The 56,805-nt window shown below is 69.3% G+C and carries 55 protein-coding genes (1 of these 55 only partly in view); 18 read left to right on the top strand and 37 right to left on the bottom strand.

Translation table 11 applies throughout. From position 1 onward, the window contains the following. From NL1_RS21690 to NL1_RS21675, 4 genes are all read right to left on the bottom strand, one after another. On the bottom strand, positions 1–80 hold the 5' portion of the coding sequence (locus NL1_RS21690) for a PH domain-containing protein (RefSeq protein WP_067842198.1). 439 nt of this gene lie to the left of the window's left edge; the window shows 80 of its 519 coding nt (coding positions 1–80); it begins with the start codon at positions 78–80; its stop codon lies off the left edge, out of view. A 2-nt stretch (positions 81–82) separates the two neighbouring features. Further along, the gene (gene ribH, locus NL1_RS21685) at positions 83–562 is read right to left on the bottom strand and encodes a 6,7-dimethyl-8-ribityllumazine synthase (RefSeq protein ID WP_067842195.1); all 480 of its coding nucleotides are present in this window, start codon (positions 560–562) and stop codon (positions 83–85) included. 46 nt (positions 563–608) lie between these two features. After that, complete coding sequence (locus NL1_RS21680) at positions 609–1,853, bottom strand: bifunctional 3,4-dihydroxy-2-butanone-4-phosphate synthase/GTP cyclohydrolase II (RefSeq protein ID WP_067842192.1); 1,245 nt, start codon at positions 1,851–1,853, stop codon at positions 609–611. 87 nt (positions 1,854–1,940) lie between these two features. Further along, positions 1,941–2,564 carry a riboflavin synthase gene (locus NL1_RS21675; RefSeq protein WP_067842189.1) on the bottom strand — a complete coding sequence of 208 codons (624 nt, stop codon included), beginning with the start codon at positions 2,562–2,564 and terminating at the stop codon, positions 1,941–1,943. Positions 2,565–3,160: 596 nt separating this feature from the next. Here NL1_RS21675 and NL1_RS21670 point away from each other — a divergent pair. Continuing rightward, positions 3,161–3,631, top strand: a complete 471-nt coding sequence (locus tag NL1_RS21670) for a hypothetical protein (protein ID WP_067842187.1) — start codon at positions 3,161–3,163, stop codon at positions 3,629–3,631. 60 nt (positions 3,632–3,691) lie between these two features. Here NL1_RS21670 and rpe read toward each other — a convergent pair whose 3' ends face one another. Further along, the gene (rpe, locus tag NL1_RS21665; protein ID WP_067842183.1) at positions 3,692–4,345 is read right to left on the bottom strand and encodes a ribulose-phosphate 3-epimerase; all 654 of its coding nucleotides are present in this window, start codon (positions 4,343–4,345) and stop codon (positions 3,692–3,694) included. Positions 4,346–4,468: 123 nt separating this feature from the next. Between rpe and NL1_RS21660 the strand changes: the two genes are divergently transcribed. Next, entirely contained in the window at positions 4,469–4,891 is a 423-nt protein-coding gene (locus tag NL1_RS21660; protein ID WP_067842181.1) for an ATP-binding protein, read from the top strand. Next, positions 4,891–5,784 carry an RNA polymerase sigma factor SigF gene (locus NL1_RS21655; RefSeq protein ID WP_067842178.1) on the top strand — a complete coding sequence of 298 codons (894 nt, stop codon included), beginning with the start codon at positions 4,891–4,893 and terminating at the stop codon, positions 5,782–5,784. The genes NL1_RS21660 and NL1_RS21655 overlap by 1 nt, the downstream gene beginning before the upstream one ends. A gap of 4 nt (positions 5,785–5,788) precedes the next feature. Here NL1_RS21655 and NL1_RS21650 read toward each other — a convergent pair whose 3' ends face one another. The 4 genes from NL1_RS21650 to def all read right to left on the bottom strand — a co-directional run bounded on the left by NL1_RS21650 (position 5,789) and on the right by def (position 9,769). Further along, positions 5,789–6,133 carry an MmcQ/YjbR family DNA-binding protein gene (locus NL1_RS21650; protein ID WP_067842175.1) on the bottom strand — a complete coding sequence of 115 codons (345 nt, stop codon included), beginning with the start codon at positions 6,131–6,133 and terminating at the stop codon, positions 5,789–5,791. A 185-nt stretch (positions 6,134–6,318) separates the two neighbouring features. Further along, positions 6,319–7,647, bottom strand: coding sequence for an RsmB/NOP family class I SAM-dependent RNA methyltransferase (locus tag NL1_RS21645; RefSeq protein ID WP_084510835.1), 1,329 nt, complete (start codon positions 7,645–7,647; stop codon positions 6,319–6,321). 641 nt (positions 7,648–8,288) lie between these two features. Continuing rightward, positions 8,289–9,212 (bottom strand): methionyl-tRNA formyltransferase, encoded by a 924-nt coding sequence (gene fmt / locus NL1_RS21640; protein ID WP_067842172.1) that lies wholly within the window; start codon positions 9,210–9,212, stop codon positions 8,289–8,291. Next, positions 9,212–9,769: a peptide deformylase gene (gene def, locus NL1_RS21635; protein ID WP_067842169.1), complete on the bottom strand. Its 558-nt coding sequence runs from the start codon at positions 9,767–9,769 to the stop codon at positions 9,212–9,214. Before def ends, fmt begins: the two co-directional genes overlap by 1 nt. A 367-nt stretch (positions 9,770–10,136) precedes the next feature. Between def and NL1_RS21630 the strand changes: the two genes are divergently transcribed. After that, positions 10,137–11,924, top strand: coding sequence for an ABC transporter ATP-binding protein (locus tag NL1_RS21630; protein WP_067842166.1), 1,788 nt, complete (start codon positions 10,137–10,139; stop codon positions 11,922–11,924). Positions 11,925–11,962: 38 nt separating this feature from the next. Here NL1_RS21630 and NL1_RS21625 read toward each other — a convergent pair whose 3' ends face one another. Both NL1_RS21625 and NL1_RS21620 read right to left on the bottom strand, forming a co-directional pair. Next, complete coding sequence (locus NL1_RS21625) at positions 11,963–12,424, bottom strand: DoxX family protein (RefSeq protein WP_084510833.1); 462 nt, start codon at positions 12,422–12,424, stop codon at positions 11,963–11,965. Further along, positions 12,421–13,296: a sigma-70 family RNA polymerase sigma factor gene (locus tag NL1_RS21620; protein WP_067842163.1), complete on the bottom strand. Its 876-nt coding sequence runs from the start codon at positions 13,294–13,296 to the stop codon at positions 12,421–12,423. Before NL1_RS21620 ends, NL1_RS21625 begins: the two co-directional genes overlap by 4 nt. Before the next feature lie 233 nt (positions 13,297–13,529). On the opposite strand from NL1_RS21620, the gene NL1_RS21615 reads away from it, so the two are divergent. Beyond that, positions 13,530–13,955, top strand: a complete 426-nt coding sequence (locus tag NL1_RS21615) for a DoxX family protein (RefSeq protein ID WP_067842160.1) — start codon at positions 13,530–13,532, stop codon at positions 13,953–13,955. 99 nt (positions 13,956–14,054) lie between these two features. Next, positions 14,055–14,678, top strand: a complete 624-nt coding sequence (locus NL1_RS21610; RefSeq protein ID WP_067842157.1) for a TetR/AcrR family transcriptional regulator — start codon at positions 14,055–14,057, stop codon at positions 14,676–14,678. 133 nt (positions 14,679–14,811) lie between these two features. Here the strand turns inward: NL1_RS21610 and NL1_RS21605 are convergent, their stop codons facing one another. After that, complete coding sequence (locus NL1_RS21605; RefSeq protein WP_067842154.1) at positions 14,812–15,759, bottom strand: NADP-dependent oxidoreductase; 948 nt, start codon at positions 15,757–15,759, stop codon at positions 14,812–14,814. Between the two features lie 239 nt (positions 15,760–15,998). Here NL1_RS21605 and NL1_RS21600 point away from each other — a divergent pair, with 239 nt between their 5' ends. After that, on the top strand, positions 15,999–16,424 hold the full coding sequence (locus NL1_RS21600; RefSeq protein WP_067842151.1) for a DUF7144 family membrane protein: 426 nt from the start codon (positions 15,999–16,001) through the stop codon (positions 16,422–16,424). Between the two features lie 25 nt (positions 16,425–16,449). On the opposite strand, the gene NL1_RS21595 is transcribed toward NL1_RS21600, so the two are convergent. Both NL1_RS21595 and NL1_RS21590 read right to left on the bottom strand, forming a co-directional pair. Next, entirely contained in the window at positions 16,450–17,067 is a 618-nt protein-coding gene (locus NL1_RS21595; RefSeq protein WP_067842149.1) for a LuxR C-terminal-related transcriptional regulator, read from the bottom strand. Beyond that, positions 17,064–18,260, bottom strand: coding sequence for a sensor histidine kinase (locus NL1_RS21590; protein ID WP_067842147.1), 1,197 nt, complete (start codon positions 18,258–18,260; stop codon positions 17,064–17,066). Before NL1_RS21590 ends, NL1_RS21595 begins: the two co-directional genes overlap by 4 nt. A gap of 129 nt (positions 18,261–18,389) precedes the next feature. Here NL1_RS21590 and NL1_RS21585 point away from each other — a divergent pair, with 129 nt between their 5' ends. Beyond that, positions 18,390–19,445, top strand: coding sequence for an ABC transporter permease (locus NL1_RS21585; protein ID WP_067842145.1), 1,056 nt, complete (start codon positions 18,390–18,392; stop codon positions 19,443–19,445). Positions 19,446–19,460: 15 nt separating this feature from the next. Beyond that, a complete protein-coding gene (locus NL1_RS21580; protein ID WP_084510832.1) occupies positions 19,461–20,174 on the top strand; it encodes an ABC transporter ATP-binding protein in 714 nt (237 codons plus the stop codon). A 26-nt stretch (positions 20,175–20,200) separates the two neighbouring features. Here NL1_RS21580 and NL1_RS21575 read toward each other — a convergent pair whose 3' ends face one another. After that, positions 20,201–20,494, bottom strand: coding sequence for a hypothetical protein (locus NL1_RS21575; protein WP_067842141.1), 294 nt, complete (start codon positions 20,492–20,494; stop codon positions 20,201–20,203). Between the two features lie 200 nt (positions 20,495–20,694). Between NL1_RS21575 and NL1_RS21570 the strand changes: the two genes are divergently transcribed. The 4 genes from NL1_RS21570 (at position 20,695) to NL1_RS21555 (ending at position 24,576) form a co-directional block, all read left to right on the top strand. Further along, the gene (locus tag NL1_RS21570; protein WP_067842140.1) at positions 20,695–21,522 is read left to right on the top strand and encodes a helix-turn-helix domain-containing protein; all 828 of its coding nucleotides are present in this window, start codon (positions 20,695–20,697) and stop codon (positions 21,520–21,522) included. 315 nt (positions 21,523–21,837) lie between these two features. Beyond that, on the top strand, positions 21,838–22,782 hold the full coding sequence (locus NL1_RS21565) for a DUF8832 domain-containing protein (RefSeq protein WP_067842137.1): 945 nt from the start codon (positions 21,838–21,840) through the stop codon (positions 22,780–22,782). Between the two features lie 117 nt (positions 22,783–22,899). After that, entirely contained in the window at positions 22,900–24,276 is a 1,377-nt protein-coding gene (locus tag NL1_RS21560; protein WP_067842132.1) for an MFS transporter, read from the top strand. Between the two features lie 93 nt (positions 24,277–24,369). Beyond that, the gene (locus tag NL1_RS21555) at positions 24,370–24,576 is read left to right on the top strand and encodes a hypothetical protein (protein WP_067842127.1); all 207 of its coding nucleotides are present in this window, start codon (positions 24,370–24,372) and stop codon (positions 24,574–24,576) included. Between the two features lie 15 nt (positions 24,577–24,591). On the opposite strand, the gene NL1_RS21550 is transcribed toward NL1_RS21555, so the two are convergent. Both NL1_RS21550 and NL1_RS21545 read right to left on the bottom strand, forming a co-directional pair. Beyond that, positions 24,592–24,900, bottom strand: a complete 309-nt coding sequence (locus tag NL1_RS21550) for an antibiotic biosynthesis monooxygenase family protein (RefSeq protein WP_067842240.1) — start codon at positions 24,898–24,900, stop codon at positions 24,592–24,594. A 68-nt stretch (positions 24,901–24,968) separates the two neighbouring features. Further along, a complete protein-coding gene (locus NL1_RS21545; protein WP_245673445.1) occupies positions 24,969–25,592 on the bottom strand; it encodes a TetR/AcrR family transcriptional regulator in 624 nt (207 codons plus the stop codon). 74 nt (positions 25,593–25,666) lie between these two features. Here NL1_RS21545 and NL1_RS21540 point away from each other — a divergent pair, with 74 nt between their 5' ends. Further along, a complete protein-coding gene (locus NL1_RS21540) occupies positions 25,667–26,317 on the top strand; it encodes a hypothetical protein (RefSeq protein WP_084510830.1) in 651 nt (216 codons plus the stop codon). Between the two features lie 35 nt (positions 26,318–26,352). On the opposite strand, the gene NL1_RS21535 is transcribed toward NL1_RS21540, so the two are convergent. The 3 genes from NL1_RS21535 to NL1_RS21525 form a co-directional block, all read right to left on the bottom strand. After that, positions 26,353–27,339, bottom strand: a complete 987-nt coding sequence (locus NL1_RS21535; RefSeq protein WP_067842125.1) for a lipase family alpha/beta hydrolase — start codon at positions 27,337–27,339, stop codon at positions 26,353–26,355. Positions 27,340–27,459: 120 nt separating this feature from the next. Then, a complete protein-coding gene (locus NL1_RS21530) occupies positions 27,460–28,122 on the bottom strand; it encodes a PadR family transcriptional regulator (protein ID WP_174553450.1) in 663 nt (220 codons plus the stop codon). 154 nt (positions 28,123–28,276) lie between these two features. Continuing rightward, the gene (locus NL1_RS21525) at positions 28,277–28,843 is read right to left on the bottom strand and encodes a TetR/AcrR family transcriptional regulator (protein WP_084510829.1); all 567 of its coding nucleotides are present in this window, start codon (positions 28,841–28,843) and stop codon (positions 28,277–28,279) included. Between the two features lie 73 nt (positions 28,844–28,916). Here NL1_RS21525 and NL1_RS21520 point away from each other — a divergent pair, with 73 nt between their 5' ends. Beyond that, positions 28,917–29,762 (top strand): SDR family oxidoreductase, encoded by an 846-nt coding sequence (locus NL1_RS21520; protein ID WP_067842122.1) that lies wholly within the window; start codon positions 28,917–28,919, stop codon positions 29,760–29,762. A gap of 106 nt (positions 29,763–29,868) precedes the next feature. Here NL1_RS21520 and NL1_RS21515 read toward each other — a convergent pair whose 3' ends face one another. From NL1_RS21515 to pyrR, 14 genes are all read right to left on the bottom strand, one after another. Then, the gene (locus tag NL1_RS21515) at positions 29,869–30,672 is read right to left on the bottom strand and encodes a tachylectin-related carbohydrate-binding protein (RefSeq protein ID WP_067842120.1); all 804 of its coding nucleotides are present in this window, start codon (positions 30,670–30,672) and stop codon (positions 29,869–29,871) included. Between the two features lie 234 nt (positions 30,673–30,906). After that, entirely contained in the window at positions 30,907–33,687 is a 2,781-nt protein-coding gene (locus tag NL1_RS39630) for a primosomal protein N' (protein ID WP_245673441.1), read from the bottom strand. A gap of 66 nt (positions 33,688–33,753) precedes the next feature. Then, positions 33,754–34,965, bottom strand: coding sequence for a methionine adenosyltransferase (gene metK / locus NL1_RS21505; protein ID WP_067842117.1), 1,212 nt, complete (start codon positions 34,963–34,965; stop codon positions 33,754–33,756). A 245-nt stretch (positions 34,966–35,210) separates the two neighbouring features. Continuing rightward, positions 35,211–36,440 (bottom strand): bifunctional phosphopantothenoylcysteine decarboxylase/phosphopantothenate--cysteine ligase CoaBC, encoded by a 1,230-nt coding sequence (gene coaBC / locus NL1_RS21500; RefSeq protein WP_067842114.1) that lies wholly within the window; start codon positions 36,438–36,440, stop codon positions 35,211–35,213. A 73-nt stretch (positions 36,441–36,513) separates the two neighbouring features. Next, positions 36,514–36,789: a DNA-directed RNA polymerase subunit omega gene (gene rpoZ / locus NL1_RS21495; protein WP_040720033.1), complete on the bottom strand. Its 276-nt coding sequence runs from the start codon at positions 36,787–36,789 to the stop codon at positions 36,514–36,516. A 103-nt stretch (positions 36,790–36,892) separates the two neighbouring features. Continuing rightward, complete coding sequence (gmk, locus tag NL1_RS21490; RefSeq protein WP_067842111.1) at positions 36,893–37,474, bottom strand: guanylate kinase; 582 nt, start codon at positions 37,472–37,474, stop codon at positions 36,893–36,895. Positions 37,475–37,482: 8 nt separating this feature from the next. Continuing rightward, positions 37,483–37,803: an integration host factor, actinobacterial type gene (gene mihF / locus NL1_RS21485; RefSeq protein ID WP_040708330.1), complete on the bottom strand. Its 321-nt coding sequence runs from the start codon at positions 37,801–37,803 to the stop codon at positions 37,483–37,485. A 611-nt stretch (positions 37,804–38,414) separates the two neighbouring features. Beyond that, positions 38,415–39,239 (bottom strand): orotidine-5'-phosphate decarboxylase, encoded by an 825-nt coding sequence (pyrF, locus tag NL1_RS21480; protein WP_067842108.1) that lies wholly within the window; start codon positions 39,237–39,239, stop codon positions 38,415–38,417. A 246-nt stretch (positions 39,240–39,485) separates the two neighbouring features. Then, entirely contained in the window at positions 39,486–42,818 is a 3,333-nt protein-coding gene (gene carB, locus NL1_RS21475) for a carbamoyl-phosphate synthase large subunit (protein ID WP_067842105.1), read from the bottom strand. Beyond that, complete coding sequence (gene carA, locus NL1_RS21470) at positions 42,818–43,930, bottom strand: glutamine-hydrolyzing carbamoyl-phosphate synthase small subunit (protein ID WP_067842103.1); 1,113 nt, start codon at positions 43,928–43,930, stop codon at positions 42,818–42,820. Before carA ends, carB begins: the two co-directional genes overlap by 1 nt. Beyond that, positions 43,927–44,424, bottom strand: coding sequence for a PH-like domain-containing protein (locus NL1_RS21465; protein WP_067842101.1), 498 nt, complete (start codon positions 44,422–44,424; stop codon positions 43,927–43,929). Before NL1_RS21465 ends, carA begins: the two co-directional genes overlap by 4 nt. Further along, entirely contained in the window at positions 44,425–45,741 is a 1,317-nt protein-coding gene (locus tag NL1_RS21460; RefSeq protein WP_067842222.1) for a dihydroorotase, read from the bottom strand. A 28-nt stretch (positions 45,742–45,769) separates the two neighbouring features. Beyond that, complete coding sequence (locus tag NL1_RS21455; RefSeq protein ID WP_067842099.1) at positions 45,770–46,729, bottom strand: aspartate carbamoyltransferase catalytic subunit; 960 nt, start codon at positions 46,727–46,729, stop codon at positions 45,770–45,772. Then, positions 46,726–47,367: a bifunctional pyr operon transcriptional regulator/uracil phosphoribosyltransferase PyrR gene (gene pyrR / locus NL1_RS21450; RefSeq protein WP_067842096.1), complete on the bottom strand. Its 642-nt coding sequence runs from the start codon at positions 47,365–47,367 to the stop codon at positions 46,726–46,728. The genes NL1_RS21455 and pyrR overlap by 4 nt, the downstream gene beginning before the upstream one ends. A 237-nt stretch (positions 47,368–47,604) precedes the next feature. On the opposite strand from pyrR, the gene NL1_RS21445 reads away from it, so the two are divergent. The 3 genes from NL1_RS21445 (at position 47,605) to NL1_RS21435 (ending at position 50,376) form a co-directional block, all read left to right on the top strand. Continuing rightward, positions 47,605–48,231, top strand: coding sequence for an alpha-ketoglutarate-dependent dioxygenase AlkB (locus NL1_RS21445; protein WP_067842094.1), 627 nt, complete (start codon positions 47,605–47,607; stop codon positions 48,229–48,231). A 167-nt stretch (positions 48,232–48,398) separates the two neighbouring features. Beyond that, on the top strand, positions 48,399–49,133 hold the full coding sequence (locus NL1_RS21440) for an HD domain-containing protein (protein WP_067842092.1): 735 nt from the start codon (positions 48,399–48,401) through the stop codon (positions 49,131–49,133). Between the two features lie 61 nt (positions 49,134–49,194). Beyond that, positions 49,195–50,376 (top strand): serpin family protein, encoded by a 1,182-nt coding sequence (locus NL1_RS21435; RefSeq protein WP_067842090.1) that lies wholly within the window; start codon positions 49,195–49,197, stop codon positions 50,374–50,376. A 161-nt stretch (positions 50,377–50,537) separates the two neighbouring features. On the opposite strand, the gene NL1_RS21430 is transcribed toward NL1_RS21435, so the two are convergent. From NL1_RS21430 to NL1_RS21420, 3 genes are all read right to left on the bottom strand, one after another. Continuing rightward, the gene (locus NL1_RS21430; RefSeq protein ID WP_067842088.1) at positions 50,538–51,770 is read right to left on the bottom strand and encodes an FAD-dependent oxidoreductase; all 1,233 of its coding nucleotides are present in this window, start codon (positions 51,768–51,770) and stop codon (positions 50,538–50,540) included. A gap of 67 nt (positions 51,771–51,837) precedes the next feature. Next, positions 51,838–52,392 (bottom strand): DUF4334 domain-containing protein, encoded by a 555-nt coding sequence (locus NL1_RS21425; RefSeq protein ID WP_156094978.1) that lies wholly within the window; start codon positions 52,390–52,392, stop codon positions 51,838–51,840. Between the two features lie 68 nt (positions 52,393–52,460). Beyond that, positions 52,461–56,805: NACHT and WD40 repeat domain-containing protein (locus NL1_RS21420; RefSeq protein ID WP_067842086.1), on the bottom strand; the 4,345-nt coding region annotated here is incomplete at its 5' end.

The following is a 56,805-nucleotide window of genomic DNA, read 5'->3' as shown; positions in this document are numbered from 1 at the left end:
TCGAAGTCCCAGCCGCCGTCGGCCGCGGCGCCCGCGGGCTGTGCGCCGTCGTTCCTCCTCCAGATGCGAACGACCGGCATGACTACGCGGACTGCCGCAGCGCGCGCAGGGTGAGCGCGGCGTCCAGCGCCGCGGCGCAGGCCTGCTCGCCCTTGTCCTCGGCCGAACCGGGCAGCCCGGCGCGATCCAGCGCCTGCTCCTCGGTGTTGGTGGTCAGCACGCCGTTGGCGACCGGCGTCGCGGCGTCCAGCGAGACCCGGGTGAGGCCCGCGGTCACCGCATCGCAGACGTATTCGAAATGCGGTGTGCCGCCGCGGATCACGACGCCGAGCGCGACGACCGCGTCATGGGTGCTCGCCAGTTCCTGGGCGACCACCGGCAGCTCCATGGCGCCCGCGCAGCGCACCACGGTCACGTGCTGGACACCCGCCTCCTTCGCCACCCGCTCGGCATTGGCCACGAGGGTGTCGCAGATCTTGGTGTGCCAGCGCGAGGCGACGATGCCGAGCTTGAGGTCCTTGGCATCCGACAGCTCGAAGCTGGGTACGCCGGTGCCGCTCATCGTGTTCCGCCTTTCCGGAGGTCGTCGTCGTTGACTGCGCCGTCGTTCACTGCGCCGTTTCGCCGAGGTCGAGTTCGTCGAGACCGATCAGGTCGTGCCCCATCCGGTCGCGCTTGGTGCGCAGGTAGCGCAGGTTCTCGGCGTTGGCGCGCAACGGCATCGGGACGCGCTCGGTGATACGCAGTCCGTAACCGTCGAGACCGACCCGCTTGGCCGGGTTGTTGGTGAGCAGGCGCATCGACCGGATACCGAGGTCGACCAGGATCTGCGCGCCGGTGCCGTAGTCGCGGGCATCGGCGGGCAGGCCGAGCTCCAGGTTCGCGTCGACCGTGTCGTGGCCGGAGTCCTGCAGCTGGTAGGCCTGCAGCTTGTGCATCAGCCCGATGCCGCGGCCCTCGTGACCGCGCATGTACAGCACGACGCCGCGGCCTTCGCTGTCCACCATCTCCAGCGCGGCATCGAGTTGCGGGCCGCAGTCGCAGCGCAGCGAGCCGAACACGTCGCCGGTCAGGCATTCGGAGTGCACCCGGACCAGCACGTCCTCGCCGTCGCTGATGTCGCCGCGCACCAGCGCGACGTGCTCGACCTCGTCGTAGATGCTCTGGTAGCCGACGGCCGTGAAGTCGCCGTGCGCCGTCGGGATGCGCGCCTCGGCGACCCGCACCACCTGCTTCTCGTGCTTGCGCCGCCAGGCGATCATGTCCGCGATGGAGATCAGCGCCAGCTCGTGCTCGTCGGCGAAGACGCGCAGCTCCTCGGTGCGGGCCATGTGGCCCTCGTCCTTCTGGCTGACGATCTCGCAGATCACGCCCGCCGGGCGCAGGCCCGCCATGCGGGACAGATCGACGGCCGCCTCGGTGTGGCCGGGACGGCGCAGCACGCCGCCTTCCTTGGCGCGCAACGGCACCACGTGGCCGGGCCGGGTGAGGTCGTCGGCCTTGGCGTCGGCGTCGGCGAGCAGGCGCATGGTGGTGGCGCGGTCGGCGGCGGAGATGCCGGTGGTGATGCCCTCGCGGGCGTCGACCGAGACGGTGTAGGCGGTGCCGTGCTTGTCCTGGTTCGTCGCGTACATCGGCGGCAGGCCGAGGCGGTCGCAGTCGTCACCGGTCAGCGGCACACAGATGTAACCGGAGGTGTAACGGATCATGAAGGCGACCAACTCGGGGGTGGCCTTCTCCGCGGCGAAGATGAGGTCGCCCTCGTTCTCGCGATCCTCATCGTCGACGACAACGACGGCCTTACCGGCGGCGATGTCGGCGACTGCGCGCTCGATGGTGTCGAACCTGGTCACGTCTGCTGTGCTCCATCTCGAATTAGGTGCCTCACTACAGTAAGGCCTGTCCCGTGCGCCCACGGCGGCGCATCCGCACGCGCGCGCTCAGCCGCGCTGCTGCAGGCGCTCGACGTACTTGGCGATGACGTCGACCTCCAGGTTCACCGTGGTCCCGACACCCGCCGCGCCCAGATTGGTCAGCGAGAGGGTGGTGGGGATCAGCGAGACCTCGAACCAGTCGCGGTTGCCATCGGCGGCGGGTTCGTCGGCGATGCCGAGACCCGAGACGGTCAGCGAGATGCCGTCGACGGTGATGGAGCCCTTCTCCACCACGTAGCGGGCGATCGAGCCGGGCAGCGAGATGCGCACGACCTCCCAGTTCTCGGAGGGGGTGCGGGAGAGCACGGTGCCGGTGCCGTCGACGTGGCCCTGCACCAGATGTCCGCCGAGGCGGCTGTTCAGCGCGGCGGCCCGCTCCAGGTTGACCCGCGAGCCCGCGCCGAGCCCGCCGATGGAGGAGCGGTTCAGCGTTTCCTGCATGACGTCGACGGTGAAGGAGTCACCGTCGACGACCTCGACCACGGTCAGGCACACGCCGTTGACCGCGATCGAATCACCGTGTCCGGCATCGGAGGTGACGAGCTTGCCCCTGATGGTCAGGCGCGCGGCGTCGGCCAGCTGCTCGGTGGCGACGATCTCGCCCAGCTCCTCGACGATGCCTGTGAACATGCGTGACTCCCTGTCGCGTGTGTACGTACGGTTGCGGAACAGCCGGGACCCCCGCCGCTATTCCCGGCGTTCGGTGCCCTCACCAGGGTAACGACGCCGGGTCGTAGCGCCCAGCGCGGTGGGCTCGCCACCCCGCATCCGCAACCGCCATTCTGCGACACACCGCGAAAACAGCCGAGCAGACTTTTATCGACCACCGGTCGGGCGATTGCCGACATTAACTCGAAACAATTCTGTACGGTCATACCGGAATTTCCGAGTTTCCAGATCGACGGCAATTGTTCAGCGGGATTTCCCACAGCTACGCCGGGCGATTTCACCGGGACCGTCCAAGGTCGAACTCGACTTGATACCCAGCTGGAACACAGATACACCAACTTCTTGCGCCGGAACGAAAATGGAAGCAATATTGTTATGTAGCTGATTCCTACCGTTCAACTTCCGATCCGAGCAGTTCGCCGTCGAATGGTTCGACAAGGCCGACGCCGCTTCGACAGGGCAGTGCCCGAGAAGTTCAACCCAAGGAAATCCACCACTCGAGAAAGCCAGGGCAGCACAGTGGGCCCAACCGAGTTCGACACAGATGGGGGTGCCGCGTGACCACGTTTCTCGATTCGACACTGGAAGTCCGCTGCGCGCAGTACCGGCGCGAGTTCCACTTGCCCGCATCGATCGATCCCACGTCACGCCACATCCTGCTGCACATCGGCACCCATTACGGCGCCATCACGATGCCCGCCGAGCTCGGCGAACAGGTGCAACAGAAGCTCGCGCAGGCGCAGATCGCCGCGCCGGTCGTGCACCACCCGCGCGCCCGGCGCTGGACGTTCATCACCGGTCCGGCGCGACCCGATTCGCTCACCGCCGCCGTCTCCGCCCAGCTCTTCCGGCTCTACGCGACGGTCGCCTGCGCAGGCAGCCAGATCGTGCTGCCGTCGCCCGACGACGAGCGCACCGGCTACCGCGTCTGGGTGCAGCCGCCCGAGGGCGCGACGACGCTGCCGCCACTGACCGTGGTCATCGAGGCGACACGCGCCCTCGGAGCGCCGAAAAACCGCGCGCTGTAACGAAATCCGGTCGCACGCCCGCGGACCAAGCCGCAGCGGCGTAGTCCGATGCCGCGTTGCTCAGTGCCACACGGCGGCCGCTTGCCGCCGCAGCGTCTCGACGGTGGCGCCGGGGTCGGCGGTGTTGTAGACCGCGGAGCCCGCCACGAAGCAGTCGATCCCCGCCTCGGCCGCCTGCTCGATGGTGTCGGCGTTGATGCCGCCGTCGATCTCGACGATCAGCCGCAGCTCACCGGCGTCGACCAGCCTGCGCACGGTACGCGCCTTGTCCAGCACGTGCGCGATGAACGACTGGCCGCCGAAGCCGGGCTCCACGCTCATCACCAGCAGGGTGTCGAATTCGCGCAGGATCTCCAGGTACGGCTCGATCGGCGTGTTCGGCTTCACCGACAGGCCTGCCTTCGCGCCCGCCGCGCGGATGTCGCGAGCCACGGCGATCGGGTCGTCGGTCGCCTCGGCGTGGAAGGTGACGTTGTACGCGCCCGCCTCCGCGTACGACGGCGCCCAGCGGCCCGGGTCCTCGATCATCAGGTGGCAGTCCAGCGGGATGTCGGTCACCTTCAGCAGGCTCTCCACCACCGGCAGGCCCAGCGTGAGATTCGGCACGAAATGCGCGTCCATCACGTCGACGTGCAGCCAGTCCGAGCCCTCCACACGGCGGGCTTCGTCCGCGAGATGAGCGAAATCGGCGGACAGGATGGACGGCGCGATCATCGGCTGGCCAGGGCGGGAAAACGTGGGTGTGGACACAGCCCCGGAGTGTACCGAGCCCGATCACACACCGTGCCGCAGGGAATCGGTGATTGCAGGCGGCCTCCAGTGGGTAGCCTGTGCAGAGTGATCAACATTTCGGCGGAACAGGGGCTCTACAGCACCCCGGTGGAGATTCGGGTGGCCGCATCGGTCACACAGCTGCCCATCGTGCGCGGGCTCGCCGAAACTCTCGTCCTGCTCAGTGATTTCACCCTGGACGAAGTGGCCGACATCCGGCTGGCCGTCGACGAGGTGTGCTCGACCCTCATCGCGCTAGCCGCGCCGGGCACCAGCCTGGACTGCCGATTCACCATCGGGGAGACCGAACTGCGCGTGGAGGTCACCGGCATCGCCGGGGCCGAGGGGCTACCCGATCAGCGCAGCTTCGGCTGGCATGTGCTGCGGACGCTCACCGACGTGGTGGAGGCGACACAGAATTCGTACGATTCAGCGGTCTCCGGATATCCGACGACAGTGGAGTTCCGTCGGGTCCGGGGGAAGGCGTAGTGGCGGACGAGGACACCGTGTTCGACCAGGACCGTAATGAGGAAGCCGAAGCCGAGCCCACCGACGCCGAGCCCACCGACGCCGCCGAAGAGGCGGACGCCGCCGAAGACGCGGAGGCCGTAGCCGAGGCGGGGTCGGTCACCGGCTACGACGACCTGAACGCGCTGTTCGAGCGGCTGGCCGCCAGCGAATCGGGCACCGCCCAGCACTCCGCGGTGCGCGCCGAGCTGATCAGCCGCTGCATCCCGCTCGCCGATCACATCGCGCGCAAGTTCAGCGGCCGCGGCGAACCGTTCGACGACCTCACCCAGGTGGCGCGGGTCGGGCTGGTGCACGCGGTGGACCGCTTCGACGTCTCGCGCGGATCGAACTTCCTCTCGTTCGCGGTGCCGACCATCATGGGCGAGGTCCGGCGCTACTTCCGCGACAACACCTGGGCCATGCGAGTGCCGCGGCGGGTCAAGGAAACCCACCTGCGCATCGGGGCGGCCATCGACACGCTCTCGCAGACCCTCGGCCGCTCCCCCACCGCCAAGGAGATCGCGGCGGAACTCGAGGTGGATCCCGACGAGGTGACCCAGGCCGTCATCGCGGGCAACGCCTACCAGCCCAGCTCCATCGACGCGGCGGCGCTCGGCCGCGACACCGAGGCCTCGCTGCTGGACACGCTCGGCGAAGAGGAATCCCAGTTCGACCGGGTGGAGGAGTACGTCGCCATCCGGCCGCTGCTGGCCGGGCTGCCGGAACGCGAACGCCGGATCCTCACCATGCGGTTCTTCGAATCCATGACCCAGACCCAGATCGCCAAGCAGATGGGCATCTCGCAGATGCACGTCTCGCGCATCCTGGCGAAAACCCTTGCCCGGCTGCGGGAGCTGTCGAGCCGGGACTGACGGGTCACCCCGCCGCGCGCTCCTTGCGGATCTTCGCGGGCGCCGACAACCACCAGGCGGCATCGATCAGTTCACGCAGCTGATCCGGCGCGATCCGATCGAGATCGATGAGGATGTACGGGTATCCGTCGTAGTGCGGCGTGGTGTAGAAGGCCGGATCGCCCGCGGCGAGCAGCGCCTCCTTCTCCGCCCTCTCGCACAACAGCACGAGCCCGCCCTCGGCCTCCGACCGCAGCCGCGCGAACCCCTTGCCGCCCACCTTCAGCGCGGGGCTGCGCCACCACGTCGACTCCTCGACCGCCGGGAACTCGGTCGCGATCGCCACCACGTCTTGCCACGTCAGGGTCATGGGACCAGTGTGCGCGGGCGCGGGCGCGTTGGATTGGACGGATGGAACCGAGGGCGTGATCGGCTCGGCCGACGCGGGACTGCCACGGGGCGCGGTGGTGTCGTGTCATGTCCGGGCGTGGACCGTCGCCGAGCCGGTTGTCTGGGCGCGCTGGCCGCAGCTCATCCCACCGGCTCGGCTGACGTTCAGATCGGTTTACGCAGCGCCGCCATGAACATGGCGTCGGTGCCGTGACGGTGCGGCCACAACTGCGCGGCCTTGCCGTCTCCGAGGTCGGTGACGCCGGGGAGCAGGTCGCGGGTGTCGAGTTCGACGGCGCCCGTGCGGCGGACGTGGTCGGCGACGATCGACACGGTCTCGGCCAGGTGGGGTGAGCAGGTCGAGTACAGCACCACACCGCCGGGACGGAGCAGATCCCATGCGGCGGTGAGCAATTCGCGCTGCAGCACGACCAGGTCGCGCACGTCGGCGGGGCTGCGGCGCCAGCGCGCCTCCGGCCTGCGCCGCAATGCGCCGAGGCCGGTGCACGGCGCGTCGACCAGGATGCGGTCGTAGCCGGGCTCGAGGCCGCTGTCGCGGCCGTCGACGACGTGCACCCGCACCGGTAGGTCGTGGGTGGCCTTGCGCACCAGTTCGGCGCGGTGTTCGGCGGGCTCGACGGCGTCCACCTGGAAGCGGTCGATCGCCGCGAGCGCGCCGAGCAGCGCCGCCTTGCCGCCCGGTCCGGCGCACAGGTCGAGCCAGCGGCCGCCGTCGGGACCCTCCAGCGGAGCCCGCGTCAAGCTCAGGGCGACGAGCTGGCTGCCCTCGTCCTGCACCGCGGCCATGCCTTCGCGCACGGGCTCCAGGCGGCCGGGATCCCCGCCTTCGAGATAGACGGCGTACGGCGACCAGCGGCCTTCCTCGCCGCCGGTGACCAGCGCGAGTTCCTCGGCGGTGATTTCCCCGGGCCGGGCGACCAGGTGCACGACCGGCCGCTCGTCGTCGGCGGCGAGCAGGTCGCGCAGTTCGTTCGCGCGGGCGCCGAGCGCGTCGGCGAACGCCTGGGCGATCCAGACCGGGTGCGCGTACTCGAAGGCCAGCCGTCCCACCGGGTCGGCGGGGGCCAGCGTCTCGACCCATTCCTCGACGGGCTTCTCCCCCGCGCGCCGCAGCACCGCGTTCACGAAACCCGATTTGCCCGCGCCGAATTCGGCCCTGGCCAGCGCCACCGACGTGTCGACGGCGGCGTGCGCGCCGATGCGGGTGCGCAGCAGCTGATAGGTGCCCAGTCGCAGGATGTCGAGCAACGGCCCGTCGATCTCCTCGACCGAGCGGCCCGCGCCGTGCGCGATCACCGCGTCGAGCAGTCCGGTGGTCCGGCAGGCCCCGTAGGCGAGCTCGGTGGCCAGCGCCGCGTCCCGGCCGGACAGATGCCGGTCGCGAAGCAGTCCGGGCAGGACGAGGTTCGCGTACGCGTCGCGCTCCCGCACCGCCCGCAGCACCTCGAGCGCGACCTCGCGCACCGGGTCCACGTTCCCGGCGCGCCGGGACCGCTTTCCTGCCGAACCCCGATCCTTGTCCGCCCCAGCGGATTTCGCAGTACCGGCGCGCTGTCCGCCCGGCGAACGCTCCGCCGCCGCGCGACCGCCGCGCTCGGCCTGCCTGCCGACGGCATCGTCGGCTCGCCGCCTGCCGGACGATCCCGAGCCGGAATCCGAGCGACGACCGGAGGCGTCACCGCCGGACCTGCCTGCCGACCTGTCGTCCCACGATCGGTCCCGGCCCGCACCGCTCTTACCCGGCGCCTGCGCCGATCGTCCGGCGCGGCCGAATCCGGTTCGTCCTTCGTCGGAACGCGCTGCGCCGTAACCGGACTCGCGACCCGCCCGTCCACCTGCGGACTTGCCGCCCGGCTTGTCCGTGCCCCGAGTCGTTTTCCCCTCGAAACGGCGGTCGCCTTGACTCCGGTAGCCCGTCGCCTCCCGATCGGACCGGAACGGCTTGCGCGGCGAATCCGGCTTCCGTTGCGCGCCACGGCTTCCCGTGAACGCATCCGAATCTCGCTCCGGCTTGCCGGAGGCGGCGTCACGGCGGGCCTCCTGCTTGCGCGCGGCACGTTTGGCCCACCCGCCGTCGATGTCCTTGTCGGACTTGTGTGGGCGATCCGCGGGGCTCATTCGACCACCGCCCCGGGCTGCAGGCGGGCGCCGCGCGCCCAGTCGAGGGCGGCCATCATGCGCTTGCCCTGCGGCTGCACCTGGTCCAGGCGCACGGCGGTGGTCGCGGTGCCGACGAAGACGCCGGTCTTGCGCACCTCGATGACGCGTTCGGGCAGCGCCTCCTGCACCATCTCGACGGGTCCGAGCTTCAGGCGGGTGCCGTTCACCTCGGTCCACGCGCCGGGCGCGGGCGTGACGGCGCGAATGCGCCTGCTGATGGCCAGCGCGGGCAGGTCCCAGCGGATGTGACCGTCTTCGGCGACCACCTTCGGGGCGTAGGAGACGCCATCGGTGGGCTGCGGCACGGCGTGCAGGGTGCCGTCCTCGACGCCGTCCAAGGTCGTTTCGAGCAGGTGCGCGCCGGTTTCGGCGAGCCTGCCGAGCAGGGCGCCCGCGGTGTCGGTCACCGCGATCTTCTCGGTGACCACCCCGAAGACGGGTCCGGTGTCCAAGCCCGACTCGATCTGGAAGGTGGACGCGCCGGTGATCTCGTCACCGGCGTCGATGGCGGCCTGCACCGGCGCCGCGCCGCGCCACGCGGGCAACAGCGAGAAGTGCAGGTTGATCCAGCCGAAGCGCGGAATGTCGAGCACCCGCTGCGGCAACAGCGCGCCGTAGGCCACCACCGGACAGCAGTCCGGGGCCAGTTCGGTGAGCTGCTCGATGAATTCGGGTTCGCTGGGGCGGCGCGGAGTGAGGACGGGAATGCCGTGCTCGTCGGCCAGCGCGGCGATCGGCGACCGCGTCACCTTGCGTCCGCGCCCTGCGACCGCGTCGGGCCTGGTCACCACGGCGACCACCTCGTGGCGGCCGGACTCGATGAGCCTGCGCAGCGAGGGAACGGCGGGTTCGGGGGTGCCTGCGAAGACGACGCGCATCAGCGGCCCCGTCCGAACGGTCCGGCCTGGCCCGCACCGCGCGATTCGCGCACGGTCACGCCCGTGACGAACCAGTCGGATTCCCGGATGGTGCGCATCGCCTCCTTGCGGGAGGCCGGGTCGAGCCGGTCGATGAACAGCACGCCGTCGAGGTGGTCGGTCTCGTGCTGCACGCAGCGCGCCAGCAGTTCCTCCGCGGCGAACTCGACGGGGTTGCCGTGCATGTCGACGCCGGACGCGCGCACCCGCAGCGCGCGGCGGGTGTCGTAGCGCAGCCCGGGGATGGACAGGCAGCCCTCGGGACCGACCTGCTCCTCGTCGCCCACCACGGTGTAGGTCGGGTTGACCAGATGGCCCGCGGCGTCGCCGGTGTCGTAGACGAACACCCGCAGGCCGACGCCGATCTGCGGCGCGGCCATGCCGACACCGCCGTCGTCGTGCATGGTGTCGGTCAGGTCGGCGACCAGCTGGCGCAGCTCACGATCGAATTCGGTGACCTCCGCCGCACGGGCGCGCAGAATCGGATCGCCGAACAGGCGAACGGGCTGAATGGTCACGGCGGCTCCCGGAAGCGGACGAATACGGTCGTCTCATTCTAGAGAGCGACGCCGATCACCCGGATCTCCCCAACGCGAGCCCTCCGACCTGGTAGAACTCCATTGCGGACCGGGCGGGGTGTTCATCCCCCCGCCCGGCCGCCTGGGAAGGCCCGGCGGCTTCGCCAAGACCATCCGCGACAACCGACGATCACGAGCCGGGACGCTCGATCACGGTCGGATCTGCCTCTGCCCTCGACTGCCCTGTCGAGGGTTACGCGAGCGGACCCAGCTCGCCGACTGCGGTTATTCGCTGGCGGTAACCCGCCTGGACGCGGGATCATTGCTCACCTGCATCGCTCGTTGATTCGAGACGAGAGGGGGGAGCATGAGTTCACGCGCGACAGCGGTCAAGCTGGTGCTGCGCTTCTATGGCCGGGAAATGGCCTCGCGCAAGGCCACGACGATTCCGGCGCTGCTGGCGCCGGCACTCGGCAATATCTGCAACCTGTACATCGCACCGCTGATCGTCGCCATGATGGTCGGCCGGGTCGCGGTGACCGGGGATACGAGTTTCGGGGCCCTCGCTTCGTACATCCTCGCCTTCGGTGGCGCCCTGCTGCTCGCGGAACTGCTGTGGCGCATCGGGATTCACTGTCTGAACCGAGTCGACGCGTACGGTATCGAGCACCTGTACGTGCTCGCCATGGATGAGTTGCTCGCCAAGGACGCGGCGTTCTTCCACAACAACTTCGCCGGTTCGCTGACGAAGCGCTCGCTCAGCTTCGCAAGCCGGTTCGAACAGTTCGTGGATACTCTCGCCTTCGAGGTCCTGGCGGCACTGGTGCCGCTGGTGTTCGCCTCGGTGGTGTTGTGGCGCTACAACCCCATGCTGGTCGTCGTGCTGATGGGGATGATCGTGGTGACCGCGCTGGTCATCATGCCCTTGATCCAGCGCCGCCAGAAGCTCGTAGACGACCGGGAAGCCGCCATTGCACGGGTTTCCGGGCATGTGGCCGACAGCCTGGCCAATATGCAGGTGGTGCGCGCCTTCGCTGCCGAACCGCAGGAGGCGGCCGAGCATCGGCGGCGGGTCGCCTCGTCGCGGCGAAAGTCGTTGCGCTCCTGGGATTACGCGAACCTGCGGATAGATACGCTGGTAACGCCGCTGGTGGTGCTCACCAACGTGATCGGCCTGCTGATCGCGCTGGGCCTCAGCGGCGGGAATGCGGGGGTGGAGGCCATTGTGGTGGCATTCACCTACTACTTCAACGCCACCGGGATCATGTTCCGGTTCAACCAGATCTACCGGCGGTTGGAGACCGTGCTCACCGAGGCTGCGCAGTTCACCGAACTGCTGCTCGACGAACCGAAGGTGCTCGACACCGAACATCCGGAAGCACTGCGACCCAAGGACTTCAACGTGCGGTTCGAGAGAGTGAACTTCACGCACGGTGGTGCGCGGCAGCTGTTCCACGGACTGGATCTGCACGTGCCGAGCGGCGCCAAGGTGGGCCTGGTCGGACGATCCGGTGGCGGCAAGACCACCATGACCCAACTGCTGCTGCGGTTGATGGATATCCAATCCGGAACGATACGCATCGGCGGGCAGGACATTGCCCGGCTGCGGCAGGCGGATCTGCGCAGTCTGATCGCCTACGTGCCACAGGATCCGGCCATGTTTCACCGGACCCTGAGCGAGAACATCCGGTTCGCGCGCCCGGACGCCACGGACGAGGAGATCCTGCGGGCCGCCAAGGCCGCGCACGTCACCGAGTTCGCGGACGCGCTGCCGCAGGGTATGGAAACGCTCATCGGCGAGCGCGGCGTGAAACTGTCCGGCGGCCAGCGCCAGCGGGTCGCGCTGGCCCGGGCCATCCTGAGGGACGCGCCCATCCTGCTCCTGGACGAGGCCACCAGCGCCCTCGACTCGGAAAGCGAATTGCTTGTGCAGCAAGCGCTCTGGGAGTTGATGGAAGGGCGTACGGCGCTGGTCGTCGCGCACCGGCTGAGCACTGTGGCCGGGATGGACCGGCTGGTGGTGCTCGACCGCGGGCGAGTCGTCGAGGAGGGGACACACGAGGAGCTGCTCTGCGCGCAAGGAACATACGCGCAGCTGTGGCGGCACCAGTCGGGTGGATTCCTCGGCGAGGACGCCCACACCAGCATCTCCTGATGCAGGTGTCATATCGTGGCGCAGCACATCGCGATCCGTCACGTATGTCGTGACGACACAGGGCGAGGTCGTCCGAGGCGTCGAGAGGTGGGGCGGAGGGACCACGAGATCAGTACGCACAGTGCGAATGCCGCGGTCCACAGTAGGTGCGCAGTGGATGATCCGGACGCGACGTGGGAAGCGAATGCTCCGGCGAAGTTGTAGAACGCTCCGGCGTATGCCCATTCTTTCAGTCGCCTGAATCCTGGCGCGAGTATCGCCGACGCGCCCAGTATCTTGCAGACCCCGAGGATGGGAATGAAATATTCCGGGTAGCCCAGTTCGAGCATTCCCGCTACCGTCCCACCGCGGCGCAGCAGATCGGCGATACCACCGCTGACGAGAACGCTGGTCACGATGCCGGTCGCGATCCAGAAGCCGACGGTGACTCCGCGTCCCGGCCCACCACCGAAGCGGGTTGGTGTCCATGGGCCGGCCGCGGTGCGCAGAAGATCGATCATTTCCGATCCTCGAAACGTATTCCGTCGAGCTGCTCCCGATCGCCGATCATCTCGATGCCCACGATCTTCCCCTGCACGATCGCGAAGTAGAAGACGATTCGTGGGCGGCCGCCGACCGTCCAGACCGCGCCGGGAACTCGGTCGATCAGGACCGGCCGGGCGCCGTGCGCGCGGCCGGCGAAGGTTCGGGCCACGGCATCGGCACCGATGACCTCCGCTGCCGCACCGGCCGCCACCACGGTGTCGTCGGCATGCAGCACCACCTCGGGGTCGAGCAGCTCGATCAGGGCGTCGAAGCGGCCCGTGCGCGCGGCGCGTAGGAAGGCGTCGACGATCTCGCTCTGCTGGGCGACGTCGATCGTTGCGGGCTGACCGATACCTTGGACCCGGCGTCGCGCGCGGCTCGCGAGCTGACGCGTCGCCGTGCTGGAACGGCCGACGATCGCGGCTATCTCGTCGAACGGCACGGCGAACATGTCGTGCAAGACGAAGGCGAGTCGTTCGGCCGGGGTCAGGGTGTCGAGGATGACCATGAGTGCCGAGCCGACCGAGTCGGCCATCATCAGTTCGTGTTCGGGCGACATCGCGCCTGCACGTTCGGCTCCGTCGTCGACCACTTCCGTTCCGTAGAGATGCTCGCGGCGGCTCTTGCGGCGCTGCAAGACGTTCAGCGAAACGCGTGACACGACCGTGGTCAGCCATCCGGTCAGGTTGTCGACGTCGGCGATGTCGGTTCGGCTACTCAGTCGTATCCAGGCTTCCTGCACGACATCCTCGGCGTCGGTGGCCGACCCCAGCATCCGGTACGCCACGGCGCGCAGGTGCGCTCTGTTGCCCTCGAACTCTCCGGCCAGCCAATCGGTGTAGTCCATATGTCAATTCCTCCCGGTGGATCTGTCAGTACCTATGACCGGCCGACCCGGGTCGGTGTGACACCGAGGCGCAGCGGAGACCACCTGGTTGCGCGACGCGGATGGCCTCTGTCGTTCTTGCCGTGAACGGATGTCACATTCGCGGCGTGCGGGTGGTCATAGCGGCGACGGGAGATCCCGTGCTCGCCCGGCCTCGGCCAGCGGCACTCGTCCATGCAGCTTCTGGAGGAAAAATGACCGAACGCCGCACTGTGCCAACGTGGTTGCGCACCGGCTGGTACTGCTTCTTGGCTTTCGAATTCTTCGTGGGGTTCGCCACCAAATTCTGGCAGGGAGAGACCTTCTTCGGTCCGGCATACTCCGTGAAGTTCGCCGAATGGGGTTTCGACCCGAACATGCGTTATCTGGTCGGGGCGATCGAACTGGTCTGCGCGATTCTGCTGGTCATTCCGCGCAGGCAGTCCAGGTTCCTCGGCGCCGCCGGACTGGTGCTGCTGCTCACCGGTGCGGTGACGACGCATGTCATCGATGAAGCACCGGTCTACGAGGAAGTGTCGGCGCCACTTCATTTGGTGATCATGCTGTGCGTCGCCGTGGTGAACTGGCCGGTCGACGTGCGAGATCTGCTGCGGTGGCGGCCCTCGGAGTCGCGGAAATGAAGCCGTCTGGCGCGTCGAGCGGACAAGGGAGCACGACAGCGGCACGATAAGTGAACGGCTGTACTATTACTCTGCTCGGACAGGACGAAAGGCGGAGGCATGGTCAGCGACGGCAAGGTCGACGGGCGCGTGCGCCGCGGCGAACAGTCGCGGCGCGCCATCCTGGATCGGGCGATGGACGTCGCCTCGGTCGAAGGACTGGAAAGCCTGTCGACCCGGCGGCTGTCCACCGAACTCGGGCTCAGCAACAGCGGAGTTTTCGCACAGTTCGGATCCAAGGAGGAGCTGCAGCTGGCGACCGTGCGTGCGGCGATCGAGGTGTTCGCTACGCAGGTGGTCAAACCAGCGCGGCGGGCGCCCGCGGGGATCCGGCGGGTGCGGGCCCTTGCCGAGTCGTGGCTGGAGTACGCGGCCAAGCCCATCTTCAGTGGCGGGTGTTTCTTCCTATCCACGGTCTCGGAGTTCGACGCGCGCCCCGGGCGGGTGCGCGACGCCCTCGCGGCGGCGCGGCAGGACTGGCTGCGTCTCTATGAATCCACCGTTGCCGAAGCGATTTCGCTCGGCGAGATCGATACGGGTATCGATCCCGCCGAGCTCGCGTTCGAGCTGGACGCTGTCGCCAGGCAGGCCGCGCAGGACGCGTTGCTGTTCGGCGATCCCGTCCGCTACGAGCGGGCGCGCCGGATCATCGAAGCCCGGCTGGCCGCCGTGGCGACCCTGTGATACCTCCGCGTTCTCCCGCCAGGTATGGAACCCCGCGGCGGCGTCGTCGACGGAAAGACCGAGCTGCTCGCACATCTGGTTGAAGTCGAAGAAGAGCTTTTGCCGGTCGGTTCGGATTTCTTGTCCTTCTGTCTCACGCGCCTTCGGCGACGTTCAGGACGATCTTTCCGGCGGTCCTGCCCTGTGCAATGAGTTCGTGGGCCTTTGCCGCTTCCGCCAGGGGCAGTTCCTGGTCGACGTGCACGCGCAACTGTCGGGTGCGGACGAGATCGGCCAGCGCCTCTAGCCCTGCGCCGTCGGGATCGACGAGGTAGCCGGTGGCGCGCACGCCGAGTTCGTCGGCGCGTTCGAGCAGCCCGGGCGTCCATGCGGCTTGGCCGCTGACCAGAATCCCGCCGCGGCGCAGGGATTCGAGGGCCCCGAGCCCGTGTTCGCCGCCGAACATCTGGATCACCACGTCGGCATCGCGCACCTCGGCTGCCACATCCGACACGGTGTAGTCGACGGTCTCGTCGGCGCCCAGCTCGCGCAGGAACGCGTGCTTGGTGGCGCGAGCGGTGCCGATGACGTGGGCACCCCGCGCCTTGGCGACCTGGATGGCCAAGTGACCGACCCCGCCTGCCGCGCCCGCGACGAGAACTCGCTGCCCCACCGTGACTTTCGCGACCTCGACCAGCATCTGCCACGCGGTCAAACCGGCCAGCGGCAGCCCGGCGGCCTCGGCGAAACCGAGTTCCTCCGGCATCAGCGCGAAGTGGCGAGCCGGAGCCGCGACGTATTCGGCGTAAGCGCCTGCCTCCCGGGGAAACTGCGGCATGCCGAAGACCCGGTCGCCCGGCCGGAACCGAGTCACGCCATAGCCCACCGCGGCCACGATGCCGGACGCGTCCCAGCCGTGGACGAAGGGCAGGGTGAGTACTCGGTTATACGCGCGGCCTTCACGCGTGTAGTAGTCGACCGGATTGACTCCGGCCGCGATCACCCGCACCAGTACCTCACCCGGCCCGGGCTGCGGTTGCTCCACCTCGACCAGCTGCAGCATCTCGGGACCGCCCCATTCCCGCTGCTGTATTGCACGCATCTCGCACTACCTCCCAAACTATGTGGACGTTCGTACTATAAGTTTGCCGCCTCATAGCGTCAATATGTCCATATACAGAGGATTCATCGAGTACGGTCGTACTAATATGGATCGAGCAGCTGCACTACTGGGCACCGGCCGGGAAGCCGATCGCTCACTTCACCCGGAACGGGTGAGGAGTACGTGCGCTCGCGGGAGGACGATCGGCAGATCCGGTTCCCTGTCGATGAGGAGTCACCATGACGAACCCATCGGGCGTCCAGAGTCCCCCGCCCGCGGAACCCTTCCAACGGCAGAGCGTCGCCACGGGAATCTCGATCACGGCGGCGATCATGCTGCTCGTGCTCGCCACGGTGTCCGTGCTCGAGGGAGTCTCGGCCATCGCCAAGGACGAGATCTACGTGGCGGGCGCCGACTACGTCTACGCCTTCGACTCGACCACCTGGGGATGGATCCATCTGGTCCTCGGCGCGATCGGCGTGATCTGCGCCCTCGGCCTGCTGTTCGGCAGGACGTGGGGCCGCTACGCCGCGATGGCCATCGCGACGCTGGTGATCATCGCGAACTTTTTGTCGCTGCCCTACTACCCGGCGTGGTCGCTGCTCGTCATCGCGCTGAGCGTTGTGGTCATCTGGGCCGTGAGCGCCTGGCAGCCACAACTCTGAACGGACTCCGGCGACACCCGGCGTCTCAGATCGCTCCCTGCTCGCGGGCGCGCGCCACCGCCGAGGTGCGGGAGCGGACGCCCAGTTTGGCGTAGATGTGCACCAAATGGGACTTGACCGTCGTCTCGCTCAGGAACAAATCCTTGGCGATCTCGCGGTTCGACCGGCCGTCGGCGACCAGCCTGAGCACTTCGATCTCCCGCGGGCTGAGCGTACTGTCCGCGCGCCGGACCCTGGTCATGAGCTTGGACGCGACCGCAGGCGAGAGGACGCTCTCCCCCGCCGCCGCGGAACGCACCGCGGCCAGCAGATCCGGCGGCGGGGTGTCCTTCAGGATGTAGCCGCATGCGCCCGCTTCGATCGCGCCGAGGATGTCCGCGTCGGTGTCGTAGTTGGTGACCACCAAGACGTTCGGCGGATCCGGTAGCGCGCGGATCTCGGAGGTCGCCTCCACACCGGAACGCCCGGACCCGAAACTCAAATCCATCAATACGAGGTCGACGGGTGTGGTGGCGCAGAAGGCCACGGCCGCTTCGGCGGTCGGCGCGTCGCCGATGACCTCGATATCCGCGCCACCCGCCAGCAGCGCGCGCAGTCCGGCGCGCACGATGGCGTGATCGTCGGCCAACAGCAGGCGGATCACGCGTCGTCCGCCGAATCGATCTCGGCGCCAACGGGTCCCGACACAAGCGGAAACGATACCGAGATGGCAGTGTGCCCCGGTTCCGACTCCACCGCCATGCTTCCGCCCTGCTGCTCGACTCGTGCCCGCATCGCCGACAATCCGAATCCGCCGGAAGTACCCCGTGCGAACACATCCGGGCCGATACCGATGCCGTCGTCCACGACATCCAGGTGCACGTCGGTGTCCGCGTAGGTCAAGGTCAGGCGCAACTGCTCGGCATGCGCGTGCCGCACCACATTGGCGACCGCGCTCTGCGCGATCCGCACCAGGGCCGCCTCGATCGGCATCGGCAAACGCTCCGGCTCGCCCTCGACGACCACCAGTGCACGAAGTCCTGGCGTTTCGGCACGTCGGCAAATCCGTTCGAGCGCTTGAGCCAACGACGAACCCTCCAGCGCGACCGGCGCGAGTTCGGCGATCAGGCCGCGCGTTTCGGCCAAATTCTCCGCTGCGGTCTCACGCGCGAGCCGAATCTGTTGCAGCGCGGGATGTTCCGGATCGGCGCGTTCAGCCGCGTGCAGGAGCAGCTGGATGCTGCTGAGGCCCTGGGCGACGGTGTCGTGGATCTCCTTGGCCAGGCGTTCGCGCTCGGCGAGCTTACCCGCAGCACGCTCTCGCTCCGCGAGAGTGGATCGGGTACTGAGCAATTCGTCGATGAGACGCTGCCGCTCGGCCGATTCACGAAACAATGCGTGGTAGCCCAGGCCGATACCGACCGCCACGGCGGCTCCGATGACCGGGCCGACCACGCCGGCGATCGACCACCCGCGGTGCAGACCGAAGCCGATGACCGCTACCGCCGTCGCCACTGCCACGGCGATCAGATTCCACGGGCGTGGCAGCAGGTGCAGGTAGAGGAAGAACAATCCGAAGGCCAGGTAGCCCGCGTCGGGCGCAAGCGCGACCAGTCCGAGCCACAGCAGCGTCAGCGTCACGAGCCACACCGGCAGCGCGGCGCGCCTCCGGTCGCCGACGACCGCGCCCGCGAAGTAGACGAGCAGAAAGGCCGCCGACAGCACGACCACCGGCCCCGCGTGCGGCGCGCCCGGCAACAGCGCCCGCACAGCGACGACCGACGCGAGCGCGGTCACCAGCAGGTGCAAGCCGAGCCGCAGCGTGGTGAAGACAGGGGTGAGCGGCGACGGATGCACGTTGCCAGCTTATGTGCGGTTACCGGGGCGTCATCCATCGAAAGGTGTAAAACAGGGTCCACCGTTCGTCCGCGGGCGTTCCTTCTCCCGTGCGATGGCGAACCGGCCCACGGCCGCGAGAGTGGAAGCATGTTTCTCGCCCTTCGGGATCTCCGGGCTGCTCGCGGCCGCTTCCTGCTCATCACACTGGTGGTCACCCTTGTGGCCCTGCTGGTGAGTTTCCTGAGTGGCCTCACCGCTGGTCTCGCGCACCAGAACATCTCCGCTGTCCAAGGCATTTCCGCCGACTATCTGGTGTTTGCCGGCAGCGGTGGCGATCCGTCCTTCGATGCGTCGGCGCTGACCGAGCAGCAGATCGATGCCTGGCGGGTGGCCGCGAGCTCTGTCGAGCCGATCGGCATCGGCCGAGCCGAAGCGGTCCGGTCCGGCGACGAGGCCGAACCGGCGCGCGTCGCTCTGTTCGGCGCGCAGAAATCTACGTTCGGCGACCGAACCGCAACCGAACCGGGTTCGGTCGTGCTGAGCGAAGGTGCGGCACGGGCACTGCACGTGGCGGCGGGCGACACCGTGTCCGTGAACGAGCGCGCCTTCACCGTGGCAGCGGTCCGCGGTGACGACTGGTACAGCCACACCCCGGTGGTCTGGACTACCGTCGCCGACTGGCGCTCGCTCACCCCGCGCGGCGGCGCCGCGACCGTGTTGGCGGTCTCCGGCGTGTCCGATGCCGCAGCCGCCGACGCCGCCGCCGGCACCACCACGGCCAGCGTCTCCGGTTCGTTGGACGCGCTGGGCTCCTACCGCGCCGAGAACGGTTCGCTCACCCTGATGACGGCGCTGCTCTTCGCAATCTCGGCGCTGGTGATCGGCGCATTCTTCACCGTGTGGACGATCCAGCGCACCCCCGATATCGCGACGTTGAAGGCATTGGGCGCGACATGGGGGTCACTGGTCCGCGACACGCTCACCCAAGCCGCAGTCGTACTGTTCGCAGGCGTCGCAGCGGGACTCGGAATCACCTTGCTTGCAGCGACATTCGTGGTCGACGACGTGCCGTTGGCGCTGACGCCCGCCACGACGGTGCTGCCCGCGGCCGCGCTCATCGCGCTCGGCCTGCTCGGTGCGGCGTTCGCCCTGCGCTTCCTGTTCACCACCGATCCACTCGCCGCGCTCGGCGCGGCCCGCTGATTACGGAGCATCCCCGTGTCCCTCACTGTCGACGACGTCACCCTCACCTACCCCGACGGTGCGGACCGGCTCACCGCACTCGATCGCGTCTGCCTGCGCGTGGACGCAGGCACGGTCGCGGCGATCACCGGCCCTTCGGGCTCCGGCAAGTCGACTCTGCTCGCCGTGGTCGCCACGTTGATCCGTCCCGACTCCGGTCGCGTGCTGCTCGAAAGTGCGCAGAACACAGTGAATCTCGCCGCCGCCACGCGACGGGAGGGCGCGGCGCTGCGCCGGTCGTCCATCGGCATCGTGTTCCAGCAGCCCAACCTGGTCCCCGCGCTCACCGCGCTCGAACAGCTCGAAGTGATGCGGCACCTCGGCCAGCGACGGTTCACCACGCCCACACGTCGCCGCGAAACGCGCTCCAAGGCAAGGAAACTGCTGGCAGCTGTCGGAATGGCCGAGCACGCGAACAAACGCCCAGCGCAACTGTCCGGCGGTCAACGCCAACGCGTGAACATCGCCCGCGCGCTGATGAACGATCCGGCACTGCTGGTCGTCGACGAACCGACCAGCGCACTGGACTCCGCACGCGGTGCGGAAATCATCGACTTGATCCTCACCGTCGCAAGAACCCACAGCGCCGCCACCCTACTGGTCACCCACGACCGCACCCACCTGCACCGCACGGATGCGGTCTACCGCATGACCGACGGCACCCTCGATCGCGAGACCGCCCACCGGTGATGTCGCCGCCGACATCTACTCCGCACTCATGGAACTCGACGAAGTATCCGTCTGACGCCCACCCGGCAGCGCTGCGTGATCCGGTGCGGGCGGCACCCCCGCACGCGCCACCACCCGGCGAGTGGCAATGCCACCGCGAGGACGACGAGTGCCGAGGCCGCCAGGGCCCAGGTGGTCGCGGATGCCTCGGCCAAGGCGATGAGGGCGGCGAGCGCCTGGAGCACCGCGCCCTGCCCGGACGAGAGGGCCAGGGGGTGGTGGGCAGCGGCATCCTGGATCGGATCAGGGGATGCGAAAGGTGTTGGCGTGGCGTCGTTCATGTCCTCAGGTCCTTCGATCGCGCCGTCTTCGCGGACGTGTCTTCAGGTGTAGCGCCCGTCAGGCATCGCGGGGAGGATGCCGGACGCGGACGACGCGCGGACGGATGCACAGGGAGCCGGACGCACCTCGGCGAACAAAGACGGAACGAAACGGACAACGGAGATAATGGGGTGATTCCGCACGTTCGCAGGAGGCCACGATGCCGTCCGCTCGCCGCAGCCTCGATCCCGACCAACCGGCCGAACGATTCGCCATGGAGCTCAGAGATCTCCATCGTGCCGCGGGCAGGCCGAAGCAACGCATCCTCGCCGCGGCGCTGAACTGCAGCAACGCGACGGTTTCCGCGATACTCAACGGTCGCCGATTCCCCACCTGGCAGCAGACCGAGGCGTTCGTCACCGCGTGCGGCGGGGACGTCTCCGAATGGAAGCTGCGCTGGTTGAGGATCGATCGCGCGCTCGGCGACGACGACGCGACCGAGCACCCCGACCGGCAACCGCCCGCGGGCGGATCCCTGCGCCCGGTCTCCGGCCGCGAGTTCTACACCGCGATGCTCGCCGAAATCGACCGCGCCCGCTACCGGATCATGACGACCTACATCCGGTTGCGTCCCGCCTCCTACTTCATCGGTTTCACCGACGAGCAGACCGGCCGCGCGGCCGCCGCGTATTTCGACGGGCTCCGGACCTGGTCGACGCGCCCCGGCCGCTCGGTGCGCCGCGTCATCGCCACCCCGACTCCCGAAATGGCGCGGTGGGCACAGCGCTTGCACCGCGCGACACTGCGGCAGCCGAACTATCGCATTCGAGTGATCGACTGGCCGCTCCCCACCGACGCGGTGAACCTGGCGCTGTTCGACGACACCGTCGCATTCCTCGCCTTCACCAACGGAACCACCCAGGAGCTCAGCGGGTTTCGCATCGACGAACCGGCCTTCGTCCGCGGCGCCATCGGCCACTTCGAGCAACTCTGGGCGGCCGGACGCGACCTCTCCTCGCCCGAAGACGCCGAGCCGGACAGCGCCTGAGCAGCTTCGCCGCCGTCCGAGAGCGGCACCGGCCGTTGTCGTCGCAGTTCGGCACCGAGGGGTTATGCCCGCGCCGTGGTGGCGGTAAGGATCGCGGCGGACGGCGTCCGCGTCGCGATACCGCATTCGAAGAAACCGGCATGCCCGACCCGAGACGCACCGAGGGCCAGCGCCGTCCCACGCGGCTCGACGCGGGCGACCCTACAAGCTGGCGGTAGTACTGCGCGCGAGCTGAGTCACACAAGGGTTGCCATATACCCCCTAGGGGTATACATTCTTGGTCGTAACGAGCGACAAGATCGGAAGGCCGGAGCGATGACCACGCAGACTCACACCAACCACCACGGCGCGCACGGTGACCACGCGGGGCACACAGCTCACGGCACCCACACCGGACACGGCGACCACACCGACCACGGCACGCACGCGGGCCACAGCACCAACACCGGACATGACGGCCACACCGGACACGGCGCCAACGCGGGCCATGGCGACCACGCGGGGCACACAGCAGCTCATGCCGGGCACGCAGACCACGCCGCCGGACTACCCGGCGGGCTCCAAATCACCCAGGACGGTTACACATTGGCGCTCACGGAGCCGATCGTCGGGACGGGCGAGGTCGGCCTGCGGTTCCGGATCCTCGGCCCCGACGGCGCGCCGGTCACCGACTACGACGCCATCCACGACCGCGAGCTGCACTTGATCGTGGTGCAGCGGGAGCTGACCGGGTTCTGGCACGTGCATCCCGAACTCACCGCCGAAGGGACTTGGACCGTGACGCTGAACCTCACGGAAGCCGGCGCGTACCGCGTCTTCACCGATATCGCCCCGCGTGCCCTCGGCAAGACCATCACACTCGGCGCGGATCTCGCCGTGGCGGGCGCCTACGCGCCGCGACCCATGCCGCAGGCCGCGCGCACCGCGATCGTGGACGGGTACGAGGTCACCCTCGACGGCGAACTGGTGCCGGGCGCGGGCAGGCTGCTCACGCTGACCGTGCGCAAGGACGGGCAGCCGATCACCGACCTGCAGCCCTATCTGGCCGCCTACGGACACCTGGTGATCCTGCGAGCGGGCGACCTGGCCTACATCCACGTCCACCCGAACGGCGAGCCCGGCGACGGGGTGACCGCACCCGGCCCGGACATCGCCTTCCACACCGTGGTGCCCGGCCCGGGAACCTACCGCCTCTTCCTGGACTTCCAGCACGGCGACGTCGTCCGCACCGCCGCCTTCACCCTGCCCACCGACAACTGAGCACCGAAATCGAAACTTTCGCCAGAGGAGTCCGACATGTGCGAATGCTGCTGTCGAAGCGCCCGTGATCCACCCCCGACTCATTCCCAGGAAGTGTTTCCGATGCGTTCCACGCCCATGATCTCCGCACTGTTCGGCAACCACGACTATCTGCGCCTGTTCACCGCTCAGGTGTCCGCTCTGTTCGGCACCGGACTGACCACCGTCGCCCTCGGACTGCTCGCCTACGAGCTCGCCGGCGCCGACACGGCCGCCGTCCTCGGCACCGCACTGACGATCAAGATGGTGGTCTACGTGACGGTCGCGCCCCTCGTGGCCGCCTACGCCGACCGATTCCCGCGCCGGCCGTTCCTGGTCGGGCTCAACGTCATTCGCGCAGCAGTGGTGCTCGCACTGCCGTTCATCGACCAGATCTGGCAGATCTACGTGCTGATCGCGCTGCTGCAGACCGCCTCGGCCGCGTTCACCCCGACCTATCAGGCGATCATCCCCGACATCCTGCCCGACGAACGCGAATACACCAGGGCGCTGTCGGCCGCACAGCTGGCCGCCACCATGGAAACCCTGCTCAGCCCGATGCTGGCCGCCGCGGCGCTGACCGTGATCAGCTTCCACTGGCTGTTCGTCGGTACCGCCCTCGGATTCGCCGTCTCGGCGCTGCTCGTGATCACCACCCGCATCCCGGACGCGACCACCGCGGCGGCGGGCTCCTTCAAGGAACGGATCACGGCGGGCATGCGGATCTTCGCCGCGACACCGCGGCTGCGCGGTCTGCTCGGAATGAACCTCGTGGTCGCCGCCGCCGGATCGGTGATCATGGTCAACACGGTCAACTATGTGCGCGACACCCTCGGCGGCACCCAGTCCGGCGTGGCGAAGCTGTTGGCAGCCAATGGGTTCGGCACCATGCTCGTCGCACTGTCGCTGCCCCGCGTGCTCGATCGCGTCGGCGCGCGACCCGTCATGCTGGCGGGGGCGGCCACGCTGATCACCGGGCTCGGTGCGGCCATCGCCCTCTCGCTGGCGAACGCGGGCGACTGGCGGTGGGGCGCCGCGATCGCGGTGTGGGCCACCGTGGGCGCGGGCACCGCGGCGGTGCTCACCCCGACCGGCCAGGTGCTGCGGCGCTCGTCGCAGCCCGCCGATCGGCCCGCGATCTTCGCGGCGCAGTTCTCGCTGTCGCACCTGGCCTGGTTGATCACCTACCCGATCGCCGGATGGCTCACGACCGCCGCCGGTTTCACGACCACCTGGGTGACGCTGGCCGTGCTCGCGGGGGCCGGAGTCACCGTGGCGCTGCGGATGTGGCCGCGCCACGACCCGGAGGAGCTGACCCACCTGCACGAGGTCGGCACCATCGACCCGGCCCGGCTGGCCGATGCCGTGCGCGTGAACGACCGCTTCTACCGGCACACCCACGCCTACGTCATCGACGCCGAACACCGTCGCTGGCCGACCCGGGCGGAGCGGCAGCTCGCCACCGCCGCGGCATAGCGGCGCCCGGGGCGTTCACCCCGTACCGGTCGAGGGTGCGGGCAGGGTGCATATCGACGGGAAAGGGCGCAGAATGGTTACGGAAAGGTCGTCATGCGAGCGATAAAGGGCTTGCTCAACTTGGTGTTGGGACTCCTGACAGCCGTGCTCGGCACGGTCCTCGGGTTGGTCGCGGCCGTGGTCTGGATCCTCGGCGCGGTGTTGTGCGCGACTATCCTGCTGATTCCGCTGGGTCTCCCCGTCATCAGGCTCGGCAGCCGCCTGTTCACCCTCGCCCGGCAGCTGATGCGTTTCCCCTGACGGATCGCACTCGGATCAAAGATATTCCGCGACAACCTCGTAGAGGCCGGGATGGGCCTCGGCGATCTTCTCCGCCTCCGCCACCGAGGCCACCACCGTCTTGTTCAGACCGGCGGCCTCGCACGCCTCGACGCTGTCCCAATGCGCGACGTTGACGAGCTGGAACCGCGTGTTCGGCAACAGCGCCCGGTGCAGCCGGACATCGCGGAACCCGGGCGCTTTCCGCATGAGCGAGGCGCGTTCGCGCCACTGTTCGACGAAGTCGTCGATGCGGTCGGCGGAGATCTCGAGGACGTTGATGAAGGTGACGCCCTGATCGGACATGGGGAGATCCTTTCGGTTTCGGTGGTCGACGGCCGTGGCCGCCCGCAGTTCCGTCGAGGTCGGGAAGGTCATCGGCGCAGCAGTTGGTGGGCCAGCGCCTCGCTCCACCACTGCTCGACCCGGTCGGGTTGCCAGCCGCGTTCGACGGTGAGCGTGGTGTAGACGTCGATGTTGCACAGCGCGGCGTAGACGTCGAGAGCGGTGGACTGGTCCAGATCAGCACGTAGCGCGTCCTCCGGCCAGGCGGACAAGATCTCGGCACGGGCCTCGTCGGCCGCGCGCCGGACGGTCTCGTAGACGGTGGCGAGATCGGTTTCGGTGCGCCCCGCTTCCCGGATCAGGAAGATGAGGTCGCCAGCGCGTTCGAAGAGTCTCCTGTCGTAACCGGCCATCGCGGCGAGCTGCCGTTCGGGCGCGGCGGATTCCTCCAGTTCGGCGAGCATGCGCGGGAGGTCGGCCGACAGGTCCGCCGCGTCCACCAGGGCCCAGACCAGCCCCTTCTTGTTTCCGTATGCCGCGTAGACCGTCGGCACCGACACCCCCGCCTCCTGCGCTACGTCGCGCACCGTGGTCAGCGCCCACCCCTGAGAGACGAACAAGCGACGGGCCGCATCGGCGATATCCGCGCGCGTGCGCTGCGCTTGGGCATGCCTCCGCAGCGAGTCGTAGCCGCGCCGCGTCGGTTCTTCCACTCTTGCTCCTCCGATCTTCTCCATCATATATTCATTAAAGTACGCATAAAGTCAATATGAGAGGCTATCTCCCCATGAGCTTTTCGGATGTCGCGGGTTGGAGCGGACTCGGTTTCGTGCTGACGGCGCTGATCGTCAACCTCCTCTATGTCCGCGACGGACTCCCCTTCCCGATGTCGGGCAAGAAGATGGACGAGGTCGTGGCGTCGCTGGCCACAGTCGGCGACGCGTTGAAACGGCCGTCGATGCTCGCACCGCTGTCATGGTTGTGCACAACGGTTTTCGCCGCCGGGATGCTGTCGGCGCTCTGGACACCGACGCAGGGGCTCGGGGCATGGGCACTGGTCGGCTTCGCCGGTGTGCTGATGCAGAACGTGACGTTCAGCTGCGTGGAGGCGCTGCGGTTCGGCCTGGCCGCGGCCGCCGAGCACGGGCGCGGCTCGACGGCCGGGTTGTGGGCACTGAGCAACGTGCTGTTCGGATTCAACCAGGTATTTCTCGCCGCGGCCCTGGTCGGGTTCAGCATCGCAGGCACCGACACGGGATTCCTGCCCGCCTGGCACGGGTGGCTCGGATACCTCAGTGCGGCACTGCTGTTCGTCTCGTCGTCGGCCAGCCCCTACAACGTCGAGGGAACGAGCCGCACGGCCCTGCTAGGACTGCTCGGCTGGCTGGGATGGATCGCGTGGATCATCGCCTGCAGCATCGCGCTGCTCGGCGGCTGATCGGCGCGTGCCCATCCCAGCCAGGCGGATCTCGATCAGGAATTGCCCGCGATGATCACCTGCGGAATACCGGTGCCGAGCGCGACCGGCGCGCAGGTCGGGGCGGAGGCGTTGACGGGATCGAGCGCCCGCAGCACCAGCTGCTGCACGAACGGGTCGTAGACCATGTGGAAGTGGCCGGTGAGATTGTCCGGGCACAGGTCCTGCACGACGACGTTCTCCGCACTCGCCCCGCGCAGCGCGATATTGCTGAACGGCTGGATCATCTCGTCGACCCGGCTGCCGATGGTCACGTAGCGAACGCCCGGCACGGTGTCGCCGCCCGCGTTGAGCTCGAGCATGACCGGCGAGCCCTGCGCCTGCTGCACCGCCGCGGTCGAGGTGACCTTGGCGAACACTTCCAGCGCGCCGGGAATCACCTGCGCCACCGGCACCAGCCCGTACATGACGCCACCGTAGGTCGGCGAGGCCACGCCGACCCAGTTGGCCACCTTGGACGCACCGCCGAGCTTGTTGGTGTAGTACCGAGTCACGTTGGCGCCCTGGGAGAATCCGACGAGATCCACCTCCGCCGCGCCGGTCGTCGCGAGCACGTGGTCGACGAACTGGCCGACCTGGTGGGCGCTGGCGCGCAGGTCCTCGGTGCCGTAGGTGTCGGCGCCCGGCGCGCCGCCGTAGTTGAGCGCGAAGACGCAGAATCCGGCCGCCGCCAGCTGCGGACCGATGGCCGACCAATCGGAATAGGCGGTGGAATCGGTGCCGTGCGCGAGCACCACCGGCCGGGGGTGGGCCGCCGTGGGAAGGCAGCCGAAATCGTTGGTGCCCAATGGCGTAGCGTTCTTGTGCTCCTTCAGATGCCGCGCGGCGGCCAGGTGGTCGGGCTGCGGCGGAGCGGGGTCGTTGGGCACGTCGGGCGGGCGCACGACGAGCGGTTCGGCGATGTCGGCCGGCTCGGCGGCGGCGGTGGTCAACCCGCCGGCACTCGACCCGACCAACGCCCCCGCGGCCAGCGCGCACGCCATAGCGACGCGACCCCACTGTGATCTACCCCAACCCCACGAACCAATCGGCTGTTCCATATCACAATGATCTACCCCATCGGTTCGAAAAACGCACGCCCACGGGCTGTTTCGTGATCATTACTATTCGGTAGCGTCATCTTCGGCGAGGATGCGGTAAAGCGAACGACGGGTGTCGTTGAGGATCTCGGCCGCCTTCGCAGCCTGCTCGGGGGTTCCGACGGCGGCCACCTGCGCGACCGCGCCCATCACCTGGCCGGCCAAACCGCGCAGGTCGATGGCCTGCGTGCCGACGTCCGCCTTGACCTGGGCCCACGGATCGCCGAGTTCCTCGCGATGCGCGGTGACGTATTCGGTGCCCGCGTCGGTCAGCTTGGCGGTCTTGCGCCCGGCGACCTTCTCGATGAGCACCAGGCCCTCGTCCTCCAGTTGCGCCAGCGCGGGGTAGATCGACCCGGGGCTGGGCCGCCAGATGTCGTCGCTGCGCTCGCGGATCTGCTGGATCAGTTCGTAGCCGTGCATCGGCCGCTCGGTGAGCAGCAGTAGCACGGCGGCGCGCACGTCGCCGCGACGGCCACGGCCACCGCGGCCGCGCCCGCGGCCGAACTGCGGGCCGAAGCCGGGCCCGAAACCAGGACCGAAGCCCGGCCCGAACTCGGGACCGAAGCCGTGCCTGCCGCCGTGACGGTGCCGCCCACGATCGGGACCGAACTCCGCGCGACCCGGCTTGCGCCAGCGGCCGCCGCGGCCGAACTCTCCGTTCTGCATGTTCTCGATGTTTTCCATGTCTGCCTCCTCAGGCTTTCGTGTTCGATTCACAGTATCGACGATATATCGACAATGCATCGAACGCAAGGAACCCGCGGAGAATTCCCGGCCGGGAAAACGACTCGGGCGCGCCCGGCACCACACGGTGCACGGGCGCGCCCGACGCATATCGCTACAGCGAGTCGATCCAGTCCTGGAGCCGCTTCCCCTCGGCGGCCATCAGCTCGGGATCGCGAAAGGTGTTGGTCAGCAGGGAGATTCCCTGATAGGAGGCGATGAGCGCCACCGCGAGCGCATGCGCGTCGGAGCGGCCGATCTCCGTGAATTGCCGCTCGGCCCAGTCCACCAGCGTCCGCATCACCTCGGCCGCGCGCCCGTCCAGCGGGTCGGGACGCTTGTGCAACTCGGCGGTCAGCGAGCCGAAGGGGCAGCCGTAGCGGACCGCCATCTCCCGCCCGTCGACCCAGCCCTGGATCAGCGCCTTCAGCCGCTCTCGCGGCGCAGGCAGGGCGTCCAGGCCCACGGTCAGCTCGTCCAAGCCGCGCGCGTGCGCACCGATGGCGGCTTCGATCAGCTGATCCTTGGTCTTGAAGTAGTAGTACACGTTGCCCACCGGCACGTCGGCGGTGCGCGCGATGTCGGCGATGGTGGTCTTCTCGACGCCGCGCTCGTAGAACTCGCGCACTGCCGCCTCGACCAGCCGCTCGCGCTTGCCCACCTTCTCGGCTGAGTTAGTCACACAACTGACTATAGACAGCCCGAGAACCGTCGGCTATGTTCATTTTTAGTCAGCCAACTAACTAGGAGAACTCATGATCGTGGTGACCGGGGCGACCGGCAATATCGGACGCTCGCTCGTACCGCTGCTCGCGGCGGCGGGCGCGCCGGTGACGGCCGTCTCGCGCGGAGTCGGCGACGTCGCACTGCCCGAAGGAGTCCGCCATGTCGCGGCCGATCTCGCCGATCCCGCGAGCCTCTCCCCCGCTCTCGCGGGCGCCGAGGCGCTGTTCCTGTTGATCACCGGCGAGCAGTTGATGGCGGGACCGGACCCGGAGGAGGTCCTCGGCGTCGCCGCCGACGCGGGAGTGCGGCGGGTGGTCTTCGTGTCCTCGCTCGGCACGCAGACCCGGCCCGAAGCCGCGGGCTATGACCGAATCCGGGCCTACGAGAACGTAATTCGGGCCTCGTCTCTCGAGTGGACCCTCCTGCGGCCGGGCGGGTTCTTCAGCAACACCTACGCATGGGTGGAGTCGGTACGCACCGAGAACACCGTCGCCGCGCCGTTCGGATCGGTCGGGCTGCCCTCGGTGGACCCGGCCGACATCGCGGCCGTGGCCGCCGCGGCGCTGCGCGAGGACGGGCACGCGGGCCGGATCTACACCCTGACCGGCCCCGCGCTCAGCACCCCGCGCGAGCAGGCGGCGGCACTCGGCGCGGCGCTCGGGACCGAAGTTCGCTTCATCGACCTCTCACCGGCGCAGGCGCGGGAAGGCATGCTCCGCTTCATGCCGGAAGCGGTCGCCGACCATACGTTGGAGATCCTCGGCGCTCCCACGCCCGGCGAACTGCTCATCAGCCCGGACATCGAGAAGGTGCTCGGCCGACCGGCGGGCACGTATGCCCAATGGGCCGAACGGAATCGGGCGGTCTTCGCCTGATTCGGGACGATGTAGGCGCTCCCCCGGAGCACCCCGGGGGAGCGGAAAGCGGAAAGCAGGTAGAGCCGCGATTCGCAGGACATCGAAGCCTGGATATCGGGGATGCTCAGACGAGGTGGAGATAGGTGTCGCCACTGAACACCGTGCTGTAGATGTTCCAGCCACCACTGATCTTCTTCCCACCTGCACCGGCCGTCCACGTGGCGGTGCCGTCCCGCCACCCATCGTGGCGATACCAGTGCAGATCACCGTTCGGCTTGATGCCATAGATCGCGCCGTCGTAGCCGCCGAACACCGTGTCGTAAATGTCCCAGCCGCCACTGATCCTGTTACCGCCCGCACCAGCCGTCCATCTAGCCGTGCCATCCTGCCACCCATCGTGGCGATACCACTGCAGATCACCGTCCGGCTTGATGCCATAGATCACGCCGAGGTAGCCGCCGAACACCGTGTCGTAAATGTCCCAGCCGCCACTGATCCTGTTACCGCCCGCACCAGCCGTCCATCTAGCCGTGCCATCCTGCCACCCATCGTGGCGATACCACTGCAGATCACCATCCGGCTTGATGCCATAGATCACGCCTTGGCCGATGCTGAACACCCTGCTGTAGATGCCCCAGCCGCCACTGATCCTGTTACCGCCCGCGCCGGCCGTCCAGAAGGCGCCGCCATCCTGCCACCCATCGTGGCGATACCACTGCAGATCACCATCCGGCTTGATGCCGTAGATCACGCCGCCGTCACGGCCGCTGAACACCGTGTTGTAGATGTTCCAGCCACCACTGACCTTCTTCCCACCTTCGCCTGCTGTCCAGAAGGCGCCGCCGTTTTGGACACCGTCGTGGCGATACCACTGCAGATCGCCATCCGGCCTGATGCCGTATATCGCAGTGCCGACAACCCGAGTCATTTCTGCACCTACCTTTGTCTATCGCGAGTGATACTTCTGTCGTCATTCAGACGTTTCGGCCGCTCGGCCAACCTGCTGGCGATAATTTCAGGGCGGTGGATGATCGACGCCAGTAGTCGACTACCTGTTTTCGGCGCGTAGCTGATGAATTGCCATATCTGGTGCGCGACTGTGTCGCGGCGGCTCGGCTCCCTGGATCGGCCGCCGGGGAAGCTCGGCTCGTGGCGAGCGCGCTCAGCCGATGTCGATGGGGTCGATTTGGACGCGGAGGGGGGCGTCGGAGCGGTGGGTGCTGCGGATGGCTTGGGCGGCGGTGAGGGCGCGGGAGAGGGTGGCGCCGGAGCGGCGGGGGACGCGCAGGAGCATGCGTTCGACTTCGGCCGGGGAGTCGCCGGAGAAGGGTTTGCGGGCGGTGGCGGGGAGCGGGACCGGGCCGAGCACCTCGACGTCGGCGGGGAGGTCGGCGGCGGCGAGCAGTTCATCGATGGCCTCGGTGGCGCCGTCGACCGCGGCCAAACGGACCGCGGGCGGGAAACCGACCTCGGCGCGGGCGTCCACCTCCGCGCGGGCGTGCCCGAGCGGGTCCCAGCGCACCAGCGCCTGCACGGTCGGCAGCGACGGCTCGGCCATCACCACGACCTGACCGTGCGGGCGTACCAGCGCGGCGGCCGACATCCAGCGCCGTAGCGCGTCCTCGGCGGCCCGCAGGTCGGCGCGACTCAGCAGTGCCCAGCCGTCCAGCAGCAGGGCGACACCGTAACCGCCGCGCACCACCGGTTCCGCACCGACGGTGGAGACGATCACCTGCGGTCCCGGTTCGACGGTATCCAGGACGGCGCCGCCGCCGGAACCGCGGATCGGCACACCGGGGAAGGCGCGGCCCAGCTCCTCGGCGGTCCGCGCGGCGCCGATCACGACGGCGCGCAAGGCCCGGGAGCCGCAAGCCGGGCAGCGGAAAGCGGTCTCGGTGATGCCGCACCAGCGGCAACTGGGGCTGTGTGCTTCGGCCTGACCGGCACGGCCGCCGGGGCGGCTCTCCGGAAGCGCCAGCGGGCCGTTGCAATGCCTGCACCGTGCGGGCGTGCGGCACTTCGCGCAGGCCAGCGCCGGGACGTAGCCGCGGCGCGGCACCTGCACGAGCACCGCAACGCCCTCCGCGAGCGCCGCCCGCGCGGCCGCGAACGCGACGCCGGGGATGCGGACCGCCCGCGCCACCGGATCGCGTTCCAGCGCGAAATCGCTGTCGCCCGGAGCGCTGATCCGCGGCGCAGCCTTGCGCAGCACCGAGCGATCGGCGACGAGGTCGTGCGCCCACCCGGTGTCGACCACCGCCTGGACCTCCGCGGTGCGGGCGAAACCGGCCGCGACGAACGCCGCCCCGGTCTCGTGCACCCGCAGCATCGACACTTCTCGGGTGTGCGGATAGGGCGCGCGGGGTTCGGCGTAGGTGTCGTCGCCGTCGTCCCAGATCGCGATGAGGCCCAGATTCGCGGCGGGCGCGAACACGGCGCTACGCGTGCCGACCACGACTCGCGCGCTCCCCCGCAACACCGCGAGCCACCGCCGGTAGCGCGCGGCAGGACCCATCCCCGCCGTCAAGCCGACGGCCGAATCTCCCACCAGCCGAACACATTCCGCGAGCACCCGGGTCAGGTCCCGCTGGTCGGGCACCATCAGGATCGCGCTACGCCCCGCCGCGACCACCGTTGCGGCCAGCTCCGCGAGCCGCCGCGCCCAGTCCTCCCCTGGCATCGCCTGCCACGCCGCCCGCACCCCTTTGCCCTCGCCCAACGCCGCAAGGAAGGCGCCACCGTGAACGTAGCGCTCCCACGGCGCGGTGTCGAAGGGCAGCGCGGCTGCGTCGGATGCCCGCTCGGGCAAGGAATTCGGGACAGAGTCGTCGGTCGTGGCAGCCATGCGCGCAGCGGCGATGTGGTCTGCACCGGCTTCCGCAGCGCCATGCCCGGCCGCACTGTTCGCCGGACGGACCACAGCCGCACCGCCCGCAGCGTCACACTCAGCCGCGTCGCTCGCAGCAGGACGGACCGCAGCCGCACCACCTACGGCGCCACGCTCACCCGCGTCGTCCGCCACGGCACGAACCACAGACGCATCACCTACAGCGCCACGCTCGCCCGCGTCGTCCGCCACGGGACGGACAGCAGCGACGTCTCCTGCAGCGGCATGCTCACCCGCGTCGTTCGCCGCAGCACGGACCACAGCCGCATGATCTGTAGCGACTTCCCTCGGCGTCAGACCACCGCCTGGAAGTTCGGTGGACATCGGCGCCGGTTCGGTCGATGCGTGGCGCTCGTTGTCGATCTCGGCAACGATGGCAGGGGGTATCCGAGAATCTTTCTTGCCGAGCGCATCTCGCCGCACACTCTCGGCGACATCGGACGCGGTCGCACCTTCCGATCCGGACACAGCGGCTGCCACATCCGGGTGATCGGCCGAACCATCTGGTACAGAGCCGTTTTCGGCGATTCGACCCGCCGTGTTCGGATCGCTGTCCGCAGCGGATCCAGAGGTGTTCTGCTGCACGGCTTCTGGATCGGCGACCGAAAGGGCGACCGACTCGGTCACCTCGTCGTCGGTGGACGACTCGTCGGGCGAGGGATCGGCGGCGGTCTTCTTGGCGCCCCCGTTCTCCGTGCGCGCGTGCCGCGGCGGAATGGCCAGGCGCAGAACGTCCGCGCGGGTGCCCGCGTAACGGGCGGCGAGGGCGGTCGCGAGGTGCAGGATTTCGGGGGTGAGGACGCGCTCCGCGGACACGACGCGCTCGAGCCTGACGAGTTTGCCGCTGTGCTCGCTGTGGGCGAGGCGGGCGAGCAGGTAACCGTCGACGAGGCGGCCCGCGAAGCGGATGCGCACCCGCACGCCCGGTTGGGCGATCTCGTCGAACTCGGGGGGCACCAGATAGTCGAAATCGCGATCCAGGTGCGCGGGCGACAACAGCGGAAGCACCCGCGCAATGGGGCGCGCGGGTGCTTCCGCTGCTGTCGTTGGTTCCACGGACACATCATCCGCGGGGGTGGCGGACTCGTCCGCCGCGGGTCGGTTCACTCCGGCCCGGTCGTCCTACAGGCCGGCGGCTGCGCGCAGCTTGTCGGCGCGGTCGGTGTGCTCCCAGGGCAGGTCGACGTCGGTGCGGCCGAAGTGACCGTAGGCCGCGGTCGGCGCGTAGATCGGGCGCAGCAGGTCCAGGTCCCGGATGATGGCGCCGGGACGCAGGTCGAAGACCTCGGTGATGGCGCTCGAGATGCGCTCCGGGTCGACCTTCTCGGTGCCGAAGGTCTCGACGAACAGACCGACCGGGGCAGCCTTGCCGATGGCGTAGGCGACCTGCACCTCGACCCGGTCGGACAGGCCCGCGGCCACCACGTTCTTGGCGACCCAGCGCATGGCGTACGCGGCCGAGCGGTCGACCTTCGACGGGTCCTTACCGGAGAACGCGCCACCGCCGTGCCGCGCCATGCCGCCGTAGGTGTCGACGATGATCTTGCGGCCGGTCAGGCCCGCGTCGCCCATCGGACCGCCGAGCACGAACTTGCCGGTCGGGTTGACCAGCAGCCGTACGTCGGAGATGTCCAGGGTGGGCAGGTTCAGGTCGGCGAGCACCGAGTCGAGAACCTTCTCCCGGATATCCGGGGCGAGCAGGTTGTCCAGGTCGATGTCGGCCGCGTGCTGGGTCGAGATGACGACCGTGTCGAGGCGGACCGGCCGGTGGCCGTCGTATTCGATGGTGACCTGGGTCTTGCCGTCGGGACGCAGGTACGGCAGCACACCGGACTTGCGGACCTCGGTCAGCCGGCGCGAGAGCCGGTGCGCGAGCGCGATCGGCAGCGGCATCAGCTCGGGGGTGTCGGTGTTGGCGTAGCCGAACATCAGGCCCTGGTCGCCCGCGCCCTGCTTGGCGATCTCGTCGTCGGTGCCGCCGACGCGCGCCTCGTGCGAGGTGTCGACGCCCTGCGCGATGTCCGGCGACTGGGCGCCGATGGCGATGTTGACGCCGCACGAGTTACCGTCGAAACCCTTTGCGGACGAGTCGTATCCGATCTCGAGCACCTTCTCGCGGACGATGCGCGGGATGTCGGCGTAGGCGGAGGTGGTGACCTCGCCAGCGACGTGCACCTGACCGGTGGTGACGAGCGTCTCCACGGCGACCCGGCTGCGCGGGTCTTCCGCCAGCAACGCGTCGAGGATGGAATCGCTGATGGCGTCACAGATCTTGTCCGGATGACCCTCGGTCACGGACTCACTGGTGAATAGGCGGCTGCCAGACGTGCGCACAGTTGTTCCCTCTCCCTCAACGGGTTACTCGTATCGGATGGCCACAGCGACAGTAATGCGATGCCGCCGTCGCGCAACCCTTCATCTCAGACTATTCCAAACCATGGACGCGTCGAATCCGCCGGTTGTAGCCGTCTCAGACTATCCGGAACCGCTCCGGCCGCGGTGCACATTCGCGTACCGCGCCTGAAGCAGGCATCCGATCCGAACGACAGGCGCGGCAACGGAATTCGATCGCGTCCACGTTACCTGGCGCGCAGCAGCGGGCCGAGCGCGTCCAGCACCCGGCTGGCAAGCAGCGCCTTCGACCCGTGGTCGAGGGCCTGTTCGGTGCCGTCGGCGCCGAGCAGCCAGCCGTCGTTGGTGTCGACCTCGAAGGCCTTGCCCTCGCCGACCGCGTTGACCACGAGCAGGTCGCACCCCTTGCGGGCCAGCTTGGCGCGCGCGTGGGTGAGCACGTCACCCTGCTCGTCACCGGTCTCGGCCGCGAAGCCGACGATCACGGTGCCTGCCAGCTCACCGTCGCGCCGCGACTGCACCAGACCGGCGAGGATGTCGTCGGTCTTGGTCAACGGGATGACGTCCGGTTCGCCCGCGCCCTTCTTGATCTTGGCCGCGGCCACGTTGGTGGGCCGGAAATCGGCCACCGCCGCCGCCATGATCACCGCGTCGGCGCCGACCGCGTGCTTGTCCACCGCGGTCTTGAGCTGCTCGGCGGTGGTGATGTGCACCAGGTCGACGGCCGCGGGCGCGGCCATCTCGATGGTGTTTCCCGCGATGAGCGTGACGTGCGCGCCGCGCTGCGCGGCGACCCTGGCCAGCGCGTAGCCCTGCTTGCCCGAGCTGCGGTTGCCGAGGAAACGCACCGGATCCAGCGGTTCCCTGGTGCCGCCCGCGGTGATCACCACGCGGCGGCGCGCCAGATCGCGCGGGATGGCGTCGGCGCGCTCGAGGAGCAACGAGGCGAGCCCGAAGATCTCCTCGGGCTCGGGCAGCCTGCCCGGACCGGTGTCGGTGCCGGTGAGGCGTCCCGACGCGGGCTCCATGACGGTCGCGCCGTGCCTGCGCAGCGTGTCGACATTGGCCACGGTCGCCGGATGCTCCCACATCTCGGTGTGCATCGCGGGCGCGAAGAGCACCGGACATCGGGCCGTCAGCAGCGTGGCGGTGAGCAGATCGTCGGCCCGGCCGTGCGCCGCGCGCGCGATCAGGTCGGCGGTGGCGGGGGCGATGACCACGAGGTCGGCCTCCTGCCCGAGGCGAACGTGCGGGACCTCGGGCACGTCCGTGAACACGTCGGTGTGCACGGGGTTCCCGGACAGCGCCTCGAAGGTCGCCTTGCCGACGAACTGCAGCGCCGACTCGGTGGGAATCACCCTGACCTCGTGCCCGGTCTCGGTGAAACGCCGGACGAGCGCGCAGGCCTTGTAGGCGGCGATCCCTCCGCTGACACCGACGACGATGCGTGTGGTCACTGCGCCTCCGTGGGCTCGTCCCCGGCCACGCGGGGGTTTCGATACTGCGGCATCACGCGCGGACGCGGGAGGGTTACTCGCCCTCGGTGTGCTCGAGCAGGTCGGAGTGGATCTCGCGCATGGCCACCGACAGCGGCTTCTCCTGCAGGCCCGGCTCGACCAGCGGACCGACGTACTCGAGGATGCCGTCGCCGAGCTGGTTGTAGTAGTCGTTGATCTGGCGCGCCCGCTTGGCGGCGTAGATGACCAGCGCGTACTTGGACGACGTGCGCTCGAGCAGCTCGTCGATCGGCGGGTTGGTCAGGCCGACCGGGGTGTCGTACGCGGGCGCGGTCTTGGTGTCGCTCACTGGTGAGGCTCCTGCGGGTTGTCGTGGAAAAATCAGCGGGTAATCGAGCGTGCCGTAGCACCGCCCTGGCCCCGGCCGAGGCCGGGACACGGGTGTTCGGCGGCTACCTCGAATTTGTGCTAACGAACAACGATACCAACTGCTCACAGGCGGCGGTCACCTCGTCGTTCACGATGACGATGTCGAACTCGTCACAGGCCGCCAATTCGGTCCTGGCCGTCTGCAGCCTGCGCTCGATCACTTCCGGCGATTCGGTGCCACGCGAGGTGAGCCGGGAAACCAGTTCGTCCCAGCTCGGCGGGGCGAGGAAGACCAGAAGCGCGTCCGGCATCGCCCTGCGCACCGAGCGCGCGCCTTCGAGATCCACTTCGACGAGCACGGGCAGGCCCGCCTCGAGCGACTCGCGCACCGGCCCGGCCGGGGTACCCGACCGCTGCAGGCCGCCGTGGATGTCCGCCCACTCCAGGAGTTCGCCCGCCTCGATCATGGCGTCGAACTGCTCGCGGGAGACGAACTGGTAGTCGAGGCCGTCGACCTCCCCGGGCCGCGGGGCCCGGGTCGTCGCCGACACACTGAAGACCAGTTCGGGCAGGCGTTCCCGCACGCACCGCACGACCGTGGACTTGCCTACGGCCGAGGGGCCGACCAGTACAACCAGCCGACCCTTCCGCGTGTGTTCGACCACCCTCGTCGTCAGGCGTCGAAGTCGAACCGGGCGAGCAGCGCCTTGCGCTGCCGATCGCCGAGCCCGCGCAGACGGCGGGTGGGGGCGATCTCGAGCTCGGTCATGATCTCGGCCGCCTTGACCTTGCCGACCTTGGGCAGGGCCTCCAGCAGCGCCGACACCTTCATCTTGCCGAGGATCTCATCGGTCTCGGCATCCTTGAGGACGCTCTTCAGGTCGGTGCCGCCACGCTTCAAGCGCTCCTTGAGCTCCGCCCGAGCGCGGCGAGCGGCAGCCGCCTTCTCCAAAGCAGCGGCGCGCTGCTCGTCAGTCAGCTGGGGAAGGGCCACGGTTCCTCCGTCTCATCGTTCATTGCTTGATCTACCGCCGGTAACCCGCGCGGTCTCAGCGACCGTACCCACGACGTCCGCCAATTGCGAACCCACCCCCCAGGTCAGCGCATGATTCCGCATGCCGTAGGGGCGAGCCGGACCGGATGCGCGTCGCGCCCCGGGCGCTGCGGTGATCGTACCGCCGAATCTCGAAAAAGCCCTGCTACCAGCATATTTTCGACGCATTCCAGGGTTAGCGGAACAGTTGCGGTGGCGCGCCGCGACGCGTCGGCAACCGGTCGGGCTTCCGACCAGGAAGTTTCTGAGAATTTCCCGCATGTCGTGCTGTTCGTCCGCGTGTCGGATCGAACACATGTCCCATCGGGTGGGATCGACGACCCCGCGGACGACGAAGAGCCCCGGCGCGATGCGTCCGGGGCGGAACGATGAAATGGGGGCACAGCGTGCCGCTGAATCGCCGTCTACGCGATTCACCACACGTCACACGGGTTTCCCCGTGCGGAACGCGCGTAAACCCCGCAGAATGGCGACCAGACACCGCAAAACGGCCCGCGGGTTCGGTCGGTACCGAGCCCGCGGGCCGTGAAGGTGACAGGTTGTCGAGGAATTCAGCGCCGCAGGAAGGCGAAGTCCTCCTGAAGTGCGGCAACCTTGGCACGCAGTGCCGAGACCGAGGGACCTTCGCGCAGCACCTCGCGCGACACGTTCGGGACGACCGCGCCGAGCATCGATTCGGGCACCAGATCGCGGACCGACTCGGGTCCCCCGCCCTGGGCGCCGATGCCCGGCATCAGGATCGGGCCGTTCAGCGCGGACAGGTCGGGCGCCTCGGCGAGGGTGGCGCCGACGACCACGCCGACCGACCCGAAGTCCTCGCCCGCGTTGCGGGCGGCGGCCTCGTCCACCATCGTCTGGGCGATGCTGCGCCCGTCCCCGGCGCGCGCCAGCTGCACTTGCGCCCCTTCGGGATTCGAGGTGGCGGCGAGCACGAAGACGCCGCGGTGGTTGGCCTCGGCCAGCGCCAGCGCGGGCGCGAGCGAACCGAAACCCAGGTACGGCGAGACCGTTACCGCGTCCGAACCGAGCGGCCCGTCACCGAGCCAGGTGCGGGCGTAGGCGTCCATGGTGGAGCCGATGTCGCCGCGTTTGGCGTCGGCGAGCACCAGCGTCCCCGACGCGCGCAGCACCTCGACGGTCCGTTCCAGCACCGCGATCCCGGCCGAACCGTAGGCCTCGAAGAACGCCACCTGCGGCTTGACGAGCGCGACGGTGCCGTCGAAGGCCTCAACGCAGATCTCGGCGAACTGCTCGACGCCCTCGGCGTCCTCGGGCAGGCCCCAGGCCGACAGCAGCTGCGGGTGCGGATCGATGCCGACGCACAGCGGGCCGAAGTGGTGCATCGCGTGCCGCAGCCGCGCGCCGAACGTTTTCATCGGATCTCCTGTGGTCTCGGCGCGCCGGGGCGCGCGGGTTCGCGGCCCCTGGTGTCTCGCGGCCCGGCGATCGAGACTCGCGCTACGCGCATGCGCTTCGATCGCCGGGCCGCGAGACGGCCGCGAACGGTCGCTCGTAAGACTCGCTCGGTGCGGGGCCGGTCGGGATGGTCCGTCGCGTCAGGTTCGGCGGTTCCGATCCGCCTATCCGACGTCGCGGCGAACTTCCGGCCCGGCACCGCTGCCTCAGCCGCGCAGCGACGAGTGCAGTTCCTGCAGGGACCGCACGCCGATGCCGCCGTTGATGCTGGCCTCGATGCCCTGCACGGCCGCGGCCGCGCCCTGCACCGTGGTGATGCACGGGATGTCGACGCCCACCGCGGCGGTGCGGATCTCGTAGCCGTCCACGCGCGGACCCGAGTTGCCGTAGGGGGTGTTGAACACCATGTCGACCTCGCCGTCGCGGATCTGCTCCACGATGGTCGGTTCGTCGGCCGGGCCCTCCTCGGAGTGCTTGCGCACCTGCTCGCACGGAATACCGTTGCGGCGCAACATCTCCGCGGTGCCCTCGGTGGCCAGGATGCGGAAGCCCAGGTCGTGCAGGCGCTTGACAGGGAACACCATGGCCCGCTTGTCGCGGTTGGCGATCGAGACGAAGACCGTGCCCTCGGTGGGCAGCGAGCCGTAGGCCGCGGCCTGGCTCTTGGCGAAGGCGGTGCCGAAATCGGCGTCGATGCCCATCACCTCGCCGGTGGACTTCATCTCCGGGGAGAGCAGCGAATCCACGCCGGTGCCGTCGGCGCGACGGAACCGGTGGAACGGCAGCACCGCTTCCTTCACCGCGACCGGCGCGTCCAGCGCGACGTGACCGCCGTCGCCCTCGCTCGGCAACATGCCCTCCTTGCGGAGTTCGGCGATGGTGGCGCCCAGCATGACCCGCGCGCAGGCCTTGGCCAGCGGCACCGCGGTCGCCTTGGAGACGAACGGAACCGTCCGGCTGGCACGGGGATTGGCTTCCAGCACGTAGAGCACGTCGTCCTTGAGCGCGTACTGCACGTTGAGCAGGCCCTTGACGCCGATGCCCTTGGCCAGCGCGATCGTCGAGCGGCGTACCGCCTCGATATCGCTGCGGCCCAAGGTGATCGGGGGCAGCGCACACGCCGAGTCGCCGGAGTGGATGCCCGCTTCCTCGATGTGCTCCATCACGCCGCCGAGGTAGACCTCCTCGCCGTCGCACAGCGCGTCCACGTCGATCTCGATGGCGTCCTCGAGGAACCTGTCGACCAGCACCGGGTGCTCGGGGTTGAGCTCGGTGGCGCGGGAGATGTAGCCCTCGAGGGACTTCTCGTCGTACACGATCTCCATGCCGCGCCCGCCGAGCACGTAGGACGGGCGAACCAGCACCGGGTAGCCGATGCCCGCGGCAATCTTCTTCGCCTGCTCGACCGTGGTGGCGGTGCCGTACTTCGGCGCGGGCAGCCCGGCCGCGACCAGCACCTCACCGAATTCGCCGCGGTCCTCGGCCAGGTCGATGGCGGCCGCGCTGGTGCCGACAACGGGAACCCCGGCGTCGGTCAGGCGCTGCGCGAGACCGAGCGGGGTCTGCCCGCCCAGTTGCACGATGACGCCCGCGACGGTGCCGGACTCGCTTTCCGCGTGGTAGACCTCGAGCACGTCCTCGAAGGTGAGCGGCTCGAAGTAGAGCCGGTCGGCGGTGTCGTAGTCGGTGGAGACGGTCTCCGGGTTGCAGTTGACCATCACCGTTTCGTACCCGGCCTGCGACAGCGTCTGCGCCGCGTGCACGCACGAGTAGTCGAACTCGATGCCCTGGCCGATGCGGTTCGGGCCGGAGCCGAGGATGATCACCTTCTCGCGCTCACGCTGCGGCGCCACCTCGGATTCCGCGGCGGGATCGAGCTCGTAGGCCGAGTAGTGGTACGGGGTCTTGGCCTCGAACTCGGCGGCACAGGTGTCGACGGTCTTGAACACCGGGCGCACGCCGAGCCGGTGACGCAGCGCGCGCACGCCGGCCTCGCCCGCCAGCTCCGGCCGAAGCGCGGCCAGCTGACGGTCGGACAGGCCGTAGTGCTTGGCGCGGCGCAGCAGCGGCTCGTCCAACACGGGGGCGTCGATGATCTCCTGGCGCAGCTCGACGAGCCCGGCGACCTCGGCGACGAACCACGGGTCGATGCCCGAGGCCGCGGCCACGTCCTCGATGCTCGCGCCGTAGCGCAGCGCCCGCTCGACCTGGTAGATGCGGCCTTCGATCGGAGTGCGCAGGTCGTCCAGGATCTTCTCGACGGCGCCCTGCACGTCACCGCCGTCGGGCGCCCACGGGCCGTCGTCCAGGGTCCAGAAGCCGGTGGCCTTGGTCTCCAGCGAGCGCAGCACCTTGCCCAGCGCCTCGGAGAAGTTGCGGCCGAGCGACATGGCCTCGCCCACCGACTTCATGGTGGTGGTCAGCGTCGGGTCGGCGCCGGGGAACTTCTCGAACGCGAACCGCGGCGCCTTGACGACGACGTAGTCCAGGGTCGGCTCGAAGCAGGCCGGCGTTTCCTTGGTGATGTCGTTGACGATCTCGTCCAGCGTGTAGCCGATGGCCAGCTTGGCCGCGATCTTGGCGATCGGGAAGCCGGTGGCCTTGGAAGCCAGCGCCGAAGAGCGCGAGACGCGCGGGTTCATCTCGATGACGATCAGGCGGCCGTCGAGCGGGTTCACCGCGAACTGGATGTTGCAGCCGCCGGTGTCGACGCCGACCTCGCGCAGGATGGCGATGCCGAGGTCGCGCAGCTTCTGGTACTCGCGGTCGGTGAGCGTCATGGCCGGGGCCACGGTCATCGAGTCACCGGTGTGCACGCCCATCGGGTCCACGTTCTCGATCGAGCAGACCACCACGACGTTGTCGCGGCCGTCGCGCATCAGCTCGAGCTCGTATTCCTTCCAGCCGAGGATGGACTCCTCGATCAGGACGTTGGCCGTCGGCGAGGCGGCCAGGCCGCCGCCCGCGATGCGGTCGAGGTCGTCGTGGTTGTAGGCCATGCCGGAGCCTAGGCCGCCCATGGTGAACGAGGGCCGCACGACGACGGGGAAGCCCAGCTCGGCGACGGTGTCGCGCACCTCGTCCATGGTGAAGCAGACCCGCGAGCGGGCGCTCTCGCCGCCGACCTTGGCGACGATGTCCTTGAACTTCTGCCGGTCCTCGCCGCGCTGGATGGCGTCGAAGTCGGCGCCGATCAGCTCGACGTTGTACTTCTCCAGCACGCCGCGCTCGTGCAGCGCGACGGCGGTGTTCAGCGCGGTCTGCCCGCCGAGGGTCGCGAGGATGGCGTCGGGACGCTCCTTCGCGATGACCTTCTCGACGAACTCCGGCGTGATCGGCTCGACGTAGGTCGAGTCGGCGAACTCGGGGTCGGTCATGATCGTCGCCGGGTTGGAGTTCACCAGCGACACGCGCAGGCCCTCGGACCTGAGCACCCGGCACGCCTGGGTGCCGGAATAGTCGAACTCACAAGCCTGGCCGATGACGATCGGGCCCGAGCCGATCACCAGGATGTGGTGTAGATCCTCGCGGCGAGGCATCAGGCTCCTTCCATGAGACCGGCGAAACGGTCGAACAGATATGCGGCGTCGTGGGGACCGGCGGCGGCCTCCGGGTGGTACTGCACGGAGAACGCGCGGCCGTCGAGCAGACGCACGCCCTCGACGGTGCCGTCGTTGGCGCAGACGTGGCTGACCTCGGCGCGGCCGAAGGGGGTGTCGAACTGCTCGCCCTGCTCGCCCTCCAGGGCGAAGCCGTGGTTCTGCGCGGTGATGGAGATCCGGCCGGTCTCGTGCTCGACGATCGGGATGTTGATGCCGCGGTGGCCGAACTTCATCTTGTAGGTCTTGCGGCCGAGCGCCCGGCCCAGGATCTGGTTGCCGAAGCAGATGCCGAACAGCGGCAGTCCCTGCTCCAGCACGCCCTGGGTGATGGCGACCGCGCCGTCCTGGGTGGCCGGGTCACCCGGGCCGTTGGACAGGAAGACACCGTCGGGCTTCAGCTCGTTGATCTGGTCCAGGGTGACGGTCGAGGGCACCACGTGCACCCGCATGCCGCGCTGGGCGAACATGCGCGGGGTGTTGGTCTTGATGCCCAGGTCGACGGCGACGACGGTGAAGCGGCGCTCGCCGGTCGGCTCGATCGTGTAGACCGAGCCGGTGCTGACCTCACCGGCCAGGTCCGCGCCGAGCATGGACGGCTGACCGTTGACCCGCGCCAGCAGGGTGTCGGCGTCGGCGAGTGCGGGACCGGAGAAGATGCCCGCCTTCATCGACCCGCGGGTGCGCAGGTGGCGCACCAGCGCGCGGGTGTCGACGCCCGCGATACCGACGACATCCTGGCGCTGCATCGCATCGGGCAGCGTCGTGGTCGCCCGCCAGTTCGACGCCCGTCGCGCGGGGTCGCGCACCACGTAGCCGGCCACCCAGATCTTCGAGGACTCGTCGTCCTCGTCGTTCCATCCGGTGTTACCGATCTGCGGTGCCGCCGCCACCACGATCTGGCGGTGGTAGCTGGGGTCGGTCAGGGTCTCCTGATACCCGGTCATCGCGGTGCAGAACACCGCCTCGCCGAGCGTCTCGCCCACGGCGCCGTAGGCGGTGCCGCGGAACACCCGGCCGTCCTCCAGCACCAGCGCAGCCGCTTCGTTCACGTTCTGTCATCTCCCGTCATCGTCCTGGCCCACGCCGGGTACACCGTCTTGTCGTCACCTCGGAAACCCGTGTCTATCTCGGTCCCGGTCGGCAGCTTCCAGCGAATTACCAGCACACCATCTTCCGTCATCACCTTGCCCGCGTGGCCGCGTTCGGTGCGCACCGCCGTGATGGATTCCTGCGGAATCCAGATCACCGTCGCGCCGTCGCGTTCGAGCAGAATCCCCCGCTCGAACCGCGTGAGTTCCGCTGTGGCGCGGAAACCCAGATCGCCCACCGCGATCCGGTCCTGCCAGCTGGGCGCGATGGTGCTGCCGAGATACATCCCGGTGGTCGGTTCCAGCACCTGCGCGCCCAGTTCGGCGGGCACCGGCGGCAGTTCGCCGATCCGCGCCTGCTGACGTGCCGCGCGGTTGGTCCAGCCTCGGTACATCAGCCAGAGCGCGAGCGCGAACAGCGCGAACAGCCCGACCACCCACAGCGTTCTTTCCACTTACGGACCTCCTGTAGCGGAACCCGAGCCGACCGCCTTGCCCTCCCGGGCGGTCACCCGGCCGCGCAGCACGGTCGCCGTCACCTTGGCCGGGAAGGTCATCGCCTCGAACGGCGTGTTGTTCGAGATGCTGGCCAGCTCGGTGGCGCGCACCGTCCAGGTGGCGTCCGGGTCGACCAGGGTGAGGTTCGCGGGCTCGCCCACCTCCACGGGGCGGCCGTGGTCGTCGAGTCCGACGATCTGCGCGGGGCGCTCGCTCATCACGCGGGCGACGCCGCGCCAGTCCAGCAGTCCCGGCCGCACCATGGTCTGCACGATGATCGACAGCGCGGTCTCCAAACCGAGCATGCCGGGACGGGCCGCGGCGAATTCGCAGCACTTGTCCTGCTCGGCGTGCGGGGCGTGGTCGGTGGCCACGCAGTCGATGATGCCCTCGGCCAGTGCCTGCCGCAGTGCGGCGGCGTCGGAGGTCTCGCGCAGCGGCGGGTTGACCTTGTTGACCGCGTCGTAGGTCTCCAGTCGCGAGTCGTCCAGCAGCAGGTGGTGCGGCGTCACCTCGGCCGTGATCGAAATGCCCTGGGACTTGGCCCATTTCACCAGTTCCACGGTGCCCGCGGTGGAGGCGTGGCAGATGTGCACGCGCGCGCCTGCATCCCTGGCCAGCAGCGCGTCGCGGGCCACGATCGACTCCTCGGCGGCGCGCGGCCAGCCCGCAAGGCCGAGCCGGGCGGCGGTCGGGCCCTCGTGCGCGACCGCGCCCTTGGTCAGCCGCGGCTCCTCGGCATGCTGGGCGATGAGCACGCCGAGGGAGTTCGAGTACTCCAGGGCGCGGCGCATGATCAGCGGGTCGTAGACGCAGTGGCCGTCGTCGGAGAACATGCGCACCGCGCCGACCCCGGCGGCCATGGTGCCCATCTCCGCGAGCTGCTTGCCCTCCAGGCCGACCGTCACCGCGCCGACCGGGAACACGTCGACAAGGCCGACCTCCTGGCCGCGCCGCCACACGTGGTCGGTGACGACCACCGAGTCGGCGACCGGGTTGGTGTTGGCCATCGCGAACACGGCCGTGTAGCCGCCGAGCGCGGCGGCGGCCGAACCGGTCTCGATGGTCTCGGTGTCCTCGCGGCCCGGTTCGCGCAGGTGGGTGTGCAGGTCGACGAAGCCGGGCAGCAGGATCTGGCCCTTCGCCTCGATGATCTCGGCGTCGATGATGCCCAGATCGGTGCCGATCTGCCGGATCTCGCCCTCGGCGACGAACACGTCGACGGGCTCACCCTCGCCGTAGATCAAGACCCCCTTGATCAACAGCCCACTCATCGCGCCACCTTCCACTCGTCTTTGCCGTTCATGCCACCGCCTCCTGCGCGCCGACCAGCAGCCGGAACAGCACCGCCATGCGCAGGTGCACGCCGTTGGTGACCTGCTGCAGGATCGCGGCCTTCGGCGAGTCGGCCACGGCGGAGGCGATTTCCATGCCGCGCAGCATCGGTCCGGGGTGCATGACCACCGCGTGCTCCTCGAGCAGCGCGAGCCTGCGCTCGGACAGTCCGTAGCGCACCGAGTACTCGCGCGCCGAAGGGAAGAAGCCGCCGTTCATGCGCTCGGCCTGCACGCGGAGCATGAGCACCGCGTCGGCGCCGGGCAGTTCGGCGTCCAGTTGGTGCGCGACCCGCGCGGGCCAGGCTTCGACGCCGACCGGCAGCAGCGTGCGCGGTGCGACCAGCACCACCTCGGCGCCGAGGGTGTTCAGCAGGAAGACGTTCGAGCGCGCCACCCGGCTGTGCAGGATGTCGCCGACGATCACGACCCGCTTGCCCTCGATGTCGCCGAGCCGCTGACGCAGCGTCAGCGCGTCGAGCAGCGCCTGGGTCGGGTGTTCGTGCATGCCGTCGCCCGCGTTGATGATCGCGGGACCGGAGGCCCGGCCCTCGGTGCGCGCCCATCCGTCCATCCAGTGCGCGATCTGGTGCGCGGCGCCGGAGGCCGGGTGACGCACGATCAGCGCGTCCGCGCCCGCGGCGTGCAGGGTCAGCGCGGTGTCGCGCAGCGATTCACCCTTGGACACCGACGAGCTGCTCGCGCTGACGTTGATCACGTCGGCGCTCATCCACTTCCCGGCGACCTCGAAGGACACCCGGGTGCGGGTCGAGTTCTCGTAGAACACCGTCATCACGGTGCGGCCGCGCAGGGTCGGCAGCTTGTGCACCTCGCGGCCCAGCAGCGCCTGCTCGAACCGCTCGGCCTCGTCGAGCAGCTCGGAGGCCGCGACGCGGTCCAGATCGGTGACGCTCAGCAGGTGTCTCACGCCTCGGCCTCCTGGTGCAGATAGACGCCGTCTCGACCGTCGTGTTCGGTGAGCAGCACGGAGATGTCCTCCGACCGCGAGGTGGGCACGTTCTTGCCGACGAAGTCGGCGCGGATCGGCAGTTCCCGGTGGCCGCGGTCGATCAGCACGGCCAGCTGCACCGAGCGCGGTCTGCCGAGGTCACGCAGCCCGTCCAGAGCCGAGCGCACGGTGCGGCCGGAGAACAGCACGTCGTCGACGAGCACCACGAGCGCGTCCTCGATGCCGCCGTCGGGCACCGACGTGCGCTCCAGCGGGCGGTGCGGACGGCTGCGCAAGTCGTCGCGGTAGAGGGTGATGTCGAGCGAGCCGAGGGCCGGGCGGACGCCGGAGAATTCCTCGATCTTGTCGGTCAGCCGCGCGGCCAGTGTGGTGCCGCGGGTCGGGATGCCGATCAGCACCACGCGCGGCGCGGCGGCCTCGTCGGAGTCCAGCGCGGTCTTCTCGATGATCTGGTGCGCGATGCGCGCGATGGTCCGGCCGACGTCGGAAGCCGACAACAGCTCCCGCCCCGCCCCCACCCATTCGGGTGCGTGCCGCTGAGAATGCGTCGTCTCGGCAGCGCCGGACTTGGCGGCCCGCTCTCCGGGCACGGCCATGCCGACCTCCTTCCCCGCCTCACCGGACGGTCCGTTAAAGGATGTCTTACGGCTAGCAGCGTAACAGCGCTCCCGACCCCGCTTTCACCAGGTACATCGGCCTGTGAGCTGCCCCACGGACAGGCTGTGAGCGGTGCCACCCGCCGGATGCTGTGATGCTGCGGCGCGGCCACCGGCTGCGACAACTGCGAGTGTCGACGAGTGCACATATGTTCGAATGGGGGTATTGTCCGGCGGGTGACCGCATGGCTGCAGGGTTCGCTGTTCGACGGGTCCGGGGATCTGCTCCTCGGCTCGCTCGCGAGCACACACCGCACGCCGCTGTCCGATGGTGCGTGGGTCGACGTGCGACCCGGATGGCTGAGTGGAGCCGACACCTTGTTCGACCGGTTGGCGCGGGAGGTCCCGTGGCAGGCCGAGCGCAGGCCGATGTACGACCGGGTGGTCGACGTCCCCCGGCTGCTGCATTTCTACGAAGAACAGGCGGCGCTGCCGGATCCGATCCTCGACGAGGCTCGTGATGCGCTGAGCCGTCACTACGCCGCCGAGCTCGGCGAACCGTTCCGGACGGCGGGTCTGTGCTACTACCGCGACGGGCGCGACAGCGTGGCCTGGCACGGCGACACCTTCGGCCGCGGGGCGACGCACGACACCATGGTCGCGATCCTGTCACTCGGCGCGCCGCGCGCCCTGCTGCTGCGGCCGCGCCGGGGCGGCGCGAGCATCCGGTACCAGGTGGGCCACGGCGACCTGCTCGTGATGGGCGGTTCCTGCCAGCGCACCTGGGAGCACGCGGTACCCAAGACGCGCAAGCCGGTCGGGCCTCGGATCAGCATTCAATTCCGTCCACGCGACGTGCGCTGAGATCAGTCGCACGACGTCGTACCCGATTCGAGAACGCTTGGCGGCGAACCGAATCCGGCACCTACCGAGAGGCAAGGGCATCCGGGCGCGGGCGGCGTCGCGATCCAGCAGACGACAGAGTGTCGCAGGGCACAGCGCGCGGCGCGGCGGCCCGATAGATTGGCACTATGCGCAATCCTGGGGCGGGAGTTCTGGCCGTGATGCCGCTGCACACGATCAGCGAGGTTTACGGCGAGGCAGGGCTGCGCGAACGACTGCTGCTCGAGATCGCGGAATTGCCCGACGGCGAGCGGCTGACCTCGGCACTGGAGCTGGCGACCGAACTGCACCGCGAAGATCGCTACGGCCGCGAACCCTATCTGAATCATCTTCTGCGCGTGGCGATTCGGATCGTCAGTCACTACGAGGTGCACGACACCGACGTGGTGGCGGCGGGCCTGCTGCACGATGCCGTGGAGGACCATCCCGCCGAGCTGGCGGGCGACCGCGGCGGCTCCCCTACCGATGGCGCGCTCACCGAACTGTCCGAGCGCTTCGGCGACCGGGTCGCCGACCTCGTCGCGGCCGTCACCAACCCCGAGCCCGATCCGCGCCGCGATCGACACGAGCAGTACCGCGACCACGTCGCGACGACTTTGGATCGCGCACCCTGGGCGCGAGTCGTCAAACTCTCGGACTTCACCGACAACGGCGTCGGCATCCTCTACGCCGAGAAGCCGATCATGCGGAAGCTGGCCGTCAAGTACAGCCCGCTCACCGACGTCTACCGAGACCTGGTGAGCAGGCCGGACACTCCGCTCGCCGAACACGTCAAGCAGCACATCCTCGGCCAGCTCGATCGCGCCGACGAACGCTTCGAAGCCATCCTCTCCCGCAACCGATCAGCGGCCGATCGGGATTAGCCGCGGCGCGATCGGTTCCAGCGGAGCACATCGCGGCACGAACCGCGACTAGGGTGGCCCCGTGGGGAGCACAGTCGACACACACGTCGCGGCCGTCAACGAGCTGACCGCGCGGTGGGCGGCCGCGGCGGGTGCGGATGATTTCGTTGTCTCGGGGGCCGGGCTCTGGCCGTTGCTCGGTCTTCTCGCCGGGGCCGCGGAGGGTCCAGCGCGCGACGAGCTGGAAGCCGCGATCGGGGTGCCCGCCAAGTCTGCGCACGGTGCCGCGCTGGAGTTGATGCGGATCATGGCCGAGTCAGAAGATCTGTCCGCGGTGCTCGGTGCGTGGTTCGCCGAAACGCTTCCGCTGCGCCGTGAGTGGACCGACACGGTGCCGCCGGACACGATCGGGCGGCTGACCGGACAGGACGCGCTCGATGCCTGGGCCGCCCGCGGGACCGGCGGGTTGATCGAGCGATTCCCGCTGCGCATCGCGCCGGACATCCGCATGGTGCTGGCGACCGCGCTGGTCGCCCGAACCCGGTGGCGCGATCCGTTCGACGACACCGTGTTGCGCCCCGAATCCGGGCCGTGGCGGGGTCTCAGGGGGCGCGGGCTCGTGCGTTCCACCGGCGACCTCACCGCGGCCGCCTTGCTGGACGGCCCGGACCCGGTGACGCGCGTGGTCGTCACCGGCACCGCCGACTTGGACGTGCACCTGTTGCTCGGATCGTCCATGCCCGGCTCGGTGCTGGCCACCGGCCTCGCCGCGCTGACCGGACGGACGCCGGTCCGTTCCGCGCTGCCGCCGGGAACCACCGGCCCTGGCCTGCGGGTGTCGCAGCACCACGCGCCGCGGCCCGGCGATCGGCTCGACATCCGGATGCCGCCCTTCGAGATCCGCTCGTCGCACAATCTGTGCGCCACGCCCGAACTCTTCGGCCTCACCGCGGCCATGACGACCGACCGCGGCCACTTTCCGGCGGTCTCGCCGCAGGAACTCGCGATCGCCCAGGGCGCGCAGGACGTGCTGGCGCGCTTCACCGCCGAAGGTTTCGAAGCCGCGGCCGTCACCGCCGTCAGCGCCCGGGCGGTGAGCATGCCGCTGCGGGCGGACCACCTGGTCACCCAGGTCGACGTCGTCTTCGATCGGCCTTTCGGGTTCCTCGCCGTGCACCGCGAGACCGGCCTCGCGGTAGTCGCGGGCTGGGTCGCCCGGCTACCGATCCGCCGCGACGACGAGCAGGATCCGTTGTTCGTCTAGGCCCTGTGTCGAAGTCCGGTGCATCCGTGGCTCAGATCGTCGCCTGCCGGGCGGCATCGCCGCTTCCTCGATGCCGGGTGTGGCGATGACGAGGATCCTCGAACGGCACGCTCACCGACACTGCCGGTGACCAAGAGCAAACAGGTCTCGCCGACGCGATCTCAGTTCGCCCGGCGCGCGAAATCCGGTGCGTGCTCGGGCAATACGCCGCGGGCGATCAGATAGGCCGGAACGCCGCGCAGCACCGGGACGCGTCGCAGGACCCGCAGCGGCCACGGCGCGTTGCCCGCATGCGAGAGGTCCACCCGACCGGACAAGGCGGGCCCGATGGCCCAGGTGTGCAGCGACCGCTGCATGCCCTGGGTGACGACGGTCGGGAACGAGCGGCGACGCTGCACCCTGGCCAGGTCCTGTACCCGCACCTGTCCCGAAAGGAGCGGCGCGGCAAGGATTCTCGCCGCCGCCACCGCGTCCTGCACGGCGAGGTTGATGCCCACGCCGCCTGCCGGGGACATGGCGTGCGCGGCGTCGCCGAGGCACAGCAGTCCGTCGGTGTACCAGCGGTCGAGGCGGTCGAGTTTCACGTCGAGGAGCTTGACCTCGTCCCAGTCGCGCAGCGCGTCGACGCGGTCGGCCAACCACGGTACGGCCTCGGCCATTTCGCGCAGAATCGCCCCGACCGGCCCACGTCTCGCCTCGGCGTCGCTGCCCTTGGCGATGAGGGTGGCGCACTGCCAGTAGTCGCCACGATCGAGCATCACCGCGGCGCGGCGTGGGGTGACGAGCGGAATCGCGCCCGCGGGATCGATCCCGGTGCGCGGCAGGCGGAACCACCACACGTCCATCGGCGTCGGCCAGCGGCGCGAGCGCAGTCCGGCGGCCGCCCGAAGTACCGACTCGCGTCCATCGCAGGCGACGGTGAGCGCGGCCTCGATCGCACCGGCGCCGCCCTCGGCCGTCCGGTATTTCGCACCCGTGACCCGGCCGTCGGCGAGGATGAGCCCGGTGGCCTCGGTGTTCATCCGCAGCCGGAAGCTGGGTTCGCGGTCGGCGGCGCGGGCGAGCAGGTCGAGCAGGTCCCACTGCGGCACCATGGCGATGTATTTGTGTTTGCCGGGAAGGGTGTTCAGCGTCGCCAGGGTCTGCAGCGACCCGCCGACCGGCAGCTGCACCGATTCCAGTCGCCGCGCGGGCAGTTTCGCGAACTCCTCGCCGAGGCCGAGTTCGTCGAGCAGGTCCAGGGTGGTCGGATGCACGGTGTCACCGCGGAAGTCACGCAGGAAGTCGCCGTGCTTCTCCAGCACGGTGACCTCGACGCCCGCACGGGCGAGTAGCAGGCCGAGCACCATGCCCGCGGGTCCGCCACCGACCACCAGGCAGGTCGTTCGTTCCATCGACGGTCTCCCCTCGCACGGCGATCGACACTCGAGCGACACGTCGATGGTAAGCCGGGAGCACGCCCTACCGGCGCAGGACGAAGAAGTACGGATCGGCCAGCCCGCGCAGATCCATCACCCCGAACAGCGTGTGCGCGTCGACGCGGCGGAAGTGGTCGATGATCGGCAGGTGGTCGTAGACCATCGCCGCACTCACCACGCCCCGGTAGGTGATGTCGCGCAGCCGCGCCGTGTGGCTGCGGGCACGCAGCGCGGGACCGAGCACCGGCAGCATCGAGCGCAGCATCCGCACACCGGACAGCGGCACGCGGCCCGCGAGGCTCAGCGGCACCCGGCGCGGGTCGACGGGGAACACCGTCCCCGCGGCGTCCGCGAAAAGCAGCGGATGCACGGCGTCGGCGCCGTCGAATTGCTTGCCGTACCAGCCGGACGCCGCGAGCACGCCGTCGAACGGGTGCCCGGTGTCCAGTTCCTCGCCGCGCCAGCGTCCGGTCGTCGTCTCGGCGACCGGAACGCCGGGCAGCCGATCGAACAGCGCCCACGCCTGCTCGGCGGTGCACCCGCCGGTCTGCAGCGCGGCCAGTTCGGCGATTCCTGTCACGGGCGTTTCGGCGGCCATCCCACACTCCTCGTTGCGACGTTGCGAGAAGAACTCTAACGGTCTCTCATCTTCTCGGTGCGACGCCCCTACAGCGGCGCATCCACGGGTACCTGCACGACCTCCGGCAGGTAGGCGTCGAGTTCGCCGGACTCGAAGCGGGTCATGCCGATGACGTGCCAGAACTGACCGGCGATATTGCCCTCGAACTTGTAGCGGCCGTCCGGGGTCAGCGCGGCCCAGCCCTCGGGCAGGCCGAGCAGCACCGCGCGCACGGCGGGCGCGGCGTCGCGTCCGTTCGGCAGGGTCCACAGGATCGCGCTGCCGTCGTCGCCGCCGCTGGCCAGCCGCCTGCCCGCCGGGTCGAAGGCCAGCGACCAGACTCGCCGCTTGTGCCCCTCCATGGTGTGCAGGTGTCGTCCGGTCGCCATGTCCCACAGGCGAATCACCAGGTCGTCGCCCGCCGTGGCCAGCGTCCCGGTGTGCGGATCGGTGGCCGCGGTCCACAGCCTGCCTGTGTGCCTGGTCAGCTCGTGCAGGCAGTCACCGGACTCGACGTCCCAGATCCGCGCCGTGCTGTCCCAGGACGCGCTGGCGAGCCGGTCGCCGTGGAAGGCCACCGAGTAGACCCGGTCGCCGTGGCCGCGCAGCGCCCGCAGGAATCGCCCGGACGACACGTCCCAGAGCCGCACCACCGAGTCGTCGCAGCCGGTGGCCATCAGCGTGCCTTCGGCGTTGAACGCGATGGAGCGCACCCGGCCGCGATGCTCGGCGCAGACCGCGTGCAGCGCCCCGGTGGAACGGACCCAGACGATCACGGTGTCGTCGTCGTTGGCGGTGGCCAGGAAATCGCCGGTCGGGTCGAAGGCGATCGTCCAGATCGGCGCCGACTCCACGGTGATGTGCCGTTCGAAGCTGTCGGCGTCGAGATTGAACAGGCTCAGCCGCCCGTCGTTGCCGACGGTCGCCAGCTGGCGCCGCTGCGCCGAGCTGAACATCGCCGACTCGAAGGTGAGCAGGCGGTCGTGACTGCCGACCAGGCGGCGAATCAATCTGCCGGACACCGGATCCCACAGCCGCACCACACCGTCGTTGCCGCAGGCCGCGAGCAGGTCGCCGCCGGAGTTGAAGCTCACCGAGGTGACCTGACGGCCGTGCCCGGTGAGGGTGTGGCGGCAGACGCCGGTCACCGGATCCCACAGCCGGGTGGTGAACTGGTCGTCGGTGATGGCCAGTTGCGCGCCGTCGGGCCGGAAGGCGAACGGCCAGATCGAGCCGGTGTGCGCGGTGAGCCGGTGCCGCAGCCGCGCCGACTCGCTCTCGCGCAGGCAGACCAAGCCCGCGCTGTCCCCGGAGGCGAGCACCGCGCCGCTCGGATCGAAGGCCAGCCAGTAGATGGCGGCGGTGTGCTCGGTCGGCGCGTGCCGCGCCGCCCCGGTCTGGACGTCCCAGGTGCGCAGTCCCCCGTCGGTGTCCCCGCTGGCCAGCAGCGGGCGGGTGGGATGGAAGGCCAGGGTGTAGACGCGCCCGGTGTGCCCGGCCAGCGTCCGGACCGGGCGGCAGGTGGCCGGGTCCCACAGCGTCAGCGCGCCGTCCACGCCGCCGACGGCGAGCAGCGTGCCGGAGGGATCGAACGCGATGCGGAACACCGAGCCGCCCGCTCCCGCGAATTCGCCTTGCTGCCTACCTGTTTCGATGTCCCAGAGCCGGACCACGCCGTCCCGGTAGGCCGCGGCCAGGATCGTGCCGTGGATGGCCAGGCTGTAGATCAGCTCCCGCCCGCCCGACACGGGAACGCATTCGTGGCGCAGGTCGCCGCCGGGCAGCGACCACAGCCGCAGCACACCCTCCGCGTCGCCGGTCACCAGCAGGTCCCCCGCCGGGCTCAGCAGCACCGGCCATGGCCAGTTCTGGTGGCCGGGCAGAATGCGGCGCAGTTCGCCGGTCACCGCGTCCCAGATGCCGACGGTGCGGTCGTGCGAGCCGGTGATGAGCACCGAGTCGGTGAACGCCACCGCGAAGGTGCGGGCGCGGTGGGTTTGCAACGTGCGCAACGGCCGACCGGTCTCGGTATCGCAGATCAATACGCCGCCGTCGTCGCTGCCGATGGCGAGGGTGCCGCCGTCGGGGCTGTAGGCGACCGGCTGCGGCAGCCTGCCGTGCCTGGCGTGGAACCCGTGCCGCACACCGATGGCCGCCGGGGCGAATTCGGTCTGCGCGGCGGTCCCCGGCACCCACGCGGCGCCGCGCAGATCGGTGCCGATCGGGGTGCCGATCACCTCCAGCAGCGCGGCCCGCGGCCAGCGGCTGCCGGTTCCCCGTGCGCCGGTCAGGTCGGTGCGTGCCAGCCGCGCCCTGGTCAGGTCGGCGTCGGTGAGATCGGCGCCGACCAGCACGGCCTCGTCGAGGCGGGCGCCCACCAGGCGCGCGCCGCGCAATATCGCGTGCGTGAGATTCGCGCCGACCAGCCGCGCGCCGGTCAGGTCCGCACCGCTGAGATCCACCCCTTGCAGGTCGCGGTAGGACAGGTCCTCGCCGGCCAGCGCGGCGCCGCGCAGGTCGGCGGTCGGCGCGGTGCGCAGCCGGGTGGTGACCCGCAGGGCGTTGGTGCGCGAGTTGTCGTCGCAGGTGGCGTCGGCAAGCACCGTCTCGGCCCAGCCGCGCAGGGCCTGGGTGTCGGCCAGATCGCACAGGAAGTCGATGGACAGTTGCGACAGCTGCGCCTGCGCGAGCTGCGGCGGCGCGGTCGTCCCCGCCGCGAACTGATCGGCGACGTGGTTGGCCACCAGCCATTCGGTCACCGACGTGTGGATGAAGCCGAAGAGATTCTCCTCGGTGCGCACCAGCAGACTGCCCGAGCCGATGGCGTGCGCCGACTGCTGCACCGACATCCGGTGCGGGCCGCTCAGCTCGACGAGATCCCTTGCCACCTCGGTCAATTCGGTCAGCCGCAGGTACGGCTCGCCCTTGTCCCATATCCGCAGCGCGAAGGCGGTGACCGCCAGCCACAGCTCGTCCAGGCGCAGGCCGGGCGGCGATCCGGCGACGGTGGCGGTGCGGTCGACCTCGTGCGTCAGCCACGAGTCCAGGATTTCCCGGTACAGCCCCGCCGGGCCGACCGCCTGTTTCGCGCCGGCGGCGGCGCGCAGGCGGCGCTCGTCCAGATCGGCGATGAAGCTGAGCATGCGCGGATTCTGAGCAAGGCCGAGCAGGTCTTCGATGCCGGTGATCAAACGCATCCTGGCCTCGGCGCGGCGCGCGTCACCGCCGTACCGATTGGTGAGGAAGGCGCGGATCTGCGCGGGGGCGAAGTCCTCGATGCTCACGATGCGCCGGTCGTGGAGCAGACCGACCCGCTCGCCGAGGGCGGTCAGCACCTGGGCGCGCGACTCGAAATGCTGGGTGCGGCTGGCCACGATGATCTTCGCCTTGCCGACCGCCGCCTGGAGCAGCGTCTCCAAGTGGTCGGCGGCGAATTCGTAGCTGATACGGGTGACGAGCTCGTCGAAACCGTCGAACAGCAGCACCACCCGGCCCTCGCGCAACATGTAGCGCAGCGCCTTCAGGTCGATGCGGTCCTCGCCGTGGTTCGCCAGGTGGGCCGCGACCAGTCCGTCGACCGAGTGGGTCTTGTCCAGGGTGCGCAGTTCGATGAGGATCGGCACCAGCGCGGGCTTGGTCTCGGTGATGCGGCGGGCCAGTTCCCGCAGCGCGAACGTCTTGCCGCGCCCGAAATCGCCGAGCAGCAGCACGAATCGGCCGTGATCGGCGCTCACCGTGCCGAGCAGTTCGCCGACCAGGTCGTCGCGGATCAACTGGTCACCGTGCTCGAGAACGCGAAAGCGTTGCGGCACATAGAGTTCCGGCGGATACCTGCGGTCCGAACGGAGCGCGGCGGCCTGCGCGGTGAGATAGCCGTCCAGGTCGAGCAGGCCCTGGAATTCGGTGAAACTGCGCACCCGAAGACCGTGGCTCGCGGCCTCCTCGCGCAGCGAGCGCGGCGGCGCGGCCCCCCGGTAGACCAGCTCGGAGCCGTATTCCGGGTCGTGGCCGAGGAAGTCCTCGACCACCTGCCTGGTCATGTCGCCGACGTGCACGCCGACCCGCCACTGCGCCACCACCTCGTCGTTCTGGTGGGTGATGAACAGGTGCGGCGGGTCCACCTCGACGCGGCGGATCCGCGCGCCCGGGTACCGCGTGTCGCAGACCTCGGCGACACGGTCGAGCAGCCTGCGGTGCGGATCGACGATCGCGGGGGCGTCGGCGGCGGGACCGAGCGCCTCCGGTTCCTCGACGACCAGCTCCGCCGCCGCGGCCGTGGCCAGCGCGGCGGCCGAGCGGTTCCACGCGTGTTCCAGTCGCGCTCCCGGCTCGCCGGGCGTCGCGTCCTGGGCGCTGTAGCGCGCCAGGCCCTCGGCGGTGATGTGCACGATC

Source organism: Nocardia lijiangensis NBRC 108240, from assembly GCF_001613045.1.
In the GTDB taxonomy this organism is placed as follows: domain Bacteria; phylum Actinomycetota; class Actinomycetes; order Mycobacteriales; family Mycobacteriaceae; genus Nocardia; species Nocardia lijiangensis.
Note: the sequence above shows the minus strand (reverse complement) of the source record. Positions and strands in the feature narration are given on the sequence as shown.

What these genes read in the sequence shown, in the direction of transcription:
- NL1_RS21575 (WP_067842141.1), bottom strand. Translation starts at nt 20,494, where the DNA reads ATGAACGACGCCACGCCAACACCTTTCGCATCCCCTGATCCGATCCAG.
- ribH (WP_067842195.1), bottom strand. Translation starts at nt 562, where the DNA reads ATGAGCGGCACCGGCGTACCCAGCTTCGAGCTGTCGGATGCCAAGGAC.
- pyrR (WP_067842096.1), bottom strand. Translation starts at nt 47,367, where the DNA reads ATGGCCGTGCCCGGAGAGCGGGCCGCCAAGTCCGGCGCTGCCGAGACG.
- NL1_RS21630 (WP_067842166.1), top strand. Translation starts at nt 10,137, where the DNA reads ATGAGTTCACGCGCGACAGCGGTCAAGCTGGTGCTGCGCTTCTATGGC.
- NL1_RS21600 (WP_067842151.1), top strand. Translation starts at nt 15,999, where the DNA reads ATGACGAACCCATCGGGCGTCCAGAGTCCCCCGCCCGCGGAACCCTTC.
- pyrF (WP_067842108.1), bottom strand. Translation starts at nt 39,239, where the DNA reads ATGAAAACGTTCGGCGCGCGGCTGCGGCACGCGATGCACCACTTCGGC.
- NL1_RS21560 (WP_067842132.1), top strand. Translation starts at nt 22,900, where the DNA reads ATGATCTCCGCACTGTTCGGCAACCACGACTATCTGCGCCTGTTCACC.
- NL1_RS21620 (WP_067842163.1), bottom strand. Translation starts at nt 13,296, where the DNA reads ATGGACTACACCGATTGGCTGGCCGGAGAGTTCGAGGGCAACAGAGCG.
- NL1_RS21610 (WP_067842157.1), top strand. Translation starts at nt 14,055, where the DNA reads ATGGTCAGCGACGGCAAGGTCGACGGGCGCGTGCGCCGCGGCGAACAG.
- NL1_RS21625 (WP_084510833.1), bottom strand. Translation starts at nt 12,424, where the DNA reads ATGATCGATCTTCTGCGCACCGCGGCCGGCCCATGGACACCAACCCGC.
- NL1_RS21540 (WP_084510830.1), top strand. Translation starts at nt 25,667, where the DNA reads ATGAGCTTTTCGGATGTCGCGGGTTGGAGCGGACTCGGTTTCGTGCTG.
- NL1_RS21530 (WP_174553450.1), bottom strand. Translation starts at nt 28,122, where the DNA reads ATGGAAAACATCGAGAACATGCAGAACGGAGAGTTCGGCCGCGGCGGC.
- fmt (WP_067842172.1), bottom strand. Translation starts at nt 9,212, where the DNA reads ATGCGCGTCGTCTTCGCAGGCACCCCCGAACCCGCCGTTCCCTCGCTG.
- NL1_RS21615 (WP_067842160.1), top strand. Translation starts at nt 13,530, where the DNA reads ATGACCGAACGCCGCACTGTGCCAACGTGGTTGCGCACCGGCTGGTAC.
- NL1_RS21550 (WP_067842240.1), bottom strand. Translation starts at nt 24,900, where the DNA reads ATGTCCGATCAGGGCGTCACCTTCATCAACGTCCTCGAGATCTCCGCC.
- NL1_RS21430 (WP_067842088.1), bottom strand. Translation starts at nt 51,770, where the DNA reads ATGGAACGAACGACCTGCCTGGTGGTCGGTGGCGGACCCGCGGGCATG.
- NL1_RS21425 (WP_156094978.1), bottom strand. Translation starts at nt 52,392, where the DNA reads ATGGCCGCCGAAACGCCCGTGACAGGAATCGCCGAACTGGCCGCGCTG.
- NL1_RS21585 (WP_067842145.1), top strand. Translation starts at nt 18,390, where the DNA reads ATGTTTCTCGCCCTTCGGGATCTCCGGGCTGCTCGCGGCCGCTTCCTG.
- NL1_RS21650 (WP_067842175.1), bottom strand. Translation starts at nt 6,133, where the DNA reads ATGACCCTGACGTGGCAAGACGTGGTGGCGATCGCGACCGAGTTCCCG.
- carB (WP_067842105.1), bottom strand. Translation starts at nt 42,818, where the DNA reads ATGCCTCGCCGCGAGGATCTACACCACATCCTGGTGATCGGCTCGGGC.
- NL1_RS21515 (WP_067842120.1), bottom strand. Translation starts at nt 30,672, where the DNA reads ATGACTCGGGTTGTCGGCACTGCGATATACGGCATCAGGCCGGATGGC.
- NL1_RS21520 (WP_067842122.1), top strand. Translation starts at nt 28,917, where the DNA reads ATGATCGTGGTGACCGGGGCGACCGGCAATATCGGACGCTCGCTCGTA.
- NL1_RS21570 (WP_067842140.1), top strand. Translation starts at nt 20,695, where the DNA reads ATGCCGTCCGCTCGCCGCAGCCTCGATCCCGACCAACCGGCCGAACGA.
- NL1_RS21555 (WP_067842127.1), top strand. Translation starts at nt 24,370, where the DNA reads ATGCGAGCGATAAAGGGCTTGCTCAACTTGGTGTTGGGACTCCTGACA.
- NL1_RS21440 (WP_067842092.1), top strand. Translation starts at nt 48,399, where the DNA reads ATGCGCAATCCTGGGGCGGGAGTTCTGGCCGTGATGCCGCTGCACACG.
- NL1_RS21565 (WP_067842137.1), top strand. Translation starts at nt 21,838, where the DNA reads ATGACCACGCAGACTCACACCAACCACCACGGCGCGCACGGTGACCAC.
- NL1_RS21460 (WP_067842222.1), bottom strand. Translation starts at nt 45,741, where the DNA reads ATGAGTGGGCTGTTGATCAAGGGGGTCTTGATCTACGGCGAGGGTGAG.
- NL1_RS21535 (WP_067842125.1), bottom strand. Translation starts at nt 27,339, where the DNA reads ATGGCGTGCGCGCTGGCCGCGGGGGCGTTGGTCGGGTCGAGTGCCGGC.
- NL1_RS21605 (WP_067842154.1), bottom strand. Translation starts at nt 15,759, where the DNA reads ATGCGTGCAATACAGCAGCGGGAATGGGGCGGTCCCGAGATGCTGCAG.
- rpe (WP_067842183.1), bottom strand. Translation starts at nt 4,345, where the DNA reads ATGATCGCGCCGTCCATCCTGTCCGCCGATTTCGCTCATCTCGCGGAC.
- NL1_RS21675 (WP_067842189.1), bottom strand. Translation starts at nt 2,564, where the DNA reads ATGTTCACAGGCATCGTCGAGGAGCTGGGCGAGATCGTCGCCACCGAG.